The sequence below is a fragment of the Collinsella sp. CLA-ER-H10 genome, from assembly GCF_040092475.1.
In the GTDB taxonomy this organism is placed as follows: domain Bacteria; phylum Actinomycetota; class Coriobacteriia; order Coriobacteriales; family Coriobacteriaceae; genus Collinsella.
On the sequence record NZ_JBBNLM010000002.1, the window covers coordinates 113,927 to 171,597 of the forward strand.

Consider the following 57,671-nt stretch of genomic DNA (forward strand, 5'->3'; position numbering starts at 1 on the left):
CGTGGCGTCGGCGGCCTTCTGCCATGCGGCGGTGCTGTCCTCCAGCACATGCTTTTTGACCTTGGGCGTCGCGGCCTTGGGCTTGACGGCGACGGCGCTGCCGCCCACCAGGGCCATGATCGGCGCGGTGCCGGCCTCGCCCTGGGCGATGGCGTCGTCGTCGGCGACGATGAGCCAGTAGCCGCAGGGCAGCTCGGCCGCCGTGCCCGCATTAAGGGCCACGGACTCGGCGTCAGAGCTCTGGAGGGAACGAGCGAGCTGTGCGCTCAGCGCGCTCGTAAGGTGGGAATCGGTGTTGAGCCACTCGGCAGCTTCCTGCGCGGTGGTCTGGGAATTGGGCATGCCGGCGCTGTGCAGCACGGGCAGAACGGCGTCGCGCGCGGCGTCGCTTGCCCAGGCGAGGTCGGTGGCGATCTTGGCGTCGTTGTCGCCGTCGACGACGTTGGCGCTAAAGATCTGGTAGGCGTCGTAGCTGCTCGCCACGGTGCCGCTCACCGTGATGGAACCGGTCGAGGTCGGCGCGGCCTGCGCGGATGCGGGGAACACAACCGCGCAGGTGCCGATCAGGAGGGCAAGCAGCGCAAACAAGATCGGGAAGGAGCAAACTTTCTTATTCACGACGCTCGCCTCCCTTCGCATTCGCCTTGCGACGAATGTGCATCCAGGCCGCAGCAGCGCAAAGCACCGCCGCGCCGGCAAGGTACGTCAGAGTGACGCCCGACATACCAGAAAGGGGCAAAGAGGTGGAGTAGGTGTTGGTGAAGGTGGAGACGGGAATGATGGTTGGGTCCGCACCGGCGGAGGTTTGAACCGCGACGCCCTGCCCGTTCTTGCCAAGGGTGTTGCCCATGTCGTCCTTCATCTGCGTAACGGTGGTAGAGGTGGTAAGACCGGTGTACTTGCCAGTGGTCTCATTCATGACGGCCTTCACCGTGACGGCAACCTGGTACTCGGCCTTGGAGTAGCGGAGCTTATCGATGGCACCGGTGGTAGGCGCGACCTCCTTCACCGTGTAGGTGTAGGTCTTGGCGTAATCTTTATTGGTGCCTGCTTCAGTGGACAGGTGCGACTTGTTGAACGTCATGGCGCCAAAGGTCGCCGTGATGTTGTTGAGCTTGGCGGCATCGGTCTCCCCTGCCTTTGGGGCAACAGAAATCTTGGGCGCTTCGGGCATGGGGGCTTTGGCTGCATAGTCACCCGTAGCCACAACGCTGAACTCGAACGGCACATAGTTGTCGTCAGCATCCTTCGGCCAATCCGTATTGCGAACGGATTTGGTCACCGGGATCTTCACGGACGTAGCACTGCACTTGTCGGAGATGTACGTAGTGCCACTATCGATGCTCAGCTGCTCGTTCTCTTTCCACGTAATGGAGCCGTTTGTGCTGTCCACCGTGAACTTGTAGGTGTTCTTGTTCAGTTCGTAGCCAAACGGAGCCTGGGTCTCAACAAGCGTGTACGTGCCCGGCAGCAGGCCCTCGAGCTTGAACTTGCCAGGCGCGGTGTCGGTGTCTACCCACGTGGTATCGCTCGAAGTCGACTGGTCGCTCACCTGATCTCTCACGGTCCAGGACTGGTTAACGGCCGCACCATCGGCGTCATTAGTCTTGGTGAGTTTCCACTCAGAACCAGCCAAAGGAGTGTGTTTTGTGTCGCCCTCCCCCACCTTGGTCCAAGACACCGTACCGGTGATGATCTTGGTGTTGGGAATGGCACCTGTGGGGTTATTCTCGAACGGAACATTTTTGCCGTTCTCATCCACGTAACCCTGAACGTAGTTCGGCTTCTCGCCAGTATTGTTCATAGTGGCATAGTAGATGGTGTCTGACTTCTGGTAGCCAGCCGGCGCCGTCTCCTCTTTGATGTAATACGTGAAGTAGTTGGTATCGTTGGAATTGCCGATGTTTGCCTTCTGGTTCAGATAGTTGAACTGAAGCTTGCCATCACCCGAAGCGTAATCATTTGCGCCACCGTCAGTCACCGTCACGATAGCGTCCTTGCCCGCGACAGCATTCTCGACAGAACCATAGATAGCCCACGAGGAACCAGGAAGCGACGTGTTGCCGTTCGCCGCATCGACCTTGCTCCACGCAACGGCGGAGCCGTCGGGCGTATACGACCCAGACCACGGGAAGTTGTGACGCTCCTGATCCATATCGATGACGGAAGCCGAGTTACCCTCACCAAATGCTGCGGCAACCTTCGGGCTGTTCATTGAGAAATCGACGCCCACATAAACGCGGCCGTTGGTAGTCACATGGTCGTCGAAACTTCCGTTGGGAACGAGAATCGATCCGATCATAGCCGCCGCAGGATCGTCGTCAGTCCACTTGGCACCGGTGGCTGTGCCGCCGTATCCCCAGTCCGCGCGGTTTTCTCCCGCGATGCCGCCTCGAATGGTAAGGCTTTGCGTATCGACAAAGTTCCACATGATGGACTGGGAAGCCGTCGCGTATGCCTCGCCCAGCTCCTTGCCGGAATATTGAGTTTCGTAACCACGCGAAATCTCGGTACCGTTCCACCAAAAGCGCCAGCCATTGTGAAACTCAATATTCGAAGGTCCGGTAACGTTCACAACAACCGAGGCGCCCTTGGGAATGCCCTCGAATGCGAAATCAACGCCACGATAATACTCGTTGTTGTATGTATTGCTCAGCTGAGAAGCATCGATGGTGAACACCTGCTGCATAGAGGTGTTGTCGCCCTTAAACGTGATAAGACGCTCGCTATTCTTGAATTTCTTACCATTGAGCGACGTATCGGCGCAGTCCGAATATATGGTCTTATACGACTCATCAAACACCAGGCCATAATTACAATCCGTCTTGTCGTACTTGTTGATTACGTAGTTGTTGTGATTGCTCGCGAAACCAACCTCGAGCGTGCCGGTATTTGCAAACGAGTTGAGCTGTTTCGATAGCTTCGAGAGGTACCCATCTTCACCGTTGTAGCTCGAATAATCGTTATTGTTGACATTAGTCAAATCAACAGTTTGATTGAACAGGTTGCTTTCCTGAGAGTTCTTGCCCTCGTACCAATTACCCTGCGTTGTCACCACGGATTGGCGTTCATTGTTATCGCGCCAGTATGTGATGGGGCCTGCGATCTGCGCAGTGTAGGCAAAGCCGGAAGGAGTCGCGCCCTCAGAAGATTTCTGCCGTCCGACCCAAGCGCCTTTCTTCCAAGCGCCAACGGTAGTCGTCTCCGGCGAGTCGCCGCTATAACCAACGCTCATCTTGGTGATCGCACTTTTAATTCCGGCCACCGCAAGCACGGTGCTGCCGGCGACAGGACGGAACTGGGAACCAAAACCAACGGTGCCAAAGCGGAAACCAGCACCAATTGATTGATAGGGCCAGCTCTCTTTGACTGGATTCATGGCAAGCTTGCCACGGACCAAGGTAAGGCCCTCCGCCTCAGCGGCATATGAGCCGGTGGGGGCGTTCTTCGCATCAAGATTACTAGTGTCGCTCGGCTTACCACCGATATACATGTCGCGGCCGACGTAGGTGGCCACGCCGGGATCGGGGGTGGAGACATCGATATTCGTACCGATACCGATAGACGTGGGAACATAAATTCCCTTCTCCACGGTGGCCGTCGCTCTCGCTGAAGCCGCATTCGCACTCTGAGCCTGCTCAGCACTATTTGAAGAGCCAGCCTCGCCGCCATTGGTCTCGTCGCTATTCTGGTTTTCGGCATCCTCGCTGGTGTTATCTACAGCAGCGGACTCACTTGAGGAACCCCCCCCATCACAGTTTCCTCGGTAGAATCTGTCTGGGCGTCGTTGGCAATGGCCTGCGAGATCGGAGGCATGACGAGCGACAGTACCAGGCTCAAAACGGAGGCTCCGCACAAAACGCCTGCCAGTACACGGCGCGTCGCTTTATTACTCTGCTTAAATTTGTCCGAATTCGCTTTCATCGATGTCTCCTCCCCAAGAGACCGCGATCTCGCTCTTTCCCTATCAAACGTATCTGCGCAATCTGTAATTGCACACGCTTATTGTACATATTGTAACGATTGTTCGAACATCTAAGCAAAAATACCGATAGTTTTGTAGCGAATTCTCAATTCTCTTGACATTTGCTCGGATTTACCTTCGTTTATTCGCTATTTAGTTTTTATTTCTGCTGTTAATTTAGTTGCCTATCATTTTTTAATAGCATTTTATTTATTTGCACAACATTTTGCTCAAGAGTAAACATCCTGTGAACGGTTGAAAATCGACCGTGAGCGGTAGGTCATCAACCGGGAGGAATAGACTACCAAATTGGTGGGAATATCTTTAACCCATCGGTAGTTAGAAGCGAGATGTTCATACAACCAAATTTGAATTTGCGCGCAGTTTTTAGGCATCAATTCGCCCAAATCGCCTGAGGCTACCGCAAAGGGGCCTGCTCCCTTTTGCGGTGGTTCTCCCCCAGCGCTACAGCAGATGCTCCTCGATAAAGATCGCGATGCCGTCTTTGTCGTTACTCGCGGTTACAAAGTCGGCGGCGGCCCGGGTGGCGTCGCTGCCGTTTGCCATGGCCACGCCCACGCCGGCGTCGGCCACCATGCAGGTGTCGTTGTCCGCATCGCCAAACACGCAGATGTCCTGGAGCTCCATGTCGTTGAGCTCCGCCACGCGTACAAGGCCGCGCGTCTTGGACACGCGCGGATCCATGAACTCGTAGAGCCGCTGCGTGGTCTGCAGGGCCGCTGCCTTAACGGTGCTATCGGCAAACGTCGACGCCCGCTCAATCACCCGCGGCATTACCTCGGGCGCCATGGTAAACATCACCTTGGGCTGCGGCTCGCGCAAAAACTCGGCAAAATCGACCACCTGGTAGGGAACGCCGTCGACGCGCGACAGGTGCTCGACGCACGCGTTGCTCTCGGGCACGTAGAACACGCCGTCTCGGGGGCAGACGGGCGTTGCCGGAAGGTCCGCCATGTGCTTGCAGATGCGCGCGATGGTCTCGCCCGGCAGCGGATAGCTCAGCTCGTTGATGTCGTGCGCGCGGTCGATGACCTCGGCGCCACCGCAGCCCACGAGCACGTCCACCAGGCCTTCGATGCCCCAGAGCTCGTACATGGCCTCGGTCGCATGGGCGTCGCGCCCGGTGCACAGGCCAAAGAGCACGCCGCGCTCGCGCAGGGCGCGGATCGCCGCCACGGTGCGCGGGGACACCGTGTGCTGGCTCGTGAGCAGCGTGCCGTCGATATCGCAGAACACGGCTTTGATGTGGCTGAAGGTGGTGTCCATGGGGGCCTTTCTGGGTTGTGCGGCGGTGTGGGGTGTATTCGTGAGCGGCGTACATGGTATACCAAGGCACGGGCCGTTGGGACCCAATCGCCACAAAGGTGCCTGCCCCCTTTGTGGCGGCCGAACCCGAAGGGTGGCCGGACCCGGGGCGCAAACCATCACAACATTCGACGTTATTCGGCAAAATCGCGATTTTCATCGAATGTTGTGATGGTTTTTACTGCTTTGCGGCACGGTCCAAGTGCCAGCGGCCAAACAGCAGCAACGCCGCAGGAACTGCCGTCACGACCATGCCCGCACCAACGAGCGTCTGCTGCACGCCAAATGTCGCCGCCAGCCATGGGGCAATTGCCAGCGGGGCCACGCCGGCGAACATGTTGCCAAAACCCATGACCGAGTTGACGCGACCGAGCTGCTCGAGCGGGGCCGTCGTTTGCACGATCGTGTTGTGGAGCGGGTTGACGATGCCCCAAGCTATGCCCAGTGCAATCTGGCCGACGAGGGCTACACCCACGTACGGTGTCCCCACATAGAGCAAACTTCCCAGGCCCACGGACATGAGCGCCACGAGCAGGGTTTTAAGGTTGACCAGGTGCGGCGGCAAGCGTAGCGCGACCACGGCGCCCAGCACCGCGCCCACGCCGCTGGCCGACGAGAACCAGCCCATCCACTCGACACCGACGCGCAGGACATCGCGGTAGAAGAACGACTCCAGCGGATCGAAGGCACCGTAGCCAAAGTTCGAGAGGAAGATGATGCAGAACAGTAGGGCGAGGACGCTGTTGGTGAAGACTGTCTTGATGCTGGCCGCGAAGGTAGCGCGGGTGGATGTGCCGGGGTCGGGGCTTTGGCCGGCCTTGTCCGATGTGATGTCACCGATCGCGGGTTTGCCTTCGTGCGTGGCGGCCTGACCCGCACTTGGCCTAAAGCCCCAACCGGCGACGAGCGCCAGTACGGTAAAGAGCATCATGAGCACGAACACCGCGCGCGACGACGCAGCCGCCGCGACAAAGCCGCCCAGTGTGGGGCCGACGATAATGCTCACGTTGGAGAACATGGTTATGGCGGAGTTGATGTCTTTGAGCTCGACGGGGTCGTCAGTGAGGTAGGCTGGATAGGATGTGGCGATGGGTTGGGCGAACCCCATCACAAAGCCCAGGAGCACCGCGCCGGCAAGGACTGTTCCGGTCGCGCTGCCAAAGGCAATGATCGCCGCGCCGGTTGCCAGCGTGCCCACGATGCTCAGCAAGAAATGACGGCGCGGGCCCCAGGCGTCGAGCGCAGCGCCACCCGCAAAGGATCCCAAGATCACGAATACGTTCATAAACAGGACGGCCAGCGATGTCGCCACAACCGAAGCGTCGTCTGCATAGGTGAGCGTTCCGATGACGCCGATAAAGTAGCTGGTCTGAAAACCGGTGTAGATGAGAAAGCGCATCGCCACCAGGCGCTTGGCCTGCACGGACAGCGATGATCGAGGCTTTGAGAAAAGAAAGGCGAGCATGGAGACTCCTTGTTTCATACGAATACGGGCGGCGGGCATTCGCCACCGTAAATGACGTTTGCCCAGATAAAACCTGCCAAATTAAACCTGTCCCTTTTTGGCAGGTTTTAGGCTAGATGATCTTGGATCAGATCGCAGATGGCTCGGGCGTCGTTGATGTTGATGGCTCGGGTCGCAAAGCCGGCGTCGAAGGCCTGACGCGCCAGGGCTTCGTTGCAGGCAAGGGCCAGCGTGTGACCGTCGACCAGGTCGAGCGAGCTCTTGCCGCGCAGACGGTCGACACCGGAGCGCGCGACGACGATGTTGTCGAAGCCCTCGGTCTTGTAGCCCTCGATGATCACCACGTCGACATCGTTGTAACGCGACAGCAGCTCGCGCGCGGGCATCTCGTCCTCCTCACGCGTGTCGGCGTACTCCGCCCAGCGCGTGGCGCAGATGAGGCCCACGTGCTTGGATCCGGCCTGGTGATGACGCCAGGTGTCCTTAGCGGGCACATCGATATCAAAGCCGTGGTGCCCGTGATGCTTGAGCGAACCCACGCGCAGGCCGCGGCGGGTGAGCTCGGCAATGACCTTCTCGACGAGCGTGGTCTTGCCCGAGTTTTGGTAGCCGATAAACGCGATCGCGGGGACAGCCGGAGTAGGAGCTACGGGCGCGACGGCGACGGGCGCGCTTGTGAGTGTGGCACCGTCAGCGGCCACGGCCTCAACAGCAGCGGCCTGACGCTCGGCACGATCCCACATGCCCGAGCGGCCGCCCTCCTTGTGCAGCAGGCGCACGTCGACGATCTCCATGCCGCGATCGACGGCCTTGCACATGTCGTAGATGGTCAGACACGCGGCACTCGCGCCGGTCAGGGCCTCCATCTCGATACCCGTCTTGCCCGTCACGCCGGCCGTAACCAGTACGTGAAAGCCAACCTGCCCGTCCGCGCGCGCCGGCGCCCAGCCCTCGGGCACGTCCTCGGCCGGCGTCCCCGCCGAAGCGATGGGCGCAATGTCGCACTTGCTCTTGGTAATGAGCAGCGGATGGCACATGGGGATGATGTCGCTCGTGCGTTTGATGGCCATGATGCCCGCCACGCGCGCGCAGGCAAGCACGTCGCCCTTTTTGGCGCGGTCCTGCAGCACCATGGCCTGCGTCTCGGGATGCATGAGGATGGTACCCTCGGCGATGGCAATGCGATGGGTCTCGGCCTTGTCGGACACGTCAACCATGCGTACCTCGCCCTTGGCGTCCACGTGCGTCAACTCGTCACGACGGGCGTCGCGGGCGGGCTCGGTGGCAGCGCTGGCAGACGGCTGCGCGGACGCGTCGGCGTTACCAGCATTCGCCGCAGCCGTGGCTTTGTGGGCAGACATCGCGGCCCTGCGAGCGGCCTTGGTGGCATCGGCGTACCTGCTCTTGGCCATATGATCATCCTCCGATTTGGGACATAAATCGTTGCGTGCCCTCAATTATCGCGTGTTCCTGCGGTTTGTGGGCCACGGCATCGCGCCAAATCGAAAGTACCTGCATATCATCACCACGGCGCAGCGCCTCACGCACCGAATACTCGGCATCGCTAAACAGGCACGGACGCACGTTGCCATCGGCCGTCAGGCGCAGACGGTTGCAATTCGCGCAAAAATGGTTGGACATGGCGCTGATGAAGCCAACCGTTCCCGCCGCACCCGGAAAGTGCCAATAGCGCGCAGGGCCCGCACCAGCAGGAGCGTCGTTGATGTCGAGCGGCTCGAGCTCGCCCAGTCCCGCCGCGGTGGCCCCGGCATTGATGCGCGCCCGCAGCTCGTCGCTCGGCACGGTATCGCTCACGTCCCACAGCTCGGGATTGAGCGCGGGCGCATGCGGGTCCACAGCGCAATGCGAGCTCGTGTGCTCGTCGCCGATGGGCATGTATTCGATAAAGCGCAGGTGGATGGGGCGGTCGACGGTCAGTCGTGCGAGGGCCGCCACATCCTGGTTGAGCCGGCGCACAACAACGCAGTTGACCTTAACGGGCTCAAAGCCCCAAGCCAGCGCCGCGTCGATGCCAGCCATGGTCTGCTCGAGCCGACCCAGGCGCGTGATCTTTCCAAAGAGCGTAGGATCGAGTGTGTCGAGCGAAATGTTGACGCGGTTAAGCCCGGCATCTTTAAGCTGCGACGCCAGCTTGGGCAGCAGGGCGCCGTTGGTGGTAAGCGAGATGTCCTCGATCTGCGGAATCGCGCGGATGTCGCGAATGAGTGGGATGATACGGCGGCTGACCAGCGGCTCGCCGCCCGTCAGGCGCACGCGGCGAATGCCCTCTCCCGCCACCAGGCGCACAAAGCGGGCGATTTCCTCGGCGCTGAGCAACTCGTCGTGCGCGCGGGGCGCCACGCCATCGGCCGGCATGCAGTAAATGCAGCGGAAATTGCACTTGTCGGTAACGGCAATGCGCAGGTAGTTGATATCGCGGCCAAAGCCGTCATGTTGCACGTGCCCGTCCACGCAGCCCTCCTCTCACGCGGCGTTTTATTCTTCGGAAAACATAATACCCCACGAGAGAATCATGCCGACACCCGTACGACAGGACAGGTCGCTTCGAGCAAAACGGACTTTCCAAGCCCATCCTCAACACAGACCATCACAACATTCGATGCTTTTCCCGTTTTTGGCAAAAAAACGTCGAATGTTGTGATGGTTTGCCTGCCGCAGCGCCCCGTAGAAGGACCAAAGCACCCCTAAAGGCCGCCGTCCCAGTGTCGAATCACGAACTCTCGCAGGTCGTTCTGACGTTTCTGGAATGTCTCGCTTCGGTCGCACTTAAGGCCCATAGCGAGCGCGATGGCGTTCATCGCCCGGTGCAATTGCAGCTGGTGGGCAAACTGAGTCCCGGTGAGGACGATCATCCTAAAGCCCAGCGCGCTCAGCACGGTCATGCGCTCCGCATCCGACGCACTGCGCTGTTTATCAAGATGGTCCGAGCCGTTGTATTCAATCCCCGTACCGCTCGCAGGCGCATATACGTCGATCTCGAAATACCCGGCCTTTGCGAGATACTTGAACTCGCTGGGAACATCGACCCGATGGTTGAGCTCAATCTTGGCGTATCCCAGCCCTCCCTGGGAACGTTTTGCTACGACCATGATTGCGGTGGCCGTCTCCATGGGCGAACGCGCGCCATCGTGCACGCGCTTGAGCACGGCGGCCGCGCGTATAGCCCCCTGACGAGATCGGTTCTCATTGCAATAAGCAATCAAATCGGCAACGGTATACCTCTGCCCCATCTCAATATAATCGCCTGTCGACAGATGATTCAAATGGTATCGGGCACAGATTTCGTAGCCATATTCCAGCTGCTCGGGCTCGCTCATCCACGAACCCGCTTGGACAAAACACATGACCTCATCAACCACCAGAAGGCCCTCTGCCACCTCGATAAGATGGCCTGGAGGTATCGGCGCCCCAAATACGTGACACCTAAATCCAGCCGGCGTCGAACGCTCAAAATCGAAGTTGACGAGCGTGTCGATATGATCGAGCTCTTCTCGTGGAATACCGAGCGAAACCAGATAGTCGGTAACGATCCCAACTGCCGTTGAAGCCCTCAGCCCCTTGGCATCGAGTCCCAGTTTGGGCAGGCTCGCGGTCGGCTCCGCCTCGTTAGCAAGCGAGTCCTCATCGTATAGGCTGCTTGCTCGCGAGAGCGGCTCGGACGGGCGCGCCACGTTGTGGTACAGCCAGGCAGTCTTATGGGACAGGACGATCGGCAGGTCCATGAGCCCTCCAATGGAGTCGGATAACCAACCTTATTCCCCTGCTCACGGGTTCGCACACCTTCGCGCGCAAGAAAGCGATTCCACCCGGTCGAGTGGCAGAAAAACCATCACAACATTCGATGCTTTTCCCGTTTTTGGCAAAAAACATCGAATGTTGTGATGGTTTGAGGCGAGGTGAGGGGCGCGGAGGGGTCAAAGCATCGTGCTTGGAGCGTGACTATTTTCGCCCCACTGCCAACACAAACCTTGACTCTACAATCGTTGTAGGGTTTTCACTACACTGGTACGTAAACGAACCCAGCCAGAAAGCCCCGCCCATGGAACACGACCTCACACGCGGCAATGTCCTTAAGACCATCGCGGTCTTTGCCCTGCCTTATATGCTCTCGTACTTTTTGCAGATGCTCTACGGCATGGCCGACCTGTACATGATGGGGCAGTTTAGCGGCGCCGCCGGCATCACCGCCGTGGGCAATGGTGCGCAGACGCTCTATATCATTACCGTGACGCTCGTGGGTCTAGCCATGGGAACGACGGTCATCGTCGGCCACGCCGTGGGTTCGCGCCGCTTCGACCGCGCCGAGACCGCCATCGGCAACACCATTACGCTCTTTATGGGCGTCTCGGTGGTGCTGGCCGCTGTCCTGCTCGCACTGTGCCCGCAAATCGTGGCGCTCATTGGCACGCCGGCCGAGGCGGTCGAAGGAACCGCCGCCTACCTGCGTATCTGCTTTATGGGCATTCCGTTTATCGCCGCGTACAACATTCTTTCGGCCATCTTTCGCGGGCTGGGCGATTCGCGCTCGCCTATGTACGTGATCGGCGTGGCATGCATCATCAACATCGCGCTCGATTTTCTGTTTATCGGCCACATGGGGCTCGGCCCCGTGGGCGCGGCGCTCGGCACGGTGACCGCGCAGACGGCCAGCGTTGCCCTCGCGCTCGTGTGGCTTAAGAGCCATCGCACGAACATCCACGTTAAGCGTAGCGACCTGCGCCCCCAGCCCGAGGTGCTCGGCAGCATTCTTAAGATCGGCGTGCCTGTGGCCGTGCAGGACGGCTGCATCCAGGTGGCGTTTATGTTTATCACCGTCATCGCCAACCACCGAGGGCTCGTCGACGCCGCCGCCGTGGGCCTGGTCGAGAAGATGATCAGCTTCTTGTTCATTGTGCCGAGCTCCATGGGCGCCACCGTCAGCGCGCTCACGGCGCAAAACGCCGGCGCGGGCAAGGGCGATCGCGCGCGTCAGGTGCTCAAGGACGCAATGACCATCTCGGTAGTGTACGGCTGCCTGATCACAGTGCTGATGTGGCTGGTGGCACCGGCGTTTATCGGCTTTTTTGCCAAGGACGCTGCAGTAGTCGCCGCCGGTACCGGTTATATGCGCAGCTACATTTTCGACGCGATTTTTGCCGGCATCCACATTTGCTTTAGTGGCTTTTTCGCTGCATACGGCAAGAGCTACATCGGCTTTGCGCACAACGTACTGGCCGTGGCGCTCATTCGCGTGCCGGGCGCGTGGCTGCTGTCGAACGCCTATTCCGATACGTTGTTTCCTATGGGCATCGCTTCGCCGTGCGGATCGATTTTGTCGGCAGTCATCTGTATTGTCGCGTTTACCGTGCTCAACCGACGCGGAGCTTTTGACAAGTTGGCAGCGTAGCGGGACAACGCGAGTCTGGCGCCCCTCCCCGACCCTATTGAAAGGAGCGGTCCTGTGACCGACACGCCAAGTGAACATACTGAGGGCCTGCTCCGCATTGGCGAGGTGGCGCGCCTGTTTAACCTGAGCGTTGGGACGCTACGTCATTACGAGCAGATGGGCTTGCTGGACCCGGCGTACATCGATCCGGCAAGCGGGTACCGCTACTACGGATCGCGGCAGCTCTCCACCCTCAACACCATCAGCCACCTGCGTGTTCTCGACTTGCCGCTCGCGCAAATCCGTGAGTTTGTGACCACGCGCGATGTGAACCTTATGCAGCGGCAGCTAGCTCAGCAGCAGGAGCTCATCGAGCGCAAGCGCCGCGAGCTCGAGCGCGTGTCGCGCAAAATCGATAACCGGCTTGCCCTACTTCACGATGCTTTGAACACCGAGCTCGATAGCATTTGCACAATCGATGCGCCCGAGCTTCGCTGCGCCGTGTTGCGCGAACGCGTCAACCCTACCGACGCCTATGCGCTGGAGTGGCAAATTCGTCAACTGCAGAAGGGTCAGCACGAGACCTTTGTCTTCCTGGGCAACTTAGGCGTTGGGATTAGCGCCGAGCGCCTGACCGCCGGCGACTTTGACGGCTACGACGAAGTCTTTCTGCTGCTCGATGACACCGATGAGTACTTGGGCGACGTCGAGACGCGGCCCGCCGCGCGGTGCCTGACCATAAGCTTCCGCGGCACGCACGGGCAAGCAGCCCCGCGCTATGAGCAGTTGCTCGGCTATATGCGCGAGCACAACCTGGCGCCTGCCGGGACTTCGCGCGAGATCGCCCTGATCGACGACATCATCAGCGACGACCCCGCGACCTATGTGACGCAGATCACGGTGCCCGTTGCCCCGTCCAAATAAGATCCGCCCGGAAGGCAGTTCAATCATGCTTTCCGGGCGGATCTTCAATTTGGTTATCGATGTCCTAAGCCTGGGGTACCTCACCAGTCGCCAGGATCTGCTCGAGCGCATCCTCGTCCAGCACTGGCACACCCAGCTGCTCGGCCTTGGTGAGCTTGGAGCCCGCTTTGGGGCCGGCGACCAGATAGCTCGTCTTCTTCGACACGCTGCCCGAAACCTTGGCGCCAAGCACCTTGAGCGCCGTGCCCGCCTCGTCGCGCGTGCGGTTGACAAGCGTGCCGGTGAGCACGAAGGTCAGGCCTGCGAGTGGTTGTGCGTCGGCGAGCTCGCCCGCCACGCCAGCGTCGGCTGCGGCTTGCGCGTGCGCGACGCCCAGGTCGACCTCGAGCGACAGGCCCGCCTGACGCAGGCGCTCCAGCACGGCAAGGTTCTCGGGCACGGCCAGGAACTGCTTGACGCTTGCCGCAATCTTGGGACCGATGCCCTCGCACTCGGCGATGTCCTCTTCGCTCGCCAAGATAAGCTTGTCAATCGACAGGAATCGCTCGGCGATAACCTCGCCCACGCTCTTGCCCACGTGGCGGATACCCAGGGCAAACAGCACGCGACCGAGCGGCTGGCTCTTGGACTTGTTGAGCTCGGCGATGATTTTCTCGGCCGTCTTGAGACCCACCGGAATGGGGTCGCCCTTCTTGACGCCCTTTTTGCTGTTGGAGCTGGCATAGGTGCGCCCCGTGTCCAGGCCTGCGATGTCATCGACCGTGAGCTGGTAGAAGTCTGCGACGTCGTGAATCAGCCCGGCGGCGATCATCTTGTCGACAATCTCGTCGCCTAGGCCGTCGACGTCCATGCAGCCGCGGCTCACCCAGTGGAGCAGGCGCTCCTTGAGCTGCGCGGGACAGTCGATGGAGACGCAGCGGTAAGCCACCTCGCCGTCCTCGTGGACCACGGGACTTCCGCACACGGGACAGACCTCGGGCATGTACCAGTCGACCGAATCGGCCGGGCGTTTATCGAGCACCGGGCCCACGACCTCGGGGATCACGTCGCCCGCCTTGTGCACGATGATAGTGTCGCCCTCGCGCACGTTTTTGCGACGGATCTCGTCAATGTTGTGCAGCGTGGCGCGCGCGATGGTGGAGCCGGCGACCGTCACCGGGTCGAACTCGGCGACCGGCGTGAGCACACCGGTGCGGCCCACCTGGATGCGGATTTCGCGCAGGATGGTCTGCTTTTCCTCGGGCGGAAACTTAAAGGCAATGGCCCAGCGCGGCGCGCGGGCAGTAAAGCCCAGGTCGAGCTGCTGCTGGAAGCTGTCGACCTTTACGACCACGCCGTCGATGTCGTAGTCCAGGTCACCGCGGTGCTCAAGCGCCTGGGCACAGAACTCGTGGACCTCGGCGGGCGTGGCGCAGCGTGCCACGTTGGGGTTGACGCTAAAGCCGGCGCTACGCAGCCAGTCGAGGAACTCGCGCTGGCTGTGGACGTGCAGCGGATCGGTATCGGCGATGGCATAGATAAAGGTGGCCAGGTCGCGGCGCGCCGTGACCTTGGGATCCTTTTGGCGCAGGCTGCCGGCGGCGGCGTTGCGCGGGTTGGCGAAGGGGTCGCGGCCCTCGGCATCGGCCTCTTCATTCAGACGAACAAAGCTGCCCTTGGGCATGTAGACCTCGCCGCGTACCTCAATGGTGCGCTCGCGGTCGGCGCCCATGTGGGCGAGCGCCGGCTCGGACAGGTGCATGGGCACATCCTTGATGGTGCGCACGTTGAGCGACACGTCCTCGCCCGTGGTGCCATCGCCACGTGTGGCCGCACGTACGAAGGTGCCGTTTTGGTAGGTAAGGGCCACGCCCAGGCCGTCGATCTTGAGCTCGCAGGTATAGGTGACGCTACCGGCGCCGAGCGCATCCTCGGTGCGTTGGAGCCACGCGTCGAGCTCGTCCAGGTCCATGGCATCGTCCATGGAATACATGCGTGCCATGTGCGTGACCGGCGTAAACTGCTCGCTCACGTAGCCACCTACGCGCTGGGTATAGCTGTCGGGCGTCACCAGGTCGGGGTAGGTCGCCTCGATTTCCCGCAGCTCAACGAGCATTTTATCGAAGGCAGCGTCCGTGATCTCGGGCGCATCGAGCATGTAGTAGCGGTACGCGTGGTAGTCGAGCTCGTGGCGCAGCTCAGCCGCGCGCGCTGCCGCCTGGGCGCGGGCGTCGGTCGGTGCGGCGGCATCTGCGCTCGCAGGCGTTTCGGTATCGATGTCCACACCGTCACCAAACAGGCTCGATTGCTCCATAGCGGCACTCCTTCGCTCGATTTCAAACGGATACAAGAGTACCACCGGTCGCGATGGAGCCAAATCGCCCTTTCCAACCGCACCGAATCGGCAGCCGCCAGACCGGGTGGACAGTTAGTTCAGATACGTATAAATCCTAGAGCTAAATCAGGCACGAACACCCCTGTTTCGACGAATTCGGGCTCCTCGAGACCATGTAAACGTCCCACTCTCCCTTCCAAACACCCATTCGAGCCCCATCCCAATCAAAAATTGCTCAAAACGCATTCCAAGCTGTCCCAGATTTATACGTATCTGAACTAACTGTCCAGACCATTACGAACCAGGCCTCTTGTCAGCCCCAAGTGATCCGTTTTCCTCCGTCCCCAACGGATCAATAAGAAAAGAGGGGCTGTCCCGCGTTGGTGGGACAGCCCCTCTGGTATCGGTATGAGCGAAACGGCTCGCTAGTAGCCCTGGCCGTAGCCCTGACCCTGGCCCTGCTGGCCCAGCAGCTCCTCCAGGTACTGGCGCAGCTGCTCGTCGGTAATACCGCCGTTGCCGGTGTCGGTCGAACTGTCGTCCTGCTGCTGGTTCTGCAGCTCCTCATCGGAGCCCAGCTCGACGGTGACCTTCTTCTCTTCCTTGCCGCGCATGAGCGTGATCTCGACCTTCTCGCCCACCTCGTGGCTGCGCAGCGCGATGATCAGGCCATCGGCGCTCGTGATCTCCTCGTCGCCCAACTTGGTGATGACGTCGCCCTCCTGAATGCCGGCCTTGGCGGCAGGACCGTCCTCAACGACGCTCGCCACATACGCGCCGCTATCGGTGCTCAGCTTGTTGGTGCGGGCGTTGAGCGCATTGACGCTCGAAAGCGTAGCGCCCATGTACGGATGCACCGGCGTCTTGCCGTCGATAATCTGGTCGGCAATGTTCTTGGCGTAGTTAACCGGAATGGCGAAGCCCACGCCCGAGCTGGAGCCCGAGTAGCTCTCGATGAGCGAGTTGATACCCACGAGCTCGCCATTGTCGTTGACGAGCGCGCCACCGGAATTGCCCGGGTTGATGGCGGCATCGGTCTGGATCATGTTGGCATAGATGGTGTTACCGCTGGTAGAGCTCATGGCCGTGGAGCGATACAGCGCCGACACAATGCCCGTAGAGACAGACTGTTCGTTACCGAACGGCGAACCGATCGCCATGACCCACTCGCCCACGTTGAGCTTGGAGGAGTCACCGATCTCAATCGGTGTGAGCTTGGAGGCGTCGGCGTCCTTGAGTTTGATGACGGCTAGGTCGCTCGAGGCATCGTTGCCCACGAACTCGGCCTCATAGGTGGTGCCGTCGTCCATGGTCACCACGTACTGGTCATAGCCGTCGACCACGTGGTTGTTGGTGAGGATGTGGCCCTCGGTATCGAGCACGACGCCCGAACCGACACTGCCCGAGCTATCCGACTCGTCGGCAGACTGCGAAAGCGAGCCATTCTGGCTGCCGCTCGAAGTGGCGGTAATGGAAACCACGGAGGGCAATGCCTTGGCAGAAACGGCCTCGGCCAGCGTGGTGTCCTCGGAGTCGATGGTGATCTTTTGCGTCGACGAACCCGAAGCACCCGCCGTCACGGCATTCTTTCCGCCGCCAATGTTGAGCGTGCCACTCATAATGAGCGCGATGACCAACAGGGCGCCGCATGCGCAGCCGGCGAGTGCTGTAATAAAGATCGGCAGCTTTTTGGTCTTGGTCTTGACCACCGTGTGCTTGTTTACAACCTGTTGGCCGCCCAGCGGCTTGCCGGTCTGTGTGTCGTAAGCCTGCACGTAGGGAATGTTGCTACCGGCAGGCGTCGACTCCACCTGCACGCGCGGCTGCTGCTGGGTCTCGCCGGCGTTGCCCGCATCCTGGGGACGCTGGGAATCGTACTCGCTCATAGCTGCGATCCTTTCGTCAAATAACCAAAGGCCCGCCAAACATGTGGCGGGCCATCATTGTTCACGTTGAGTTGTACCCCAATATGCGGGTGCACGTGTATGAGAACGCAATCTTTTAGGAAGGCTTAAGTTCTGTTGCAGATTCGAGAGGAACCCGCACCTGCGTCAAAACCACCACAAAGGCGCCTGTCCCCTTTGTGGTGGAAATCTAGTCCTTAAACAGATAGCCCACGCCGCGGACGGTGGTGATGTGCGCCGCGATCTGCGGGCCCACCTTGGAGCGGATGCGTCGAATGTGCACGTCGACGGTGCGCGTGCCGCCGCAGTACTCAAAGCCCCATACGCGGTGCAGCAGCACCTCGCGGCTGTAGGCACGGTTGGGATGCGTCGCCAAAAAGCTCAGCAGCGAGTACTCCATCAGCGTCAGGTCGATAGGCTCGTTATCGAGCGTCACCTGGTAGGTAGCCAGGTTAATCTCGAGGTTGTCGATGTTGAGCACATCGTCGGCGGCGACGGTCTCCTCCTCGCCCATCAGGCGCTGCGCGCGAGCCTTGAGTTCGTTGGGTGTCGCCGTGGGGCATACAAAGTCGGCATGCGCGTGATTGGGCAGACGCAGGGTGCTAAGCGCCTCGTCGTCAACGATCACCAGCATGGGGACGCCGCCGCGATCGTCAAGCCACTTGGCAATCTGATCGATGCGGTCGCTGCGGATGCCGTCGGAGTCGAGGATCAGCAGGTCAAAGTCGTGCGCCGCAGTCGGCGAATCGGGGGTGGCCAGGCTCACCTCGACACCCAGGGTGGTCGTCAAGCTGCGGGCAAACTCGTGGAAGCGCGTCGTGCGCGCCATGAACAGGGCACTCTTTTCGGACATATCGGCCTCCAAAGAAATGAGCTCAATCGTACTGGAACAAGCCAGCGCGATTAGGAGTTCGCCAGGTAGTGCTTGATCTCCCACTCGGTGATCGTAGACTCAAACTTATGCCACTCGTCGCGCTTCTTTTTGAGGAAGAAGCTGTGGATGTGCTCGCCGAGGGCATCCTTCATAAACTGCGAGTCCTCAAACACGTCGAGCGCCTCTTTGAGCGAGCGCGGCAGCGGCGTGTAGCCGGCCTCGACCATCTGACGGTCGGTGAGTTTGAGCGTCTCGGCCGTTGCCTCGGGCGGGAGCTCCAGCTTGCGCTCGATGCCGTCCAGACCAGCCGCCAGCGTGACGGCGTTGACCAGGTACGGATTGGCCATGGGGTCGGGGCTGCGAAGCTCGATGCGCGTGGACAGCTGCTTGCCGGGCTTGTAGACCGGGATGCGGACCATGCTCGCACGGTTGCGCAGGCCCCACGTGGCGTACTGCGGCACGGAGTCGCCACCCGTGGTGATGCGCTTGTACGAATTGACCGTGGGGTTGGTGATGGCGCTGATCTCGCGCGCGTGTGCCAGAATGCCGGCCATGTAGTGCTTGGCAATATCGGAGAGGTGGTACTTCTCGTCATCCTCGCCCCAAAAGACGTTGTTGCCGTCGTGGTCGAACAGCGACTGATGCAAAAACATGGCGCTGCCGTCCTCGCCCGCCAACGGCTTGGGCATAAAAGAGGCATGGCAGCCGCTCTCGTAGGCCTGCTGCTTAATGATGAGCTTGGCCGTGGTGATGGCGTCGGACATGCTCAGGGCCTCGGCGTGGCGCAGGCTCATGCCGTGCTGTGAGCGGCCGGCGGCGTGGAAGGTGTACTCCACGGGCACGGACATCTTCTCGAGCGTGAGGACCGTGTTGCGGCGCAGGTCGCGGGCGGCATCGCTCACCGAAAGATCGAAGTAGCCCACGTTGTCGAGCGGCTCGGGGGTGTGCTCGTCGGGGAAGTAGTAATACTCCAGCTCGGCGCCCACGTTGAGCAGATAGCCGGCCTTCTCGGCCTTGCGGAACATGCGGCGCAGGGCATCGCGCGGGTCGCCGGCAAAGGGCTTGCAATCGGGAGTGCACACGTCGCAGAACACGCGGGCGACGCCGTTGTGGCTCGGGCGCCACGGCAGGATCTGGAAGGTCGAAGCATCGGGAAACGCCAGCATATCGGCTTCCTCGGGCGTGGCAAAGCCCTCGATGGCAGAGCCGTCAAAGCCAATACCCTCCTCAAAAGCGACCTCGAGGTCCTCGGGGCTAATGGCAAAGTTCTTGAGGCGGCCGAGAATGTCGACAAACCACAGACGCACAAAGCGGATGTCACGCTGCTCTACGGAGCGGAGTACGTAATCGATGTTCTGCTGGTTCATGTCGCTCCCCTTTCTTTCGGGCGGGTTTCGACTGGTCTATATCGCAGATACTATCGCAGAAAAATGTTTCCGCAGGGTTAAAGCGTATCAAGCGCCCAAAAAACGTGCGCGAACAGGCCGTTGCGAACGAGCGGTTAGCGCGAGGTCGAAGCGCGGTGTTCGATGTGGCCGGGGATCTCGATGCGTTTGGGCGCCAGCTTTGCGGCCTCGCCCACGGTGGTGGTAACGACGTCGATGCGCTCGGAAAGGCGCTCGACTACGCGCTCGGCAATGGTGAGGGTGTCCTGCGCGGCCGTGGTGACGCCGCCAAAGAGCACATGGTTCCAGGGGTAGTCGTCAAACGTCGCGATCTTGAGCCCCGCCGGCAGCGAGGGACCAAGCTGCGCCAGCGCCTCGGTCAGACGCAGGAAAACCAGGCCGTTGACGGCGATAAGGCCGAGCCTTTTGCCCGCGTAGTCGCGGATGGTCTTGTCCAAACGGCCAACGCCCGTGGCGCCACCGTCGGCCAGGGTGACGACCTCGCCCGCAAGGCCGCGGCGCGAAAGCTCGTCGGCAAAGGCCTCGGCGCGCTCTCGACGCACGGGGCTATCGTCGCTTGCCTCGGTGAGCAGGCACAGACGCTCGCTGCCCGCAGCTGCCAAGGCGTCTACCAAGCCGGCGACCAGCTCACGGTTGTTAGATGTCACCAGGTCAACACCGCCGTCGGCAACGTCGCGGTCGAGCAGCACGACGGGCAGACGTCCCGCTGCCGCGGCGATCGCCTCGTCATTGCCTCCGCAGGTGTTGACGACCAGGCCGTCCACGCCGGCATCGATAAGTCTGGTGAGCGACTCCGCTTCCTTAGCGGGGTCGTTGCCGCTAATGGCCGTCATGAGCGAGCAGCCGCGCGCCGCGGCGCTGGCGGAAAGGCCCTCGAGCATGGCGCTCGAGAACGGGTTGGCGATGTCAGCCAGAATCACACCGATGAGGTTCGTACGCGAGCTGCGCAGATTGCGCGCGGCGGCACGTGGGCGATAGCCGGTGCGCTCGATAACTGCCGCGATGCGAGCACGGGTCTCCTCGGTCATTTGCCCGGGGCGGTTGTTGAGATAGCGCGAGACCGTGGCCGGGCTCACGCCCGCCTCGGCGGCAATGTCCTTGATTCTCATCTGCGCCATAGCGCACCCCGTTTCCCAATGTCGGCAGTCTGAGCCATTTTAGGCATTTTTTAAAAATCTCGGTTGCAAAACGCTGTAGGTGAGTATACTACAACTCGAAACGAAACCGATTTCGTAAACCGATTTCGGCGAGCGTTGGCACGCAGGTGCAAAGACGCACCCTACCGTCTTGGCACCTGCGTGCCAACGCCATATCAAAGGTGTACGCACGAGTAAAAGGAGCTGCGCGACCATGGGTAAAACGGTTCTTACCTTCGGCGAGATCATGATGAGACTCTCACCCAAAGACCACCTGCGTATTGAGCAGGCAACCGAGTTTGACGTCCGCTACGGCGGCGCCGAGGCCAACACTGCGCTTTCCCTGGCCTACCAGGGCGACAAGGCCGCTTACGTCTCCGTTGTCCCGGCCAACCGTCTGGGCGAGTGCGCCCTGCGTTCGCTGAAGGCCTACGGCGTCGACACCACGCGCGTCGTGCGCCAGGGCGACCGTCTTGGCTCCTATGTGTTTGAGGTCGGCGCCTCGCAGCGCGGTAACGGTTGCGTCTACGACCGCAAGTACTCTGCCATCAACATGGCCAAGCGCGACGTCTTTAACTGGGACGAGATCCTCAAGGGCATCGATGTCTTCTATTTCTCCGGCGTGACCCCCGCCGTCTCCGATGAGATGGCTGCCGCCTGCAAGGATGCCCTCACCGCCTGCCGCGCCAAGGGCATCACGACCATGTGCGACGTGAACTATCGCGGCAAGATGTGGTCGCCCGAGAAGTCGCAGGCCACCATGAAGGAGCTCCTGCCGCTCGTCGACATCTGCATCGCCAACGACGAGGACGCACCCGCCGGCCTCGGCATGACCTGCGTCTCCGGCTCCCTTGCCCACGGCATCGAGGAGCGCGACACCTACGTCGAGATGGCCCGTCAGATTTGCGCCGAGTACGGCTGCAAGAAGGTCGCTTCGGTCGTCCGCAACATCTCCTGCGTCGAGCGCTCCATCTGGATGGGCATGCTCTATGACGCCGAGAGCGGCGAGCACTGGTTCTCCCCTGCTCACGATGTGCACGTGCTTGAGGGTGTTGCCGCCGGCGACGCTTTCAACGCCGGCCTGGTCCACGCCCTCATCAACGACTTCGATCCGCAGGCTGCCGTCAACTACGCGATTGCGGCTTCGATCCTCAAGCTCACCATCAAGGGCGACTCCAACTTGGTGACCGCAGACGAGATCGCAGCCGTAGCATCAGCCGCCGACGGTGGCACCCGCGTCGCGCGCTAGTCCGTCTCCATTCCGCGGGCCGCAGCTTTCCAATCCCATACCCCTGCGGCCCGCTCCCCGATTCCTCCGGCCGGGCAAAACCACCAGTCCCATTCCGGTTTTGCCTGGCATTCCCTACATGGCTGGTCGAGCAGCCGGTTTTGGAATTGCTTGAACCCCAAGCGGTGCCTCCGATAACCAATCCAAAATCGGCTCCTGACCAGCACATTTGGTAATCACGCGCCCATGCGCGCCACACATCGAAAGGAACATCATGTTCGATCAGTTCTACACCACGCTTGAGTCCCTGGGCATCGTGCCGGTCGTTGTGCTCGACAAGGTCGAGGACGCCGCCCCGCTCGCCCACGCTCTTATGGCAGCTGGCATGAAGTCCGCCGAGGTCACCTTCCGCACCGCCTGCGCCGCCGAGTGCATCGCCGCTATGGCCGAGGCCGAGCCCGAGATGTGCGTTGGCGCCGGCACTGTCCTGACCGTCGAGCAGGTTGAGCAGGCCCGCGCCGCCGGTGCCAAGTTCATCGTCTCCCCGGGTTACAACGAGGACGTCGTGAAGCATTGCATCGACATCGAGCTGCCCGTCCTTCCCGGCACCGTGACCCCCTCCGAGGTCACCGCAGCCGAGAACCTGGGCCTCAAGGTCACCAAGTTCTTCCCCGCGTCCCAGTATGGCGGCCTGAACACCATCAAGGCCCTCGCCGCTCCGTTTGTCGGTCACCGCTTTATGCCTACCGGCGGCGTGAGCACCGCCAACGTCGAGGAGTACCTGAGCTCCTCCGCCATCATCGCCTGCGGTGGCACCTGGATGGTCAAGCCGGCCCTGTTTGCCGACGGCGACTTCTCCAAGGTCGAGCAGATCGCCCGCGAGGCCATGGACGTCGTCAAGAAGGTCCGCGGCTAGGTTTAGCTCTCTATCGTGAAAGGGGGCGTGCCCTAGACCTCGCCCCCTTTCTTTTAAAGCGGCTCGGAAGCGCGCCGTTTCCGTCACGAACAAGAACCAAAACCGTCTTGTATGCTGATAGAACGTGACGGAAGCGACACGCCCCCGAGCCGCTTTGTATAATCGGCTGGCAGTCGCGCTCAACTGAGCCACTTCGGTAAAAGCCGAGCCATCAAAACAGCTGCGGCGCCGTCTGGAGGAATGGACCTTTGCTTCCGGTCTTTCCCTCCAAGCGGCACCGCATCTTTGTGCCCCGGTCACACCCCAACGCAGTTGCGGTGAAATAGGGACTGTTTGCGCCACCTAGGCCGCAAAACAGTCCCTATTTCACCGCAACTTATATGGGGATTGATTAGATGAACGAGTCTTTGGACAGCTCAAAATAGTCGGGATGCAAGGCGATAACCGGGCCCTGCTCCTCGGGCATCAGGTGCAAGTGCGTCTCTGCCAGATAGCTCGCCGTGTCGGTATCGCCCCTCTTAATGGCCTCGAGAATCCGGCGATGCTGCCGACGAATCGGCTCCCAATCCAGGTCCTGCGACACCATACGCAACCAGTTGTATCGCTCAAAATGTGTGTTGATGCTCTTCATCCAATCCCACAACATGTGACGACCGGCAATCTCAAAACACGTCTCATGGAACAGGTTGTCCAGGTCAAAGAAACGACGCGTCTCGCTATGGTCGAGCGACTCGGACTCGGCAAGAATCTGCTCGAGCCGACACTTCTGCTCGGGTGTGGCGGCAGAGCAGCATTTAATGAGCACGCTTCTCTCGAGTTTTTCGCGCAAGAAACAGGCGTTCTCGGCGCGCTCCATGCTGATTTTTGAGACATAGGTGCCGCTTTTGGGACGCGTTTCCACCAGCTCCTGCTCACGCAGGCGCACAAAGGACTCGCGAATGGGCGTGCGCCCGATTCCCGTCTCCTTTTCCAGACCAATCGCCGAAAGACGCGTGCCGGGCCTGAGCTCGGCATAGATGATCTTGGAGCGCAATGCGGTGTATGCCTGATCTTGCAGGCTCTGATTATGCTGGTGTTGTTCCATAAAGCCCTCGGATGAAGCCTCGGTTAATCGAATACCACCATGCAATACTATCGCATCCCCCGCCCCCCTCATAAGTTGCGGTGGAATAGTTCCTGCTCAAAGCCTTCAGCAGCAAAAACAGGAACTATTCCACCGCAACTTCCAACAGTCTTTTTGGGACGTGGCTTTTTTGGCTACCCTGAGCCGCAGGTCGGCCCCTTGCCACAAAAGGGGCCCATCTACTACGTTAACGCGGAGAGCCCAGACCATGCTGAAAAGTGCAAAAACAAAACCGCAGGTAGACAGCTTGTCGATTTTCGAAAAAGCCGACTATGGTTGACCCCTGCGGCTTAAACGTAGTAGATAGGCCCTTTTCGTGGCGCAGCACTACTGCACCCCAAATTGGCACCCCGAGCCCTCGTGAGTTGCCAACAAGCTGTTCGCCCAGCGCTTTATCCGCGCGGCATTCGGAAAATAGCACCACCGTAAGAACCCGAGAACAGCGCTATACGTTGCTATATCTCACTATACTTTGCTATATCTCACTATACTTTGCAATATCTTGCTATACTTTGCTATATCTTGCTATATCTTGAGCAAAGGTGGCTCACATGCAAACAAACCCTTTTAAGCCCACAGCAGGTAAAACACCTCCCACGATTATCGGCCGCGAAGATGTACTTGAAGAATTCAGTGAAGGCCTCACCAACGGGCCTGGTGCCCCTGGGCGCCTAATGCGCATAGCCGGCGTCCGTGGAACGGGCAAGACGGTCCTCCTTGACGAGTGCTCACGTTTGGCGCAAAGCCGTGGCTGGACGGTCATAAAAGAGGTCGCAACCGAGGGACTTTGCCAGCGCATTCTCGAACAGCTGCAGCCCAAATTCCAGGCCAAACACGCCAGATTTGAGCCCACCGTAGCTGGCATATCCATCGGCAGCATAGATATTGAGCGAATCGGCCCATCGCTACGCGACGCCATGAGACAGACAATATCCAAGAATGGAAATGGCCTGCTCATCACTCTCGACGAGGTTCAAGACGCAGAGCTCGATGAGGTCCGAACGCTCTCCATTGCGATTCAGCAGGTTATCGGCGAAGACCTTGATATCGCCTTTGTTTTTGCTGGGCTGCCTTCGATGATTGAAAGCATCATCAACGGAAAGACACTTGCGTTTTTGCGCCGCGCCCTCCCCTTTGATCTGAAGGCTGTGGCAGTAACCGAAGTGTCGTACTCCCTCGAGGAAACCATTGAAGCGTCTGGCATGGAGTTGCAGCCAGGTATTGCCGGCCAACTTGCCGAGGCAACGCAGGGCTATCCTTTCATGATCCAACTCGTTGGATACTACGCATGGCAGTTGGCAAGACGCGCACATACAACGATTATTGGAGAAGAAGAAGCCGAGCGTGGCATTGCAACGGCACGCGAACGCTTCTGCGCCATGGTGATTGAGCCCGCGCTGCGGCGCATTCCGCCCACGTGCATCGTTTATCTGCTGAGCATGGCATCTTTGGGGCAGACGAGCTCGACCAGCATGGTTGCCGATGCCCTAAACAAAACGCCTCAACAGGTGAGTTCCGTCCGCAGCCGCCTGTTAAGAGAATCGATTATCGAGGCTCCCTCGTACGGCAAGGTCTCATTTGCCATCCCCTACATGCGCGACTACCTCTACGAGCACAAAGCCGAACTGGAAGTTGAACTGTAGAAACGGCAACTGCCCTGCAAGACGAAAACCGTTTTCGTACGGATTTAAAGCAGACGTAAACGATTTTCGTCTTGATTTGCGTACGGAATTAAGACGTAAATTGCGCTTTCGTACGCTTATTACCAGACGCAAATTGTTTTCGTCCGGCCATGCGTCCCCAATCTAGACGAAAAGAGCCCCGAGCTCGTATGAACTCGGGGCTCTTTGTGCCGCACATCTATGAGAGGAGAAATTCGATGCGTACGTGCGCTACTCCATGTAGCCACCCTGAATGGCGGAAACTGCATGTTCGGTAAAGAACTTGAGCGTGCCGGAGGTGTAACGATTAGCCTTGGGCTTCCAAGCGGCGCGACGCTCGGCCAGGACGGCGTCGACCTCGGCCGGCTCCATCTCCTTGCCGGCGATGCCCACGATAGACAGCGAGCGCTCGGGGATGTTGATCTGGATAAGGTCGCCCTCCTCGATCAGGGCAATCGGGCCGCCCACGGCAGCCTCGGGCGAAACGTGACCGATAGCCGGGCCCTTGGAGGCGCCGGAGAAACGGCCGTCAGTGATCAGGGCAATGCTCGCGCCCAGCTCGGGGTCGCTGGCGATAGCCTCGGTGGTGTAGAACATCTCGGGCATGCCGGAGCCCTTGGGGCCCTCATAGCGAATGATGACGGCGTCGCCGGGCTTGACCTCGTGCGTCAGGACGGCGTGGATAGCGTCCTCCTCGCAGTCGAACGGACGCGCCTTAAGCGTGGCCTGGAACATCTCGCGCGGAACAACCGTGTGTTTGACGACGGCGCCCTCGGGGGCAAGATTGCCGTGGAGGATGGCAATAGAGCCGTCGGTACCAAAAGCCTGGTCAAACGGGCGAATGATGTCTTCGCGCTTAAGGTTCCACTTCTCCAAGTAGCGGCCGCACTTCTCGTAGTAGCCGTTGTTCTTAAGGTCCTCGAGGTTTTCGCCGAGAGTCTTGCCGGTGACGGTCATAACGTCGAGGTGAAGCATCGACTTGATCTCCTCCATGATGCGCGGCACGCCACCCGCATAGTAGAAGAACTGCGCCGGCCACTCGCCTGCGGGACGGACGTTGAGCAGGTAGTGGGCGCCACGGTGCAGGCGATCGAAGTCGTCGGCGGACATCTCGATGCCAAACTCGCGGGCGATCGCGGGGATGTGCAGCAGCGAGTTGGTGGAACCGGAGATGGCGCCGTGGACCATGATGAGGTTCTCGAAGGACTCCTTGGTCACGATGTCACGCGGACACAGGTTGTGCTCGGAGAGCCACACGGACTGACGGCCGGCCTCGCGCGCAAACTCACGCAGATCGGAGCTGGTTGCGGGCAACAGGGCCGTGCCGGGGAGCATAAGGCCCAGGGCCTCGGCGGTAACCTGCATGGTCGACGCGGTGCCCATAAACGAGCAGGCGCCGCAGCTGGGGCATGCGTTGTGCTTGGCAAACTCAAGCTCCTCGCGGGAGATCTCGCCGCGCTCGTAGCGGGCAGAAATCGCGCCGAGCTGCTCCAGGGTCAACAGATCGGGACCGGCATCCATGACACCGCCGGTAACGACGATGGAGGGGATGTTGATGCGGCCCATGGCCATGAGGTTCGCAGGCAGGCCCTTATCGCAGCTGGCGACAAAGACGCCGGCGTCGAACGGGGTGGCCTTGGCATGGATCTCGATCATGTTGGCGATCATGTCGCGGCTGGGCAGCGAGTAGTTGATGCCATCGTGGCCCTGGGCCTCGCCGTCGCAGATATCGGTGCAGAAGTAACGGGCACCGTGACCGCCAGCCTCGGCAACGCCGGCACGGACCTCCTCGACCAGCTCAAACAGGCCGGCAGAACCCGGGTGCGAGTCGCCAAACGTCGACTCGATAATGACCTGCGGCTTGTCCAGGTCCTCGATGGACCAGCCAGAGCCCAGGCGCAGCGGGTCCATCTCGGGGCTGATGGTGCGAAACTTGCCGGAACGCGGCTGCAGCTTGGCAACCAGGTCGGCTGCCTCCTGCTGAATCTGTACCTTGGTCTTCTCGTCCATGATGCTCTCCTCTTTTGATTTGAACGGTTGCATCAATCGTTGGTTAATGAATCAGGTGTAAATGGGTACCGAGCGATGCACTCGGCGGAAGATGCTTAGCTACGCGAACTAGGCGAAGAACGAAATCACCAGGGCGCAGGCAAGACCCGAAAGGCCGATGAGCGTCTCCATAACGGTCCAGGACTTGAGGGTTGTCTTCTCATCAATCTCCAGGAACGAGGAGCGCATCCAAAAAACCGGCATCGTTGACGTGCGAGAGGGCCGTGGCACCGCCGCAGATAGCAAGACAGATAGCGGCACGCATGAGCACTGAGGCTCCGGCAACCGCAGGCATGGCGGCCATAATGCCCGATGCCATGGTCATAGCGACGATGGAGCTGCCGACAGAGGCACGCACCATGACGGCAATCAAAAGGCAACGACCACCAAAGGCAGCGGTGAGGCCTCGAGCATAGGGCCGATAACCTGGCCCAGGCCGCAGTCCTGCAGCATCCAGCGGATCACACCGCCGCAGGCAATGACCAGCAAGATCATGCCGACGGGCTTAAGCGAACGGTCGAGCAGGGCCTTGAGCTCGGCGCCGGAGTAGCCGCGCCGCGCGCCCAGCAGATACATCGCGACGAGCGTGGCGAGCGTCAAAGCGACAAACGGCTTGCCCAGGAAGGCGAGAATCGAGGCGAGCTCGGCGGGCATAGGGATATAAGAGGACAACGTGCCCAGCAAAATCAGACAAAGCGGCGTGAGCACGATGGCAAGCACCATGCCAAAGGAGGGAAGCTCCTTTTCGTCGCTCGCACCCTCGGCAGAGGTAAAGTGTTCCGGAACATCGGTAAAAATGCGACTGCCCACGTTGTGACCCCAGATGACGCCGGCGATCGCCATAGCGATGAAGGCGGTAGGGATACCGACGAGAATCATGGTGCCCAGGTCGACACCGAGCGTGCCGGCGACCAGAACCGAACCGGCCGATGGCGGCACAAACGCATAGCCAGCGGCAAGTCCTGCGAGCAGCGCGATGCCGTAGTAGAGCGTCGACTTTTTGGTCTGCGATGCCACGCTAAACGCAAGTGGGATCAAAACGACCACGCCGGCCTCAAAGAACACCGTAGTGCCGATAACCAGACCGGTAACTCCCAGCGCCCAGCTGGAGTGACCCTGCCCAAAGGTATCGATGAAGGTCTGGGCGATCTTCTTGGCGCCGCCGCTCTCTTCAAGAATCTGACCAAACATCGAGCCCAGGCCAATGAGCAGGGCGATGTTTTGCAGCGTGGTGCCCACGCCCTTGGTGACAGTGTCCGCCACCAGGTCGAGCGGCATACCGGCGCCGATGCCGATCGCGAGCGCCGAGACCATCATCGAAAGCACGGGATGCAGCTTGAACTTAATGATGAGCGCAAGCAGCAGCGCAATGCCCACGATGGCGGCGATGACCAGCCTGGTGGGGTCGGCCATAAACGTTGGGTCTGACATCTTTCCTCCAATTCATCAGACCTTTTGAATTCGGCTTAGACTATAGCGTGTTTTCAATAGGTCTGATGTTTCAAATTGAAATTTGTTCAAAATACATCTGATGTATTTCATGAACGGTCTGTTTTGACGGTAAACGGCTACTTACAGCTCCCCACTGTCTAGGCGAACCGCCGCGGCTTCTGTTGAATGAGTTAGAATAGCTCTGATGAATTCTTTTGATATGAGGTGAAGCGTGGCACGAGTCGATTCGGGACTCCCCGAGCAGATTTCCGAGAAAATCATTCAATTGATCTTGGATGAGCATCTTGAGCAAGGCGATCGCCTGCCCAAGGAGGCCGTGCTCGTCGAGCGCCTGGGCGCCGGCAGGAGCACGGTGCGCGAGGCCATGAAGCTGCTGCAGTCGCGCAACATCGTGCGCATTAAGCAGGGTTCGGGCACCTATGTGGCCTCGAACCCCGGCGTTGCCGACGACCCGCTGGGCTTTACCTTTATCGATGACAAGCAGCGTCTGGCGCGCGACCTACTCGAGGTGCGCTTTATGATCGAGCCGCAGATTGCACGCATGGCAGCCGAGCACGCAACCAACGACCAGGTCGTCTGTATCAAAGAGCTCTGCGACGAATCCGAGCGCCTGGCCGAGGCCGGTGAGGATTACTCCGCCGCCGACACCGCGTTCCACAATGCCATTGCCGAGAGCTCCGGAAACCTCGTCGTTCCCCGCCTAATGGGCGTGCTCAAGGCGTCTGTCCCCCTGTTTATTGACGTGACCGGCAAAAAGCTGGTTGAGGAGACCATCCGCACCCACCGTGGCGTGGCCGACGCCATCGCCGCGCGCAATCCCACCGCAGCGCACGATGCGATGTATTTGCATCTGGTGTACAACCGCAACATGATTGCAGAGGGCGCGCAGGAACAGAGCAAATAGACGTCCGCACGGCAAGGGCGAGACCACCGTTTACCTTTTAAAAGTGAACGTTCACCTGATTTTAGGGAATAAGGGGTGGCTATTACGCCGCTTCACCTATACTGACCTTGTATGAAAAGCAAGACTTATATAGATGAACGTTTCTTTTGAAAGGATCGCTATGTCTGATCTTATGGACAGCTTCCGTCTGGACGGCAAGGTCGCACTGGTAACCGGCGCCACCTATGGCATTGGCATGGCTATCGCCGAGGCGCTCGGAGAGGCTGGCGCCAAGATCGCCTTTAACGCACGTCACGCCGACAAGGTAGCCGAGGCCGAGAAGCACTACCGCGAGTTGAGCTTTGAGGCTCATGGTTACGTGGCAGACGTCACTGACGAGACTGTCGTCGCCGAACTCATCGCCAAGATCGAGGCCGACTTTGGCACCACGCCCGACATCTTGGTCAACAACGCCGGCGTCATCCAGCGTACCCCGATGCTCGACATGAGCGCCGAGGACTTCCGCCGCGTCGTCGATATCGACCTCAACGCACCGTTTATCGTGTCAAAGGCCTGCCTGCCTGGCATGATCGCGAAGGGCCACGGCAAGATCATCAACATCTGCTCGATGATGAGCGAGCTGGGTCGCGAGACCATCGCCGGCTATGCCGCCGCTAAGGGCGGACTCAAGATGCTCACCAAGAACATCTGCTCGGAATTTGGCGAGGCCAATATCCAGTGCAACGGCATTGGGCCCGGCTACATCGCCACGCCGCAGACCGCACCGCTACGCGAGAAGCAGCCCGATGGCAGCCGTCACCCGTTTGACCAGTTCATCATTGCCAAGACGCCAGCAGCCCGTTGGGGCACGCCCGAGGACCTGAAGGGCCCCGCCGTGTTCTTGGCTTCCGATGCATCGAACTTCGTCAACGGCCACATCCTCTACGTCGACGGCGGAATCCTCGCATACATTGGAAAGCAGCCTCAATAAGCGTCGCCGCAACTGCCCATATCAGGTTTCATCCACTCGTTTTTCATTTGAGTTGCGGTGAGATAAGGATTGGTTTTGGCTTCTATCAGGCAAAACAGTCCGTATTTCACCGCAAGTTAGAAATAGAAAGGTAATTCGCAATGAAAATCGCTCTGATCAATGAGAACTCTCAGAACTCCAAGAACCCCATGATCGAGGCTGCCCTTAAGAAGGTTGTCGAGCCCATGGGGCACACCGTCTTTAACTATGGTATGTATGCCGACGCCGACTCCAAGCCCCTCACCTACGTGCAGAACGGCATCCTTGCCGCCGTGCTGCTGAACTCCGGTGCTGCCGACTACGTCGTGACCGGCTGCGGCACCGGCGAGGGCGCCATGCTCGCCTGTAACTCCTTCCCCGGCGTGCTGTGCGGCCACGTTGCCGACCCGCTCGACGCCTACACCTTTGCCCAGGTCAACGATGGCAACGCCGTTGCCATGCCCTTCGCCCTCAAGAACGGCTGGGGCCAGGAGCTCAACCTTGAGTACACCTTCGAGAAGCTCTTTGGCTTTGGTTCGGGCAACGGCTATCCTGCCGAGCGTGTTGAGCCCGAGCAGCGCAACAAGAAGATCCTCGACGGCGTCCGCGCTGTGACTATGCGTCCGCTCGTCGACGTTCTGGGCGAGATCGATCAGGACCTGGTGAAGGGCGCACTTGCCGGCGAACACTTCCAGGAGTACTTCTTTGCCAACGCAACCGACGAGGCCATCATCACCAAGGTCAAGGAGATCCTGGGCCTCTAATCGCACGACTCATTGCAGCTAACGCAAGCGGCGGTCGTCCCACGTACGGGACGACCGCCGCTTTTTGCTATCTACCGACTGACGCCGCGGGGACAGGCCCCATGCACCAAGGGATTAACTAGAGCTCGCAGGCAATCTTGTAGCCGTCGCCGATGGCGTCACGGATGTTGCCGCACTTGTTGGCATCGCCCAACACGTGGGTGGTAACGCCGGCTGCAGCAAGGTCGTCGGCCAACTTGGTATTGGGACGATAGCCCATGGCAAGTACCAGCGTATCGGCATCGGCGATGGTGTGGACCTCGCCGTCCTTCTCGTAGCTGATGGCATCCTCGGTAATCTCGGTCACCTTGGCCTCGGTCAGCACGTGGACGCCCTTGGAGAGCATGCGCGTGATGAGCACCGCGCGACCGGCACCGCCCTCGTTGGCGGCGAGCGTCTTGGTCATCTCGATGACGGTGACATCGCGGTTGGCCGGCGACAGGTCGTTGACCAACGGGGCCAGGTAATCGGCCGTCTCGCAGCCAACGGTACCGCCGCCCACGATGACGATCTTCTTACCCGGGAAAGCCTTGCCACCCAGCAGGTCGTCGGCCGTCATAACCTGCTTAAAGCCCTGCATGAAGGCCGGAGCGATGGGCTCGGCGCCATAGGCCAGGACGACCTCGTAGCCGGCGTAGTCGCGCTGAATGTCCTCGGCAGTAAGCTCGGTGCCAAATACGCACTTCACGCCCGCCTCAGCAAGACGGCGATACTGATACTTGATCACACGGGTGAGTTCCTGCTTTGCCGGCGGAACGGCTGCGATACGCATCTCGCCGCCCGGTTCGTCCTGCTTGTCCACGAGCACCACGTTGTGGCCGCGCTTGGCGGCAATGAACGCCGCCTCCATGCCCGCAGGACCAGCGCCCACAACGAGCACGTTCTTGGCCTCGGCGGCAGGCTCGTAGCCAGCCTCGTCGCGCTCCACGTCCGGATTAACGGTGCAGGAGATGCGTTTGCCAAACATAATGCCGTTCAGGCAGCGCAGGCAGCCAATGCAGGGGCGAATATCGTCGGCGTTGCCGGCAGCGGCCTTGTTGCAGAACTCGGCATCACACAGATTGGCGCGGCCCATCATGCAGATGTCGGCGGCACCGTCCTCGATCAGCTCCTCGGCGATCCAAGCCTCGTTAATGCGTCCGACGGTGGCAACGGGAATGTTGACGTGCTTTTTGATCTCGCGCGAGCAGGCGGCATGCGAGGCCTGCTGAGTACCGGCGGCGGGAATTGCGGAACCGCGCTTGATGGTGGTACCGCCCGACACGTGAATCATGTCGACGCCGGCCTTCTCCAAGCGACGCGAGACATAGATCATGTCGTTGAGGGTCAGGCCGCCATCGGTGTACTCATCGCCCGAGATGCGGACGTCGATGATAAAGTCCTTGCCGCAGCGCTCGCGAATCTCGGCGATGACCTCGAGCAAAAAGCGCATGCGGGCGTCGAGCGAGCCGCCGTACTCATCGGTACGCTTGTTATAGAGCGGGGTCAAGAAACCGCCGAGCATGCCGTGGGCGTGCGCCGCATGGACCTCGACGCCATCGACACCGGCCTTCTGCATACGCACGGCAGCGTCGCCAAACTGATGCGTGAGCTCGTGAATCTCATCGACCGTAATGGGGCGCGGCGCCTCGCGGGCATAGGACGGGCCCACAAAGGACGGAGCGATCAGGCGCGGCGTACCCGGAATGTTAAAGGCCATGTAGGCGGGGTGGAAGAGCTGCGGCATGATCTTGCAGCCATACTCGTGGACGGCCGCGGCGAGCTTTTCCCAGCCAGGGATAAACGTGTCGTCGTAGCAGCACATGTCACCCGGCAGATAGGTATAGGTAGGCTCGACCGTCACGACCTCGGTGATGATGAGGCCCACGCCGCCCTTGGCGCGGGCACGGTAATGATCGACCAAGTCGTCGGTCACATAGCCATGATCGGCCAGGTTGGTGGACACCGGCGGCATAAAGACGCGGTTCTTGACCTCGGTCGTACCGACCTTGATCGGGCTAAAGAGCATTGGATAGGCAGAGGACTCCATACAGGGTTCCTTTCATTTGAGCCGCTCGGCGGCAGTTGCTAACGTACCTATCGTATCAGCAACCGCCGCGTCCGTACCCGCTCGCACTCCCCCGCCTTTAATCCGATCCCCACAAAAGTTGCGGTGGAATACGGAGTAGATGAGGCCTTTGACAGCCAAAACAGTCCGTATTTCACCGCAACTGATGGGCGGGATGGAATTGAGGGCTCAGATAGCCAGTTATGCCCTCATCCGCCACTCCCTCACCTACAGCACGCCGTCCAGCATAAGGTTCACCTTGAGCACGTTGACCGTGGGCTCGCCGAAGACGCCGAGGAATCGGCCCTTGGTGCACTGGACGATGATCTCGCGTACCTCGCCTTCGCTCTTGCCCGTGGCCTTCGCCAAGCGCGGGACCTGGTACTCGGCGGCATCCGGAGAGATCTCCGGGTCGAGGCCGGACCCCGAACACGTCACCAGGTCGACGGGCACAGCGTCCATATCAGCATCGGGGTTGGCGGCGCGGATCTTCTTCACGCGCGCATCTATCAGCTGCCGATACTCCTCACTCGCCGGGGACAGGTTGGACGGGGCACCATACGCCACGAGCTCGCCGTCTTCGCCTTCGACAATTGACACGTTCTGGATGCGGCCCCACATGTGGTCCTCATCCTCGAAGTTCTGGCCGATCAGCTCGGATCCCACGATCTTGTCGTCGACCTTAATGAGCGAACCGTTCGCCTGATACGGGAACGCAACCTGGGCGATGCCGGTCACGACGAGCGTATAGCCCAGGCCGCAGACAACGGTAAACAGCGCGAACACGCCCAGTGCGCGCGATGCAACACCTTTGAACATACAAACCTCCACTTACATAATGCCGCAGAACGCGAGCAGCATGTCGATGAGCTTGATGAATACAAACGGGGCAACGATGCCGCCCAGACCCCACACGAGCAGGTTGTGGGTCAGCAGCTGTCCGGACGGGACCTCGCGGTACTTAACGCCCTTCAGCGCGGCCGGGATCAGCGCGACGATAACGAGCGCGTTATAGATGATGGCCGAAAGAACCGCGGACAGTGGGCTTGCCAGACCGAGGATGTTGAGCGCGCCAAGGCCCGGGTAGATCGGCGAGAACAGGGCCGGGATGATAGCGAAGTACTTCGCCATGTCGTTGGCCACCGAGAAGGTCGTGAGCGAACCGCGGGTCATGAGCAGCTGCTTGCCGATACGCACGACCTCGATGAGCTTGGTGGGGCTGGAGTCGAGGTCGACCATGTTGCCGGCCTCCTTGGCAGCCTGGGTGCCCGTGTTCATGGCCACGGCGACATCCGCCTGCGCCAGCGCCGGCGCGTCGTTGGTGCCGTCGCCGGTCATGGCGACCAGGTGGCCCTCACGCTGGAACTCGCGGATCTTCTCGAGCTTGCCCTCAGGGGTGGCCTCGGCCAGGAAGTCGTCAACGCCGGCCTCGGCGGCGATTGCCGCGGCGGTGAGCGGGTTGTCGCCCGTCACCATGATGGTCTTGATGCCCATCTTGCGCAGGTCGGCGAACTTCTCCTTAACGCCGGACTTGATGATGTCCTTGAGGTACACAACGCCCAGCACGCGGCAATTCTTGGTCACGACCAGCGGGGTGCCGCCGGCCTTGGCGATGCGCTCGACGGCCTCGTCGCACTCCTGGGAGAACACGCCGCCGGCTGCCTCCACATAGGTGCGCACGGAATCGGCAGCGCCCTTGCGGATCTCATTGCCCTCGTAGTTCACACCGGACATGCGGGTCGCCGCGGTGAAGGGGATGAACTCCATACCCTTATCCTCGAGTGTGCGGCCGCGCAGACCGAACTGCTCCTTGGCGAGCACGACGATGGAACGGCCTTCGGGGGTCTCGTCGGTCAGCGAGGAAAGCTGGGCGGCATCGGCCAGCTCCGCGGGATCGATGCCGTCGACCGGGATGAACTCGGCGGCTTGACGGTTACCCAGGGTGATGGTGCCGGTCTTGTCGAGCATGAGGATGTCGACGTCGCCGGCGGCCTCGATGGCGCGGCCGGACATGGCCAGCACGTTGGCCTCGTTCAGACGGCTCATGCCGGCGATGCCGATGGCGGAAAGAAGGGCGCCGATGGTAGTAGGAGCCAGGCACACGAGCAGCGCCACGAGCGTGGTCACGGCCGTGGGGTTGTCCATGTCGTTAAGACCGACCGAGAAGCAGGAGTAACAATACAGGGCCAGCGTGACCAGGATAAAGACGATGGAGAGGGCCACCAGGAAGATCTCCAGAGCGATCTCGTTAGGGGTCTTCTTGCGCGCGGCACCCTCGACCATCGCGATCATCTTGTCCAGGAAGCTCTGGCCGGGCTCACTGGAGATCTTGACGATGATCCAGTCGGACAGCACCGTGGTACCGCCGGTAACGGCAGAGCGGTCGCCGCCGGCCTCGCGGACCACGGGGGCGGACTCGCCGGTGATGGCGGACTCGTCAACGGAAGCAGCGCCCTCGATGACGTCGCCGTCGCCGGGAATCTGCTCGCCGGCGCGTACGATCACCAGGTCGCCGCGCGTGAGCTCGGTGCCGGGAACGACGGTGAAGTGCTCCTTGTCCTCAACGGACTCGATGCGATGGGCCTCGACATCCTTTTTGGCCGCACGCAGGGAATCGGCCTGGGCCTTACCGCGGCCCTCGGCAAGCGCCTCGGCGAAGTTCGAGAACAGGTCGGTAAGCCACAGGATGACCGCGATGGCGACCACATAGTAGGTGGGCACACCCGCGTCCTGCACACCGAAAATGGAAGCGACGGCCAGGACGGAGGTCATGACGGCGGAAAGCCACACCAGGAACATGACCGGGTTTTGAATCTGGACGCGAGGATCCAGCTTGGTAAACGAGTCGCGGACCGCGCGGCCCATCATGTCTTTTTGCATAGTCATAAATCTGCGCCCTCCTTTACGCAATCATCTGGAAGAACTCGGCAACGGGGCCAAGCGCCAGGGCCGGGAAGAAGCTCAGGGCACCGATCAGCAGAACGATGAACACGAGCAGGAATACGAACATGCCGTTGGTGGTAGACAGGGTACCGGCGCTCTCGGCGACCTTGCCCTTCTTGGCCAGCGAGCCGGCGATAGCCAGCGTACCGATGATAGGCATGAAGCGGGCGAACAGCATCTCGAGGCCGAGCATGACGTTGATCCAGGGAATGTTGCAGTTCATGCCTGCAAACGCCGAGCCGTTGTTGCCGCCGCATGAGGTGAAGGCATACAGCGCCTCGGAGAAGCCGTGCGCGCCACCATTGTTGAGCTGGTCGGCAAGACCGGGCACCATGCAGGCGATGGCCGAGCACACCAGAATGGCAAACGGAGTTGCCAAGCACAGGACAACTGCCCAGCGCATCTCGCCCGGCTCGATCTTCTTGCCCAGGAACTCAGGCGTGCGTCCGACCATGAGACCGGCGATGAACACTGTGAGGATGGCGAAGCCGATCATGCCGTACAGGCCGCAGCCCACGCCGCCGAAGACGACCTCGCCCAGAGCAATCTGGAGCATCTGGACAAAACCGCCCAGCGGGGTGTAGGAGTCGTGCATGGAGTTAACCGAGCCGTTGGAAGCAGCCGTCGTGAAAGCGGACCAGGTAGAAGAGGAGGCGATACCGAAACGGCTCTCCTTGCCCTCCATGTTGCCGCCGGCCTGGCCGTCGGTCATCTCGATATTGACCGCTCCGCCATCGGCCAGCTGCGGGGTGCCCGCATGCTCGTTGACGGCGATGATGCCGGTGAAGATCACCAGCAGGATGAACATGGCGGCAAAGATGGCCTTGCCCTGCTTGGTGTTCTTGACGCCGATACCGAAGGCGAAGCAACAGGCGGCCGGGATCAGCAGCAGGCTGGTCATCTCGATGATGTTGGTGAAGGCGCTGGGGTTCTCATACGGATGGGCGGAGTTCACGCCGAAGAAGCCGCCGCCGTTGGTGCCGGACTGCTTGATGGCGACCTGAGGAGCCGCGGGACCCTGGGGCAGGAACTGCTCGGTGACCACGCGCGCGCCCTCGACAACCTTGCCGTCGACCTTGACCGTGTCGCCCTCAATCTGGGCGCCGTCGATGACGCTCCAGCCGCCGTCTGCATTAGGCTGAACAGCGACGGGTTCTACGAGCTCAGCCTTCTGAGCCGGCTGGAAGTTGGAGATGACGCCACCGGCAGCCAGGCAGATGCCGAACACGAGGTTCAGCGGGATGAGCACATACAGGACGGTGCGGGTGAGGTCGACCCAGAAGGAACCCAGACCCTGCTCCTTGACCTGACGGAAGCCGCGGATCAGCGCGAACATGACCGCGATACCGGTGCCAGCGGAAACGAAGTTCTGCACAGTGAGACCCATGAACTGCACAAGGTAGGACAGGGTAGTCTCACCGGAGTAGGACTGCCAGTTGGTGTTGGTTATGAAGGAAGCAGCCGTATTGAACGACAGGTCCCATGACACACCCGGCAGGTGCTGGGGATTGCCTGGCAAGAAGGACTGAAGCGCCTGGAGTGCCACAAGAGTCACGAGGCCGATCCCCGAAAAGACCAGCACGCTCGCCAGATAGCGCCTACACCCCATCTGTTCTGCCGCGTCGATGCGAAGCAGACGATAGACGCCACGCTCCACAGGAGCAATCACAGGCGACAGGAACGTATGCTCACCATCCATGATATGGGCCATGAACCGACCGAGCGGAACGGCCAGGACGACGAGTACGGCAAAGTACAAGATGTACTGAATCGCAGCGTCCATAGTTTACGAATCACTCCTCATCAGAATGTAGATGTAATAGATAAGAAGTCCAATGCAGACGACTCCGATGATGGGAATGAGGATGTCCATTTACCGCCCCTTTCACACGCGGTCCGATGTCTCGGACGCCTGCCCTCGCAAGCGTCTGGGGACAGTAAACGCTTCTAGGGATTAAAGAGGCGTGAGGGCCGGGGCCCACGTCCTTAAGATGCCGTAAAGATGCAGGTAGAAAGCACTATTGCGGCTGCAGTGCGCCTATACTCGACCTCGCGAGCATACAGTGGCGTCCTCACCGCGTATGCACGCATGGACAACGCTTCAGAAAGGCTACGCTATGCAGCGCGACGCATCGGACACTCGCGTCAATCCAGACCTCATCCTCAAGGCAATTGAGAAAGACGAGGTCGCCGATGACGCTCGAACCAGCCGGGGACACCTCAAGATTTTCTTTGGCTACGCTGCCGGCGCAGGCAAAACCTATGCGATGCTTCAAGCCGCCCACGCCGCCAAGCGGCGAGGTGTTGACGTCGTCGCGGGGTACATTGAGCCGCACGAACGTCCGGCAACTGCCCATCTTGCACAAGGGCTTGAGAACGTGCCCTGTAAACTCATCGAGCACAACGGCATTGCGCTCAGCGAGTTCGATCTAGATGCGGCTATCGAACGCGCCCCCCAGCTCATCCTTGTCGACGAGCTCGCCCATACGAATGCGCCGGGGTCTCGCCACGACAAACGCTATCGAGACGTCGAGGAACTTCTACATGCGGGCATCGACGTCTATACGACCGTGAACGTTCAGCATATCGAGAGCCTAAACGACATGGTTGCATCCATCACCGGCGTTGTCGTGAGCGAACGAATCCCCGACCGTATCTTCGATGATGCCGACCAGGTCGAGCTCGTCGACATAGAGCCCGAAGACCTACTTGAGCGCCTTCGCGCCGGCCTCGTCTACCGTCCCGCGCAAGCCGCCCGAGCGCAACAGCATTTTTTTACCGTCGAGAACCTCACCGCACTCCGAGAAATCGCGCTGCGCCGCTGCGCCGATCGCACCGGCCACCTCACAGACGCCGCACGCGTGCTGGGAAACCGTGACTACTACACCAGGGAGCGTATCTTAGTCTGTGTCTCCCCGGCGCCGACCAATCCCCGCATCGTCCGTGCCGCCGCGCGCATGGCGAAAGCGTTTCGCAGCGAGCTCGTCGCCCTGTTCGTAGAGAGCCCGCACACGCAAGCCATGAGCGATAATGAGCGTACCAAGCTTGCAGCCAATATCGCCCTAGCCGAGCAGCTCGGAGCACATATGGAAACCGTCTATGGCGACGACATCGCGTTTCAGATCTCCGAGTTCGCGCGCCTGTCGGGTATTTCGAAGATCGTCATGGGGCGCACGGGCGAGCGCAGCAGCGTCCGTCAGGCCCTCTTCGGCCGCAAATCTCTCGTAGAACAGCTCATATCATTCGCCCCGAACCTCGACATTTACATCATTCCAGACCAGTCGACTCCGCCCTCCCGGTCCAAAGGACGCCGCCGTGCACTCGCCCTGCAGCCGCCCAGCAGCCGAAACGTGCTTCGCACGCTGGCCCTCTCTCTTGTCGCCACGGCGATCGGCACGGCTTTCCGCCATCTGGGATTTGCCGATTCCAGCATCATATCCCTCTATATCCTCACGGCCCTGCTGACCGCCGTCACCACGACGGGGCGTATCTGCACGATCGTATCGAGCGTGCTCTCTGTAGTGCTTTACAACTTCTGCTTCGTCACGCCTCTGTTTTCGCTCGCCAGCTACGACCGAAGCTATCTGGTCACGTTCGGCATCATGTTCGCTACCGCTATGGTCGCCGGCGAGTTAACTGCGCGCATCGCCGACAACGCCCGTACCTCCGCCGAGAACGCATTCAAAACGCGCGTGCTCCTCGAAACGAACCAGCTCTTGCAGCAAGCCCATAGCGCGGAGGAGTGCGCCCGCGTCGCCATGAACCAACTCATCAAACTGCTAAAACTCGACGTGGTCTTCTACACCGCCGAACACGGCACGCTCGGCAAAGCGCTCTATGAGTCCGCTGACACCGAAAACCGATCCGCGTCGCTGCTCACCGACTACGAGCGCGCCGTTGCAACCTGGACCTACACCAACAACAAGCGCGCGGGCGCAAGCACGCGGACCCTGCCTGAGGCGCGCTGTCTCTACCTCGCGGTTCGCACCGGCGACAAGGTATTCGGTGTCATCGGCATCGCCCTGGAGAGGCGCGAGATCGAAGCCTTCGAGCATTCGATCGTCCTATCTATCGTAGGTGAATGCGCCTTGGCGCTCGAAAGCGACCGGGCGGCGCAAGAGCGCGAAGAAGCTGCGGTCTTAGCGAAAAACGAGCAGCTGCGCGCCAACCTTTTGCGCTCCATCGGCCACGATTTGAGGACGCCCCTCACGGCTATATCCGGATCTGCGGCAATCCTTCGGAAGAGAGACGAGAAGCTCAGCCTCGAACAACGCTGCGATCTTGCCGATGCCATCTACGACGATTCCCTCTGGCTTATCGATACCGTGGAAAACCTCCTCGCCATCACACGCGTCGAGGACGGCACCATTCGCCTCAACTTAACATCCGAGCTCATCGACGAGGTCATCGAGGCCGCCCTCAGCCATGTCGCCCAAGCATCGCATGGACGTGCCGTCACCATCGAGCACACTGACGACATCCTGCTGGTACGCATCGACGTCCATCTCATCATGCAGGTGCTTACGAATCTCATCATGAACGCCTTCAAATACACGCCCGAGGACTCGACTGTCACCATCAGCGCACGTCGCGAGGGTGAGTTCATCGTGGTGGACGTCGCAGACGATGGGCCGGGTGTAGCAGACTGCGACAAGCCTCATATCTTTGAGCGCTTCTTCACCTCAAGCAATACGCGGCCCGTGGATTCGCGTCGAAGCATCGGCCTTGGGCTGTCGCTCTGCCGCTCCATCGTGGAGGCGCATGGCGGCGTCATCGAAGTTCGCGACAACCACCCCCATGGGGCCGTCTTCCGTTTTACCCTGCCTGCCGAGGAGATCGTGATTCATGAATAATGCCGCTAAGCCACGCGTCCTCTTGGTCGAAGATGACCTGACCGTTCAAAACCTCGTTTCGACCGCGCTTGACCTTCACGGCTATGTCGTGAGCAAGGTTTGCAACGGCCAGGCCGCCATCATGGATGCGGTGTCGCACGGCCCCAGCCTCATCATGCTCGACCTCGGCCTTCCCGACATTGACGGTATCGAGGTCATCACGAAGATCCGAAGTTGGTCGGCAGTCCCCATTATCGTCATTTCGGCGCGCACCGAAGATTCCGACAAGATTGCAGCACTTGACGCAGGGGCAGACGACTACCTCACCAAGCCCTTTTCTGTGGATGAGTTGCTCGCGCGCGTCCGTGCGAATTTGAGGCGCTCCTCGATGGCGTCGAGCGAGTCGACAGAAGCGAGCACGTTCGACAACGGTCCGCTGCATATCGACTACGCCGCGGGATACGCGACGAAGGACGGACACGAGCTCTCGCTCACCCCAACCGAGTACAAATTACTCGTCCTTTTGGCGAAAAACGTCGACAAGGTGCTCACCCACACTTTCATCACCCGCGAGATATGGGGCACGAGCTGGGACAGCGATCTGGCGAGCCTGCGCGTGTTCATGCGCACCCTGCGCAAGAAGATCGAGGCAGACCCCTCTCACCCCAAGATGATTCAGACGCACATGGGTGTCGGGTACCGCATGCAGCGTCTCTAGCCCACCCCACAAAAAGTTGCGGTGGAATACGGAGTAGATAAGGCCTTTGATAGCCAAAACAGTCCGTATTTCACCGCAACTAATGGATGGGATATGTTAGAGACCCAAATAGGCAGTCATACCTTCGACGGCAAGCTTGGCGCCTGCCACGGCATGAACCACGGTGAGCGGGCCGTTAACCACGTCGCCGGCGGCAAAGACGCCGGGCACGGTGGTCATGCCGTTCTCGTCGACCGAAAGCAGGCCACGATGGTCGGTCTCTAGGCCGCCCGTTGTAAGCACAAGCTTGTCTTTGGGCACCTGCGAAGCTGCAATCACAACTGTGTCGGCAGACGCATGGTCGAGCTCCTCCTCGTAGCCCACCACGTTGTTGTCCTCGTCAAAGATAGCCGTCTCGAACACCGGACCGTTATCGTCGATGGCGCAGATCGCCTTGCCGCACACAATCTCGGCACCGTCAAGCTCGGTCAGCTCGACCTCGTCGTCGATGGCCGAGATATGGCGCGAGCGTGCATACACAGTGACCTTGCGAGCACCCGAACGCAGCGCCGTGCGGGCCACATCCATGGCCACATTACCGGCACCGATGACCGCCACGTTCTGCCCGATCGCCACGCTCGTGGGATCGACCAGGTAATCGATACCAAACAGCACGTTGCCGCGCGACTCGCCGGGAATGCCCAGTTTGCGGGCACGCCAGGTACCGGTACCAACAAAGACCGCATCGTAGCCGTCGCGCAGCAGGTCGTCGATATGCAGCGCGCCACCGATGGTGGTCGAGGGGCGCACGCGCACGCCAAGCGAGCACATCACATGACGGTACTTTTGCACGAGCGCACGGGGCAGGCGGAACTCGGGGATACCGTATTCCAGCACACCGCCGATCTCGGGGCGCTGTTCAAATACCGTGACGGCACAGCCCAGCTGGGCCATCTTAATGGCCACGGTAATGCCGGCGGGACCGGAACCGACCACAGCAATCTGTTTGCCGCACGACGGCGCGGGCGCCCACTCCTTACGATCCAAATACGCTGTTGAGATATAGTTCTCGATGCTCGAGAAATGCACGGGTGTGCCCTTGCGGCCCTGAATGCAAGCACCCTCGCACTGGCCCGAATGGTTGCACACCATAGAGCAGACCGCGCTCATGGGATTGTTCTGGAACAGCAGCTCGCCCGCCTCTTCTAGACGACGCTGTTTGAACAGGTCGATGACCTGCGGAATAGGCGTCTGAACCGGGCAGCCCTTAATCTGACAGAACGCCCTTTTACAACCTAGGCAACGATTCGCCTCTTCGACAATGTGGATAGCCACGCAACTCCCCTTTTTAATGCAATCCAATGGGGGCGACGATAAAGACCCTTCACCGCCGCCCCCATACAGGTAATCTCAATCTGCCGACACGGCAAAAGCCAATGCTATAACTCGCGATGAGAAGCCCCGCAGCGAGCAGACATGTGCTCGAGTGTCGCCAGGCAGTCAGCCGCCGTCGCCGGTACGCTGTTCTCGACCACGCAGGGAATCCCAGGGCAGGCGGCAGCCGCCCAGGCCACCACAGGCTCAAAGTCATATCGTCCCGTCTCGCCCACGCCATGACACACCAGGCGCGAACCCGTACCGTCGCACCATCCGGCTCCGTCCTCGTTATCAACGATCTCAAAATCCTTGGCGTGCAGCACGCGAATCTTGCTGCCGCATAAATAGAGCATGCGCGCGGTGATTTCCTGCGCTTCGTCAACGACGCTGGGGTGCAGCAGCGACACTGGGTCATAGATCACGCCGAGCGACGGGCTCGAGACGCGCTCCAGCACCTCACGGCAGCGATCTGGAGTGTTGACCGTCTCGTTCCAACCGGGCTCAATTAGAACCTGACCGCCCACGGCCTCGGCCCGATCGCAGACGTGTGCGAGTCCGTCCATAAAAGCCTCGAGTGCCTCATCAGTCGTGCGGTCGTCAGCAACGCGGTTCTGCGCATTGGGGCGACCGGTCTCGGTACCCACCGGGCATCCGCCGAGCATCTGGGCAAAGTTCAAGCACGCCTCGTACTCGGCAAAGTTATCCATGAGCTGTTGGCGATCGGGCGTCGCCAGATTCTTATAGCAGCCGAGCACGGCGACCGAAACGCCCGCCTCGTCGAGCACCGCACGCAAATGGTCGGCAAGCTCGCGGGTCAGGCCGCCTCGATCGATCCCCATCGATGCGTAGAGCACCTTGCTCGGCAGCTGAATGCACGAAAAGCCCAGCTCTCCCGCCATGCGAATGCGTTCCTCGACGGTTCCCTGCGGAAGGTCGTGCAAACGTACGCCCGGAGTAATAGCCCCCACGTTATTCACATCCCTTATGAGCGTTGATGCCCGGGGTGTATCCGCCAAACGGGTCCTCGATGGAGCACACGCCCGAGGGGGCGAGCGGATCGCGCTTACCGGCCAGCTTGTCGTGATGCATGGTCTCGATATAGGCAAGCACCAGCGGCGCCACACCCTTTGCATCATTTTTGACCACGGGCTCGCTCATGTAGTAATCAAACGTGCCCTCGCGGTGCGCGGTGTTGCCCAGGCCCGCAACCAGGCAGATGTTGTCGAGCGCCAGCTGCCCGTCATACTCGGACAGGCAGGTCTCGCAGATGCCGTCGAAGGCGCGACGGCCGTACTGGTAGTAACGCTCGCCCAGCACGCCCAGACGCACGCCCTTCATGATGGCGTTGGCAAAGATGGCGCTGCCTGACTCCTCCAGGTAGTTGGGGGCGATATTAGGCAGGTTGATGACCTGGTGCCACATGCCGGTCTTCTCGTCCTGATACGGCAGCATGGCATCGATCAGATCGTGGAACATCTTGCGGATCTCGTCCTTCTCGGCCGACATCGAAGGCGGCATAAGCTCCCAGGTGTCGATGAGCGCCATGGCAAACCAGCCCTCGGCGCGCAGCCAGAAGTTAGCCGAAAGGCCGGTGACCGGGTCGCACCAGAACTGTTTGCGGCTCGCGTCGTAAGCGTGATAGTACAGACCGTTGAGGGGGTTGCGCATCAGGTCATGCACGACCTGGAACATATGGAAGCTGTCCGAGCAGGCACGACGGTTGTGGAAGCTCAGCTCGTACTGCATGTAGAACGGCTGGGCCATATACATGCCATCGAGCCAGATCTGGTTGGGATAGACGGCCTTGTGCCAAAACACGCCTTCTTTGGTGCGCGGCTGGGTCTCGAGCTGGCGGTAGATGGTGTCCATGGCGGCACGGTACTTGGGCTTGCCCACCAGGTCATAGAGCTTGTAGAGGGTCTTGCCCGCATTGACGTTATCGAGGTTGTACTCCTGCGGGTTGTAATGCTTGATGGTACCGTCGTCCTGGACAAAGAAATCGATGTAGTCATCGGCAAAGGTCAGGTAGCGCTGCTCACCCGTGATCTCGTACAGCTCGATGAGCGCCTTGATCATGCAACCGTCGATATAGTTCCAGGTGTTCTCCTTACCGGCGCGAATCTTTTCGATATTCCAAGCCGGCGCCTGCGGCGTAGAGGTTTCGATCAACTGCTCGATATAACGGTCCAGGATTTGATTGCAACCCATTGCTGTCCCCTCTGACATAAACGATAGGTGAACGTTACCCCTAGTGTAACGCGAACGGGGAATATAGGGTGAACGTTAACCCTATATTCCCCGCAAACGGCAGACTTTTAGCGGCAAACGGCGGTGAGACCCGCGGCGATGCGATGCGCCAGGCGCTCATAGCCGGCAGGACTGTAATGCAGACCGTCCGGCATATAGAGCTCGCGGTGCTCCGGCAAAAACGGGCTGATGCCGCTTTGCGCATACAGGTCAATCACCGGAACGGAGTAACGGTCACAGACCTCCAGCATCGCTCGCACGTAGGCGTCTTGCGTCAGACCCAAATGGTTCGCCTCATCGCTTGCCGGGATATCCTTCTCGTGCTTACCACTCGTCTTGCATGGCGTCATAAACACGAGCTTTGCCTGAGGTGAGCGCGCCGTGATGGTTCGGATCAGATAGTCGACCGCACCATAGAACTCATGCGCATCGGTGCTGCCCAACTCGCCAAGCGGCACGTTGCGGCTAAAGTCGTTAACGCCGCCAAAGACGATGTAGATATCGGCCGCATCGTCGATACCGTCCAAGCGCTCGACAAATGAATCGGTACGGTCGGCCTTGATGGCGATACGCGAACCCTTGATGCCAAAGTTCTCGACGACTGCACCTCCCAGCAACGCGCCCAGATGCGAAGTCCAAGAGATGTCGTTGCCGCCTGCGCCGCATCCGTTATCCCCCCATGTGGTCGAATCGCCAAAGCAGCAAATGGTCGATTCACTCAAACTCTTCGTTTCCATAATCTTCTCCTCATCCGCCCATCGGCAGTCATACAGGAACGTACCGTTTATTCGCAGCATGCCGAGGGGCTATGCACGGGCGCATTCCGCAACGTGCGAATCGAGCCATTCGATATCCTCGACAAGATGTGCCACGCCCAGATGGTGTTCACCCGGACACACCTCGTGCCGCAGGTCATCTCTGCGACCCAGCAACTTGTAGGCATCGCGCACGATCTTGAGCTGCTCGTCAACATTTTTCAGCCCGCGCGAACCGTTCAGATGATCTTCTTCGCAGCTTTGCACTAACAACGGACGCGGCGCAATAAGCGAGGCAATATCGCCCATGTCGAGCAAGCGCCAAAGTCCGGGTGTGTAGTTGCAGCTGCAATTGCCGTTGAGGTGCAGCAGCGAATCATCGACACCGTACAAGTAGCCCGAGACAAACGTCTTGCATACGCGTGGGTCGAGCGCCGCCAGATACAGCGTCATGTATCCGCCGCCCGAAAAGCCAAAACAGCCCAGGTCGTCCATGGCAATGTCGCCGCGCGCCTCTAGGTAATCGATCAGACGCATGTTATCCCAGGCGTTGAGGCCCGCAACGGTAAGTCCCAGCGGCTCGGCCATGCGCGCCTGGTTTAGGCACGTGCCGCGCAGAAAGCTGTTCTCGTCATCGCCCTGACCCTTCCAGTCACGACGGTATCCCCAACCGCGTGCGTCGGGGCAGACGGTCACGTAACCCATACGCGCCAAACGCAGACCGTAGTCGTAATTGAACTTACGCACAGCATCATCGACCGCCGGCACGCCCGTCACGCCCGCAACACTTGCGGAGCCTGCTCCCTGATGGCCATGCGGGCAGATATAGCAACGCTTAAGCCCCCGTCCATCAAGCTTCGGATGAGACGGCTCCAACAGGTAAAACGGCATCCACACATCGTGCTCAACCTGCAGCATCGCATGAGTACGCACAATGCCGCCGGCAACCCGCACGCGGCTGAGCTCACGAATCTCAATCGGGACGCGGTCCATAAGCGAAAGGCCCAAAACATCGTACAGACGAGTCCTGGTCGCAATCTTCCATGCCTCAAAATCTGCAGGAGTCTTGCCCGTAAAAGCAGCCGAACGTCCCTCGCGCTTCAGCCGGGCACGCAGCGCAGGCTCGTCTTCGCAGTACGTCTCGATGTGCACGGTGCGGCCATTGGCAGATAGCCCAGCCGTCTCCACCGCATCACCGTCGCCGCCCTCGGGATCCCAGCCGTCCGCACCGGCAAGCACCTGTTCGCGGGCGTACCCGGCGGCAGCCATCACATCGAGTTTATTTGCCCACGGCACCCAGTCGGTAGTATCACCCGCCGGCCCATGCAGGATTGCGCCAGCATACTGCGCGCAGCTGTGCGCCGCCGGCTTATTCCAATCCCACCAGCCTTCGCGCTTGATATGTCGTCCCAGCCAGCAATCGATCAGCGCAGTTTGCGCCCATTCGCGCCAAGGACGGCCCAGGTAGACCGAATCCGGCGCCACGCCATCCGGAGCTGTAAACGAACAACCATGAAACACAAATCCGTACGGCTCGCCTTTAGGCGTGGAGGCTGCCGTTACATACCCGTTGACATCCATATCGCGGTTGAGCGAGCGGATCTCGCACCCCTCAAAATAGGCACACGCGCCACCAAAGATAAAGTCGACGTCGCCCTCAATCCGGCAGCGTCGAAAATATTGACGGCCCACCCGACGCGGCGCAAACTGCTTGGGCCCAATGAATCCGCCCGGTTTGACTTCGCGCGGGGGCAACGGGCCCAAAAACAGCGTGTCCTGGCGCCCCGTAATGCAACAGGCGTCGACCACCAAACGGTCACCGTCGGCGTACAGGGCAATCGCCTGCCCCACCTCGCGACCGTCGCCGGCATCGTTGACGATTGTGAGGTTCTCGAGCCGCACGTCGTCGGCATCGACCAAAACGGTATAGGTCCTAAAGGTGCCGAGCTTTCCGTCAATGCCCGATCCGTCCCCCGAGGGCATCTTGGCGCCCAGACTGCCCACGATACGCACGCTGTCAGCCGTCTCGCCCACCAGCGTCACATACGGTCGATGAATCTCGACCCGTTCGCGGTACTCACCCGGCTCGATATGGATTGTCACCGGTTGCTCGGCATCCGGATAGAGTTGATCGGCTGCCGCCAAGGCATCGGAAATCGTTGGATATGCTCCTGCCGCAGCCCTCGAAACGCGCAGTGTATAGATGCTTTCGCTCATCGTCCATCACGCTCCCAAGCAGCAAACTGCTCAGGCCAGCCCTGAACCTGTGGCTGAATATGCTCGGCGCAGCCCTTAAATACCGTTAGGGCCGTAGCGAGCGATGCCCCATGCTTTCCATGCGGAAAGACATGTAGGCTAAAGCCAATCCCGTGGTCGGCAAGAGCCTGCGCAAGAAGGAGGCTATTTTGAACTGACACCGATGCATCCTCGGCGGTATGCCACAAGAACGTACGAGGGAAGCCCTCGCCCACCATATTCTCGATTGACAACTTTTGAGCCAAAGCGTCATCGGCACCCGTTAGGTGTTCAAACGAACCACGATGAGCATAGGTCCCCGAGCTTACGACCGGATAGCCCAAGCAAAGTGCGTCAGGCCGAATCGACTCAGGCGATGCCGCGATCGACTCTGCAAGCCAGAATTGGTCCCAAAGCGCCCCGAGCAAGCCAACCAGATGCCCACCGGCCGAAAAACCCATGACCGTAATCCGATCAGGATCGACACAGTACTCTGCCGCATGGCCTCGGACGGTATCGACCGCCCGCGCGAGTTCTTGCAATGCCAGCGGATAGACAGCCGGAGCAACCGAGTAGTTCAGCACAAACGCTTGGTAGCCCATCGCCAACAAACGGAGCGCTACCGGCTCGCCTTCGCGCGGCGAAACGTGATCGTAACCGCCTCCTGGCACGACCACAACTGCAGGCAGCGGTTTTAAAGCATAAGCATCTTCGGTCGGGGCAAAAACATAAGACGCAATCGTGGCAGACGAGCCATCGACCCCGACAGGAATCGTTTTATTGAGCATGTATTCCCTTTCACCATGATGCGTAGCGCAGCGCACACGGCCGTATCGCACAAGGGCTGCATTGCCGATTTATCCGACAATGCAGCCCTGGTCATCAACCCGAGTTAGGAACGGACAACCTTGTCGACGTTCTGGAGCTGCAGCTCCTCGCCGTCCTGGCCCTCAATAACCACATTTTGCAGGTCGAGTACCTTGACGTTTTGCGCAATGATGCCCTGGCGCACCATCGGCTCCACACCACAGGCCATGGCCGGAACAAAGGGCTCAGCATCGTCGGCAAAGGTAACGTGAACGTCTTGGAACGTCAGACGTGTCACCTTGCTCTCGGGCAGACCCGTGATATAGGCCGCGGCAGCATGGCAGTTGGTGGCCTCGATATCGCAAAACGTCGTGGCACCAAAGCTGGGCGTGCGGTCGTCGACGGGCAGCGCCTCGCGAGACTGCACGTAGTCGGTCTTGCCGTCCTTGTCGCAGAAGTAGAACGAGTTGACCACGAAGGGCGTAAGCACCTCGTCCATACGAATGTGCTCGAAGGTGATGCCCTCGTTAACGGCGTCCTTGCCGCGACCGCGGCGGGTCTTGACGCGCAGGCCGCGGTCGGTGCGCTCGAACAGGCACTTACTCACGGTGAGGTCCTTGATGCCGCCGGCGGCCTCGGACCCCAAGACCACAGCGCCGTGGCCATCGTGCATGTAGCAGTGCGAGATCAGCACGTCGTGCGTAGCGGGGCGAAGCTCGGGCTCAATGCCCAGCTTGCCGCTCTTGACGGCGATGCAGTCGTCGCCCACCGAGAACTGGCAGCCCAAGATGCGGACAAAGCCGCAGCTCTCGGGATCGAAGCCGTCGGTGTTGTGGGAGTTCTTGGGGCCCTCGATGGACAGGCAGAGCGCATCGACGTGCTCGCACAGGATGGGATGGATATTCCACGCCGGGCTGTTGCGCACGGTGAAGCCGGCCAAGCTCACGTTCTCACACTCGGACAGGAAGATCATGCGCGGGCGGGCGATCTCGCGGCCCTCCTCGGGGCGGAAGATATTCTTAAAGTCCTTGTTCCACCAGTTATCCTCGGCAAAATCGGTCTGGCCGTCGATGGCGCCGCGGCCATAGATGCACACGTCGTGCACGCTCAGACCCGTAAAGGTCGAGCAATAGGTCGAAAAGCTCTCGCCCTCCCAGCGGCCCAGGGGCAGCATATCGGTGCCGGCATACCCGGTGCCCTTGTCACCCGTGACCGTGCCCGGAATGTAGGCAAGCGCCGCGCGGTCGTGACGGGCCAGCAGCATCGCGCCCTCGGCGAGCTCGATGTTGATATTGCTCTTAAGGAAGAGGGACTTGATGCGGTAGTTGCCAGCGGGAATCAGCACGCGCCCGCCCTTGGGACAAGCCATGATGGCAGCCTGGATATTGGTGGTGTCATCGTGCTCGGCATCGCCTTTGGCGCCGCAGTCGCGAACGTTGATGGTAAAGGGCTCCGCGGGCGTGGTGACGCCCACACTCAGCTCACGCTCGCCGCAGACAAAGCGGACGAGGTTGCGCTTGCCGGGAACCAGGCCGTCAACATAGGTCTCGACCGTATTCGTGGTACCGACGGGCTCATCGTTGACAAAGATCTCCCACGTATCGGCACAGGTAAAGTAGCCACCGTCGTCGAGCTCAATAACGGCCGCGCGGGCGTTGCGCCAGATAACGTTCGTCTCCATGGGTCTCTCCCTCAAATGTAATCAGAAGTTCATACTACTCGTTTTTAAAAAAGGGCCGCACCCGCCGGTGGATCTCCGGTGGCACGGCCCTGTGGTTTGGACGATGCGCCTGCCCTACTCGGCGGGAATTACGCTGCCGTCCTGGAAGCCAACGTTGTTATGAGCGAAGCAGTCCTCGTACTTGAAGCCGGAGAGCTCCTCGCAAAGAGCCTTGACCTCGGGCTGGACGTCGGCCATCTTGCCGCCCTCCTTGACGCGCTTGATCTCGTCGCAGAGGATGTCGCACTGCTCCTTGTCGATCTTGATGCCGCGGGCAAGGACAGCCGCGAGCAGGAAGAAGCCGGCGCAGCCGATGAGCATGTAGCCGCAGATGTACAGAGGCACGGTGGCGGGCTGGGTTACGGCGTCGCTGTTGCCGGCGGTCTGAATGAAGCCGGAGGCAGCAAGGACAATAGCCCATGCGTTGACGGCGATAGCCTGGGCGATCTGCTGGCAGAGCTGCTGAGCGGAGCTGTAGATGCCCTCGCGACGACGCAGGGTGATGAGTTCATCGACATCGGGGATGTAGTTGAGCAGAACATCGGGCAGGTACTGGAAACCAACGTAGAAGAACTTCCAGATGGCGAAGATGATGGGGTAGGCAATCATGGCGATGGCGACCGTGGAGGTGCCGTTAATCTGACCAAAGGCGAAGTAGTTGTAGGCGATGATGCACGCAGCGCAACCGACGTTGGCCAGGTACCAAGACTTGTGGAAGCCCTTCTTGGCCATGAGGGCAACCCAGATGGCGGTGCAGACGATAGCGACGACCTTGCCGGGCATCTCCATCACGGACTCATAGGACTTAGGAATCTGCAGGCAGTAGACGATGAAGAAGGACAGGCAGGCAGACCAGCAGGCAGCAGCGAGCTTCGTGGAGACCTGTGCATACAGGACCTTGCGGAAGGACTTGTTGCGGAAGGTAGAGACAACGTCGATGAAGAACTTCTTGATACCCTCGCCGACGCTCTCGATCTTCTCCTGAGCCACCTCCTCGGGGGTGTGCTCCCACGTGGACAGGTACACGCACAGCAGCGAGATTGCCATGACCGAAGCGTTGACCGTAGCGATGATGAAGTAGCTGAACGGGTTGGTCTCGCCGAAGGTGCCAAAGCCAAAGCCGACGAGTGCTGCCATCAGGAAGCCGGCGGCGTTACCAAAGAGGTGCTTGTAGCCGGTGAGGTACGTACGCTCCTTGAAGTCGTCGGTCATCTCGATGGTAAGCGGCGACAGGTTGGCGGTGCAGAACGTATACGCGACGTTGTAGATCAGGTACAGCACAAAGTAGTACGGGAAACCGAACGGCGTAGCCACAAAGATGAGCGGCTCGGCGACCATCATCGGGATTGCCAGCAAGATCCAGAAACGGCGGCGGCCAAAGATACGGCCGATCTTGGTAGCGTAGAAGTTATCGGCCACAAAGCCCATAAGCGGGCACAGAATGGCGTTGAGATAGATGGCGAACGAGCTGATCAGCGCAGCCTCGCCTGCGGACAGGCCGCACTCCGTGGACAGGAACAGCACCATGTAGCTGTGCGTAAAGGTCAGGGCACCGGAGTTGAGCATGCCGCCCATACCAAAGCCCAAGCGCGTCCAGAATGTGATCTTGCGCTTTTTACCGATCTTGTTAGTCATCGAGCTCCCTCTCTTTTCTCGATTGTCTTGGAACAAGACATTGGAGTCCATACCGACGTCTGTCTGCATGCCGTTCAGGGTGAACGTTTATCTAGATTATGCGCGATTGCTTATGATAGGTGAACGTTCACTTGTATATTATCCTTGAACGGTCGTTTTTTGCCGTTGAACGGGCCTGAAAATGAAAAAATCCCTGCATTTTTGATTATCAAGTCGATTCAGCACCACGCAACAACTAGGTGAACGTTCATTGTTCTCTGGAGATGAGGAAGGTGCCAGGCACCCTTCCAAAAAAGCCGTGCACGACAACGCAACGAGAAACGAAAAACGACCCCGCCGAGATTGTCCTCGGCGGGGTCGCCCAGTCTTTGCAGCAGCTTATTCAATCACGCGCTCAACGTGTCATCGCTACAGGCAGACTCCGTCCTTCCAGATGCTGATCTCGTGACAGCCGCGACGCTCGGCGCTGGTAAGCTTGCCGCTCGCCGTGTCCAGCACCAGCTGATACAGATCGCCGGCAGCCTCATCGAGCGTACGCTCGCCCGTAGCCACCACACCGGCGTTAAAGTCCATCCAGTTGGCCTTGTGGTCGCACAGGCGCTGGTTGGTGAACACCTTGAGCGTAGGCGCCGGCGCACCAAACGGCGTGCCGCGGCCGGTCGAGAACAGGATCACGTGGCAGCCGGCAGCCGTCAGGGCCGTGGTGGATACCATGTCGTTGCCCGGACCGCACAACATGTTCAGACCATGCTTGGTAGCCTGACCGGCGTACGGCAGCACGTCGACGATGGGGGCAGATCCGCCCTTTTGCACGCAGCCGCAGCTCTTGTCCTCGAGTGTGGTGATGCCGCCATCCTTGTTGCCGGGGCTCGGGTTCTCGTAGACGACCTCGCCATGGCTAATAAAGTAATCCTTAAAGCCGTTGAGCATGTCGGAGGCGGCGTTAAACACCTGCTCGTCCTCGCAGCGATCGAGCAGAATGCTCTCGGCGCCAAACATCTCGGGGACCTCGGTGAGCACCGACGTGCCACCGCGGGCGACGAGCATATCGCTCACGCGACCGATCGTGGGGTTGGCGGTAATGCCCGAAAGACCGTCAGAGCCACCGCACTTAAGGCCAATGACCAGCTCGGATGCCGGAATGGGCTCACGCTTGGCTTGCTTGGCCAGGTCGGCCAGCTCAGACAGAATCTTGTGGCCTTCGACCTGCTCGTCGGCAACATCTTGGCAGGTAAGGAAGCGAACGCGCTCGTGATCGTACTCGCCCAGCTCGTCGAGCACCTGCTGATGCGTGCAGTTCTCGCAGCCGAGCGACAGGAACAGCACGCCCGCAGCGTTTGCGTGACGCGAGAGCGCTACCAGCAGGCGACGGGTCTGGGCATGGTCGGCGCCGGTCTGCGAGCAGCCAAACGGATGCGGAAAGTAATAGACGCCCTCCAGCGAACCCTCGACCAGATCCTGAGCCTGCTCGCACATGGCACGTGCGACCTCGTTGACGCAGCCGACCGTGGGGATGATCCACAGCTCGTTGCGCGTGGCGGCGCGGCCGTCGGCGCGACGGAAGCCCATAAAGGTCTCGGGCTCAACCGGCTCAACGACCGGATGCGTCGGATTGTAAACGTACTCGACCTCGCCCGAAAGGTTGGTCTTGACGTTATGCGTATGAAGCCACTGACCGGGCTGGATGTCGCCCGTCACATGGCCGATAGGAAGACCGTACTTGACAACGTTCTCCCCCGCCGCAATGGCACGCACCGCCATCTTATGGCCCTGCGGAATATCCTCCGCGGCCACGACCTCGCCCACCCCGGGAACCGCGACGGCGGTGCCCTTGGCAAGCGGCGACAGCGCGACGATCACGTTGTCGGCCGGATTGATCTGGATAGTGTTCATTGCAAATGGTCCTAACCCTACAGGTTGAGCAGAAGTCGAGACGCGGGCACGCCGTCCCGCGCCCGCGTCTGCGCCGGAAATTTACGCCTGAGCGTTGGCGAAGGCCTGCTTGGCACCCTCGGTGCGCACGACGGCGAGCGCACTGACGACAAACTCCTCAAGACCGGCGATCTGCGTAAGGTCCTCGCCCCACATCTGCTCGTTGGTGAGCACGTCGTGCACCAGCTGGGCATCGTCGGCACCGGCGTGGGCGGCGTAGAAATCGAGTACGAAGGCGTCGTCCTGAGCGGTGTACTCGGTGCCGTCGGAGCGACGCAGGTGCAGGCCGTCGCCCTCGCGGGACACGAGCTCCTGCGTGTAGAAGGAGATGAGCGTAGCGAGGCTCGTCGCCAGGCACTTGGGCAGGTTGCCGGTCTCGGCAACGTAGTCCTTGAGCGTGGGCAGGTCGCGAGCGCGCCACTTAGCCGTGGAGTTGAGGCAGATGGAGAGCAGCGCATGATCAATAAACGGGTTGTCGAAGCGGTTTTCGACGGCGGCGGCAAAGGCCTTGCAGTCCTCGACATCCAAGTCGGCGGCAAGCGTCGGAATGACCTCGTCGTAGAGCATGGTGTTCATGAAGCCGCGAATGGTCTCGTCATGCATGCAGTCGCGCACGATATCAAAGCCGGCAACCCAGGAACCCGGAACGAAGGCGGTATGGGCACCGTTGAGGATGCGGACCTTGCGCTTTTTGTACGGGGTGACGTCGGGAGTCACAAAGACGCCCGGAAGACCAGCCTTCACAAAGGGAAGCTTCTCGGCAAGCGACTCGTCGCCCTGGATGCCCCACATCTGGAAGGGCTCGCGCACGGCCAGGAAGGGATCCTCGTAGCCCAGACGCTCGGCAACCGCCGCGGCCTCCTTAGGATCGCGGATGCGGCCGGGGACGATGGTGTCGACGAGCGTGGTGCAGACGGTGCAGTCGTTAGCCATCCACTGCGCAAACTCGTCCTCCCAGCCCCAGTCGCTCACATACTGGTTCATGATGCGCAGCAACTCCTCGCCGTTGTGATCGATGAGCTCGCAGGCGAGGACGATGACGCCCGGCTTACCGGCAGCCCAGCGGGTGTGGAGCACCTGGGCAAGCTTGGCGGGGAAGCTCGCAGGTGGCATGTCGTCGGCCTTGCAGGACGGGTCATAGGCGATACCGGCCTCGGTGGTGTTGGAGACGATGATCTCTAGGTCGTCGGAGACGGCGACCTCCATCATGGCGCGATAGTCGTCCTCACGATACGGGTTAAGGCAGCGGCTGCAGGCGCTGATCACGCGTGACTCGTCAACCGTGTTGCCGTTCTCCTTGCCGCGCACCAGCACGGTGTACAGGTCGTCCTGGGCATTGATACCGTCGGCAAAGCCAAAGGCACCGCTGATGGGCTGCACCATGACGACCTTGCCGTTCCAGCCGGTGGCCTCGTTGCCCATGTCAAAGAAACGGTCGACGAAGGCGCGCAGGAAATTGCCCTCGCCAAACTGCAGAACCTTCTCGGGAGCATCCTTGGGCAGCAAATAGCCCTTGTAGCCGATCTTCTCGAGCGCATCGTAGCTGATGTTCTCCATCTGTGTCTCTCCTTAGATAGCTGTTAGCGTGCAAGCAAAACAGGGGCGCCGCGTGTGGCAACGGCGCTCCCGAGTTCGATGTGATTTGATGCGGGCTTAGGCCTCGACGGTGTCCAGGTCAAAGCCAAAGTAGCGGACCGCATTGTTGTAGCTGATGTCGCGTACAACCTCGCCCAGTAGCTCCATGTCGGCCGGGTACTTGCCCTGCTCGACCCACTCGCCGATCACGCTGCACAGCACGCGACGGAAGTACTCGTGGCGCGGATAGGACAGGAAGGAGCGGGAATCGGTAAGCATGCCCACAAAGTTGCCCAGCACGCCCTCGTTAGCCAGAGCCGTGAGCTGCTCGCGCATACCGACCTCGTTGTCGTTGAACCACCAGGCGGAGCCGTTCTGGATCTTACCGGCAGTCGGAGCCTCCTGGAAGCAGCCCATCACGGTATCGATCATGGTGTTGTCGATGGGGTTCAGACTGTACAGGATGGTCTTGGGCAGGCCGCAAGTCTCCTGAATGGAGTTGAGGAAATCGGCGAGCTGGTCGGACGGCGTGTAGTTGGAGATGCAGTCGTAGCCGGTATCGGGACCGAGCTTGGCAAACATGGCGCGATTGTTGTCGCGCTTGCAGCCAAAGTGCAGCTGCATGGCCCAGCCCAGACGGACATACTCGCCAGCGACAAACTGCATAAAGGCAGTCTTGTACTTGAGGACCTCTTCCTCGGTAAGCGGCTCGGCAGCCAGACCCTTGGCAAAGATAGCCTCGATCTCGTCGGCGGTAGCCGGGACGTACATAACGTAGTCGAGTGCGTGGTCGGATGCGCGGCAGCCCAGCTCGTGAGCAACGTCGTAGCGCTTGGAAATGGCAGCCTTCATGCCCTCAAAGTCGCTGACCTCAACGCCGGCAACCTCGGAGAGGTGCTTGCAGTAGTCGGCAAACTCCTGGCCGCGCTCGATGCGCAAAGCGGCATCGGGGCGCATGGCGGGAACGACCTGAACGTCAAAGCTGTCGTCGGCGGCAATCTTCTTGTGCCACTCAAAGCTGTCGGCGGGGTCGTCAGTAGTGCAGA

At 60.3% G+C, this 57,671-nt stretch carries 43 protein-coding genes (2 of these 43 running past the window's edge); 10 read left to right on the forward strand and 33 right to left on the reverse strand.

Annotation, left to right across the window (positions count from 1 at the left end; genetic code table 11):
* The 8 genes from AAAX36_RS01980 to AAAX36_RS02015 all read right to left on the reverse strand — a co-directional run.
* A protein-coding gene (locus tag AAAX36_RS01980; RefSeq protein WP_349073817.1) for an isopeptide-forming domain-containing fimbrial protein crosses the window boundary here: on the reverse strand, positions 1–618 show its 5' end (the start). Its footprint begins 1,053 nt before the window's first position; 618 of the gene's 1,671 nt are visible here — the first part of the coding sequence; the start codon lies at positions 616–618; its stop codon lies off the left edge, out of view.
* Positions 611–3,592, reverse strand: coding sequence for a SpaA isopeptide-forming pilin-related protein (locus AAAX36_RS01985; RefSeq protein WP_195625158.1), 2,982 nt, complete (start codon positions 3,590–3,592; stop codon positions 611–613). The genes AAAX36_RS01980 and AAAX36_RS01985 overlap by 8 nt, the downstream gene beginning before the upstream one ends.
* Positions 3,593–3,717: 125 nt before the next feature.
* On the reverse strand, positions 3,718–3,924 hold the full coding sequence (locus AAAX36_RS01990; protein WP_195625159.1) for a hypothetical protein: 207 nt from the start codon (positions 3,922–3,924) through the stop codon (positions 3,718–3,720).
* A gap of 505 nt (positions 3,925–4,429) precedes the next feature.
* Positions 4,430–5,251, reverse strand: coding sequence for an HAD family hydrolase (locus AAAX36_RS01995; RefSeq protein WP_195568414.1), 822 nt, complete (start codon positions 5,249–5,251; stop codon positions 4,430–4,432).
* A 217-nt stretch (positions 5,252–5,468) separates the two neighbouring features.
* Positions 5,469–6,755 carry an MFS transporter gene (locus tag AAAX36_RS02000; RefSeq protein WP_349073818.1) on the reverse strand — a complete coding sequence of 429 codons (1,287 nt, stop codon included), beginning with the start codon at positions 6,753–6,755 and terminating at the stop codon, positions 5,469–5,471.
* Between the two features lie 107 nt (positions 6,756–6,862).
* On the reverse strand, positions 6,863–8,167 hold the full coding sequence (mobB, locus tag AAAX36_RS02005; RefSeq protein WP_349073819.1) for a molybdopterin-guanine dinucleotide biosynthesis protein B: 1,305 nt from the start codon (positions 8,165–8,167) through the stop codon (positions 6,863–6,865).
* Between the two features lie 4 nt (positions 8,168–8,171).
* Positions 8,172–9,227 (reverse strand): GTP 3',8-cyclase MoaA, encoded by a 1,056-nt coding sequence (moaA, locus tag AAAX36_RS02010; protein WP_349073820.1) that lies wholly within the window; start codon positions 9,225–9,227, stop codon positions 8,172–8,174.
* Positions 9,228–9,460: 233 nt separating this feature from the next.
* The gene (locus AAAX36_RS02015) at positions 9,461–10,498 is read right to left on the reverse strand and encodes a hypothetical protein (RefSeq protein ID WP_349073821.1); all 1,038 of its coding nucleotides are present in this window, start codon (positions 10,496–10,498) and stop codon (positions 9,461–9,463) included.
* A 317-nt stretch (positions 10,499–10,815) separates the two neighbouring features.
* On the opposite strand from AAAX36_RS02015, the gene AAAX36_RS02020 reads away from it, so the two are divergent.
* Complete coding sequence (locus AAAX36_RS02020) at positions 10,816–12,162, forward strand: MATE family efflux transporter (RefSeq protein ID WP_349073822.1); 1,347 nt, start codon at positions 10,816–10,818, stop codon at positions 12,160–12,162.
* Positions 12,163–12,216: 54 nt separating this feature from the next.
* Positions 12,217–13,065 carry a MerR family transcriptional regulator gene (locus AAAX36_RS02025; protein ID WP_216596227.1) on the forward strand — a complete coding sequence of 283 codons (849 nt, stop codon included), beginning with the start codon at positions 12,217–12,219 and terminating at the stop codon, positions 13,063–13,065.
* Positions 13,066–13,129: 64 nt separating this feature from the next.
* Here AAAX36_RS02025 and ligA read toward each other — a convergent pair whose 3' ends face one another.
* The 5 genes from ligA to AAAX36_RS02050 form a co-directional block, all read right to left on the reverse strand.
* Positions 13,130–15,358: an NAD-dependent DNA ligase LigA gene (gene ligA / locus AAAX36_RS02030; RefSeq protein ID WP_349073823.1), complete on the reverse strand. Its 2,229-nt coding sequence runs from the start codon at positions 15,356–15,358 to the stop codon at positions 13,130–13,132.
* A gap of 446 nt (positions 15,359–15,804) precedes the next feature.
* On the reverse strand, positions 15,805–17,265 hold the full coding sequence (locus tag AAAX36_RS02035) for a trypsin-like peptidase domain-containing protein (protein ID WP_349073824.1): 1,461 nt from the start codon (positions 17,263–17,265) through the stop codon (positions 15,805–15,807).
* Positions 17,266–17,473: 208 nt separating this feature from the next.
* Positions 17,474–18,136: a response regulator transcription factor gene (locus AAAX36_RS02040; RefSeq protein ID WP_055286016.1), complete on the reverse strand. Its 663-nt coding sequence runs from the start codon at positions 18,134–18,136 to the stop codon at positions 17,474–17,476.
* A 50-nt stretch (positions 18,137–18,186) separates the two neighbouring features.
* Positions 18,187–19,524 (reverse strand): glutamine synthetase family protein, encoded by a 1,338-nt coding sequence (locus tag AAAX36_RS02045; protein WP_349070202.1) that lies wholly within the window; start codon positions 19,522–19,524, stop codon positions 18,187–18,189.
* A gap of 134 nt (positions 19,525–19,658) precedes the next feature.
* Positions 19,659–20,681, reverse strand: a complete 1,023-nt coding sequence (locus tag AAAX36_RS02050) for a LacI family DNA-binding transcriptional regulator (protein ID WP_349073825.1) — start codon at positions 20,679–20,681, stop codon at positions 19,659–19,661.
* Between the two features lie 232 nt (positions 20,682–20,913).
* Here AAAX36_RS02050 and AAAX36_RS02055 point away from each other — a divergent pair, with 232 nt between their 5' ends.
* Both AAAX36_RS02055 and eda read left to right on the forward strand, forming a co-directional pair.
* Positions 20,914–21,948 carry a sugar kinase gene (locus AAAX36_RS02055; RefSeq protein ID WP_349073826.1) on the forward strand — a complete coding sequence of 345 codons (1,035 nt, stop codon included), beginning with the start codon at positions 20,914–20,916 and terminating at the stop codon, positions 21,946–21,948.
* 253 nt (positions 21,949–22,201) lie between these two features.
* The gene (eda, locus tag AAAX36_RS02060) at positions 22,202–22,843 is read left to right on the forward strand and encodes a bifunctional 4-hydroxy-2-oxoglutarate aldolase/2-dehydro-3-deoxy-phosphogluconate aldolase (protein ID WP_006234738.1); all 642 of its coding nucleotides are present in this window, start codon (positions 22,202–22,204) and stop codon (positions 22,841–22,843) included.
* 391 nt (positions 22,844–23,234) lie between these two features.
* Here the strand turns inward: eda and AAAX36_RS02065 are convergent, their stop codons facing one another.
* Positions 23,235–23,927, reverse strand: coding sequence for a GntR family transcriptional regulator (locus AAAX36_RS02065; protein WP_349073827.1), 693 nt, complete (start codon positions 23,925–23,927; stop codon positions 23,235–23,237).
* Positions 23,928–24,517: 590 nt separating this feature from the next.
* Here AAAX36_RS02065 and AAAX36_RS02070 point away from each other — a divergent pair.
* A complete protein-coding gene (locus AAAX36_RS02070) occupies positions 24,518–25,609 on the forward strand; it encodes an ATP-binding protein (protein ID WP_349073828.1) in 1,092 nt (363 codons plus the stop codon).
* A 249-nt stretch (positions 25,610–25,858) separates the two neighbouring features.
* On the opposite strand, the gene ilvD is transcribed toward AAAX36_RS02070, so the two are convergent.
* The 4 genes from ilvD to AAAX36_RS02090 all read right to left on the reverse strand — a co-directional run bounded on the left by ilvD (position 25,859) and on the right by AAAX36_RS02090 (position 29,107).
* The gene (ilvD, locus tag AAAX36_RS02075; RefSeq protein ID WP_349073829.1) at positions 25,859–27,637 is read right to left on the reverse strand and encodes a dihydroxy-acid dehydratase; all 1,779 of its coding nucleotides are present in this window, start codon (positions 27,635–27,637) and stop codon (positions 25,859–25,861) included.
* A 108-nt stretch (positions 27,638–27,745) separates the two neighbouring features.
* Positions 27,746–27,865 carry a hypothetical protein gene (locus tag AAAX36_RS02080; protein WP_349073830.1) on the reverse strand — a complete coding sequence of 40 codons (120 nt, stop codon included), beginning with the start codon at positions 27,863–27,865 and terminating at the stop codon, positions 27,746–27,748.
* Positions 27,840–28,049: a hypothetical protein gene (locus tag AAAX36_RS02085; RefSeq protein ID WP_349073831.1), complete on the reverse strand. Its 210-nt coding sequence runs from the start codon at positions 28,047–28,049 to the stop codon at positions 27,840–27,842. Before AAAX36_RS02085 ends, AAAX36_RS02080 begins: the two co-directional genes overlap by 26 nt.
* Complete coding sequence (locus AAAX36_RS02090; protein WP_349073832.1) at positions 28,046–29,107, reverse strand: gluconate permease; 1,062 nt, start codon at positions 29,105–29,107, stop codon at positions 28,046–28,048. The genes AAAX36_RS02085 and AAAX36_RS02090 overlap by 4 nt, the downstream gene beginning before the upstream one ends.
* A 232-nt stretch (positions 29,108–29,339) precedes the next feature.
* On the opposite strand from AAAX36_RS02090, the gene AAAX36_RS02095 reads away from it, so the two are divergent.
* The 3 genes from AAAX36_RS02095 to AAAX36_RS02105 all read left to right on the forward strand — a co-directional run bounded on the left by AAAX36_RS02095 (position 29,340) and on the right by AAAX36_RS02105 (position 31,784).
* Entirely contained in the window at positions 29,340–30,032 is a 693-nt protein-coding gene (locus tag AAAX36_RS02095; RefSeq protein ID WP_349073833.1) for a FadR/GntR family transcriptional regulator, read from the forward strand.
* A 160-nt stretch (positions 30,033–30,192) separates the two neighbouring features.
* On the forward strand, positions 30,193–31,002 hold the full coding sequence (locus AAAX36_RS02100; protein ID WP_349073834.1) for a gluconate 5-dehydrogenase: 810 nt from the start codon (positions 30,193–30,195) through the stop codon (positions 31,000–31,002).
* Between the two features lie 140 nt (positions 31,003–31,142).
* Complete coding sequence (locus AAAX36_RS02105; protein ID WP_195520940.1) at positions 31,143–31,784, forward strand: RpiB/LacA/LacB family sugar-phosphate isomerase; 642 nt, start codon at positions 31,143–31,145, stop codon at positions 31,782–31,784.
* A 118-nt stretch (positions 31,785–31,902) separates the two neighbouring features.
* On the opposite strand, the gene AAAX36_RS02110 is transcribed toward AAAX36_RS02105, so the two are convergent.
* From AAAX36_RS02110 to kdpA, 4 genes are all read right to left on the reverse strand, one after another.
* Positions 31,903–33,852, reverse strand: a complete 1,950-nt coding sequence (locus AAAX36_RS02110; protein WP_260699196.1) for an NAD(P)/FAD-dependent oxidoreductase — start codon at positions 33,850–33,852, stop codon at positions 31,903–31,905.
* A gap of 246 nt (positions 33,853–34,098) precedes the next feature.
* Positions 34,099–34,689 (reverse strand): potassium-transporting ATPase subunit KdpC, encoded by a 591-nt coding sequence (gene kdpC, locus AAAX36_RS02115; RefSeq protein ID WP_349073835.1) that lies wholly within the window; start codon positions 34,687–34,689, stop codon positions 34,099–34,101.
* 12 nt (positions 34,690–34,701) lie between these two features.
* On the reverse strand, positions 34,702–36,756 hold the full coding sequence (gene kdpB / locus AAAX36_RS02120) for a potassium-transporting ATPase subunit KdpB (RefSeq protein ID WP_349073836.1): 2,055 nt from the start codon (positions 36,754–36,756) through the stop codon (positions 34,702–34,704).
* Between the two features lie 16 nt (positions 36,757–36,772).
* Positions 36,773–38,596, reverse strand: a complete 1,824-nt coding sequence (kdpA, locus tag AAAX36_RS02125) for a potassium-transporting ATPase subunit KdpA (protein ID WP_195246057.1) — start codon at positions 38,594–38,596, stop codon at positions 36,773–36,775.
* A gap of 334 nt (positions 38,597–38,930) precedes the next feature.
* On the opposite strand from kdpA, the gene AAAX36_RS02130 reads away from it, so the two are divergent.
* Both AAAX36_RS02130 and AAAX36_RS02135 read left to right on the forward strand, forming a co-directional pair.
* A complete protein-coding gene (locus AAAX36_RS02130) occupies positions 38,931–41,666 on the forward strand; it encodes a sensor histidine kinase KdpD (protein ID WP_349073837.1) in 2,736 nt (911 codons plus the stop codon).
* Positions 41,659–42,363 (forward strand): response regulator transcription factor, encoded by a 705-nt coding sequence (locus AAAX36_RS02135; protein ID WP_349073838.1) that lies wholly within the window; start codon positions 41,659–41,661, stop codon positions 42,361–42,363. The genes AAAX36_RS02130 and AAAX36_RS02135 overlap by 8 nt, the downstream gene beginning before the upstream one ends.
* A gap of 96 nt (positions 42,364–42,459) precedes the next feature.
* Here AAAX36_RS02135 and AAAX36_RS02140 read toward each other — a convergent pair whose 3' ends face one another.
* The 11 genes from AAAX36_RS02140 to uxaC form a co-directional block, all read right to left on the reverse strand.
* On the reverse strand, positions 42,460–43,677 hold the full coding sequence (locus AAAX36_RS02140) for an FAD-dependent oxidoreductase (RefSeq protein WP_349073839.1): 1,218 nt from the start codon (positions 43,675–43,677) through the stop codon (positions 42,460–42,462).
* A 104-nt stretch (positions 43,678–43,781) separates the two neighbouring features.
* Positions 43,782–44,687: a sugar phosphate isomerase/epimerase family protein gene (locus tag AAAX36_RS02145; protein WP_349073840.1), complete on the reverse strand. Its 906-nt coding sequence runs from the start codon at positions 44,685–44,687 to the stop codon at positions 43,782–43,784.
* A 1-nt stretch (position 44,688) separates the two neighbouring features.
* A complete protein-coding gene (locus AAAX36_RS02150; protein ID WP_195543847.1) occupies positions 44,689–45,927 on the reverse strand; it encodes a glycoside hydrolase family 88 protein in 1,239 nt (412 codons plus the stop codon).
* A gap of 107 nt (positions 45,928–46,034) precedes the next feature.
* Positions 46,035–46,703 (reverse strand): SGNH/GDSL hydrolase family protein, encoded by a 669-nt coding sequence (locus AAAX36_RS02155; protein WP_349073841.1) that lies wholly within the window; start codon positions 46,701–46,703, stop codon positions 46,035–46,037.
* Between the two features lie 69 nt (positions 46,704–46,772).
* Positions 46,773–48,938, reverse strand: a complete 2,166-nt coding sequence (locus tag AAAX36_RS02160; protein WP_349073842.1) for a pectinesterase family protein — start codon at positions 48,936–48,938, stop codon at positions 46,773–46,775.
* Complete coding sequence (locus tag AAAX36_RS02165) at positions 48,935–49,744, reverse strand: alpha/beta hydrolase (RefSeq protein WP_349073843.1); 810 nt, start codon at positions 49,742–49,744, stop codon at positions 48,935–48,937. The genes AAAX36_RS02160 and AAAX36_RS02165 overlap by 4 nt, the downstream gene beginning before the upstream one ends.
* Positions 49,745–49,848: 104 nt before the next feature.
* Positions 49,849–51,444: a glycoside hydrolase family 28 protein gene (locus AAAX36_RS02170; protein WP_349073844.1), complete on the reverse strand. Its 1,596-nt coding sequence runs from the start codon at positions 51,442–51,444 to the stop codon at positions 49,849–49,851.
* Between the two features lie 114 nt (positions 51,445–51,558).
* Complete coding sequence (locus AAAX36_RS02175; protein WP_195239582.1) at positions 51,559–53,118, reverse strand: MFS transporter; 1,560 nt, start codon at positions 53,116–53,118, stop codon at positions 51,559–51,561.
* A 408-nt stretch (positions 53,119–53,526) separates the two neighbouring features.
* A complete protein-coding gene (locus tag AAAX36_RS02180; RefSeq protein WP_349073845.1) occupies positions 53,527–55,011 on the reverse strand; it encodes an altronate dehydratase family protein in 1,485 nt (494 codons plus the stop codon).
* Between the two features lie 81 nt (positions 55,012–55,092).
* Positions 55,093–56,607 (reverse strand): tagaturonate reductase, encoded by a 1,515-nt coding sequence (locus AAAX36_RS02185; protein ID WP_196026110.1) that lies wholly within the window; start codon positions 56,605–56,607, stop codon positions 55,093–55,095.
* A gap of 96 nt (positions 56,608–56,703) precedes the next feature.
* Positions 56,704–57,671, reverse strand: the 3' portion of a protein-coding gene (gene uxaC / locus AAAX36_RS02190) for a glucuronate isomerase (RefSeq protein ID WP_195543841.1). The gene runs 460 nt beyond the window's last position; the window shows 968 of its 1,428 coding nt (coding positions 461–1,428); its start codon lies off the right edge, out of view — the gene reads right to left on this strand; its stop codon occupies positions 56,704–56,706.

Bases quoted from the DNA above. Each gene is read 5' to 3' on its own strand.
- AAAX36_RS01990 (WP_195625159.1), bottom strand. From the start codon at position 3,924: ATGAAAGCGAATTCGGACAAATTTAAGCAGAGTAATAAAGCGACGCGC.
- AAAX36_RS01995 (WP_195568414.1), bottom strand. From the start codon at position 5,251: ATGGACACCACCTTCAGCCACATCAAAGCCGTGTTCTGCGATATCGAC.
- AAAX36_RS02000 (WP_349073818.1), bottom strand. From the start codon at position 6,755: ATGCTCGCCTTTCTTTTCTCAAAGCCTCGATCATCGCTGTCCGTGCAG.
- mobB (WP_349073819.1), bottom strand. From the start codon at position 8,167: ATGGCCAAGAGCAGGTACGCCGATGCCACCAAGGCCGCTCGCAGGGCC.
- AAAX36_RS02015 (WP_349073821.1), bottom strand. From the start codon at position 10,498: ATGGACCTGCCGATCGTCCTGTCCCATAAGACTGCCTGGCTGTACCAC.
- AAAX36_RS02020 (WP_349073822.1), top strand. From the start codon at position 10,816: ATGGAACACGACCTCACACGCGGCAATGTCCTTAAGACCATCGCGGTC.
- ligA (WP_349073823.1), bottom strand. From the start codon at position 15,358: ATGGAGCAATCGAGCCTGTTTGGTGACGGTGTGGACATCGATACCGAA.
- AAAX36_RS02035 (WP_349073824.1), bottom strand. From the start codon at position 17,265: ATGAGCGAGTACGATTCCCAGCGTCCCCAGGATGCGGGCAACGCCGGC.
- AAAX36_RS02040 (WP_055286016.1), bottom strand. From the start codon at position 18,136: ATGTCCGAAAAGAGTGCCCTGTTCATGGCGCGCACGACGCGCTTCCAC.
- AAAX36_RS02045 (WP_349070202.1), bottom strand. From the start codon at position 19,524: ATGAACCAGCAGAACATCGATTACGTACTCCGCTCCGTAGAGCAGCGT.
- AAAX36_RS02050 (WP_349073825.1), bottom strand. From the start codon at position 20,681: ATGGCGCAGATGAGAATCAAGGACATTGCCGCCGAGGCGGGCGTGAGC.
- AAAX36_RS02055 (WP_349073826.1), top strand. From the start codon at position 20,914: ATGGGTAAAACGGTTCTTACCTTCGGCGAGATCATGATGAGACTCTCA.
- eda (WP_006234738.1), top strand. From the start codon at position 22,202: ATGTTCGATCAGTTCTACACCACGCTTGAGTCCCTGGGCATCGTGCCG.
- AAAX36_RS02065 (WP_349073827.1), bottom strand. From the start codon at position 23,927: ATGGAACAACACCAGCATAATCAGAGCCTGCAAGATCAGGCATACACC.
- AAAX36_RS02070 (WP_349073828.1), top strand. From the start codon at position 24,518: ATGCAAACAAACCCTTTTAAGCCCACAGCAGGTAAAACACCTCCCACG.
- ilvD (WP_349073829.1), bottom strand. From the start codon at position 27,637: ATGGACGAGAAGACCAAGGTACAGATTCAGCAGGAGGCAGCCGACCTG.
- AAAX36_RS02080 (WP_349073830.1), bottom strand. From the start codon at position 27,865: ATGCGCTCCTCGTTCCTGGAGATTGATGAGAAGACAACCCTCAAGTCC.
- AAAX36_RS02090 (WP_349073832.1), bottom strand. From the start codon at position 29,107: ATGTCAGACCCAACGTTTATGGCCGACCCCACCAGGCTGGTCATCGCC.
- AAAX36_RS02100 (WP_349073834.1), top strand. From the start codon at position 30,193: ATGTCTGATCTTATGGACAGCTTCCGTCTGGACGGCAAGGTCGCACTG.
- AAAX36_RS02105 (WP_195520940.1), top strand. From the start codon at position 31,143: ATGAAAATCGCTCTGATCAATGAGAACTCTCAGAACTCCAAGAACCCC.
- AAAX36_RS02110 (WP_260699196.1), bottom strand. From the start codon at position 33,852: ATGGAGTCCTCTGCCTATCCAATGCTCTTTAGCCCGATCAAGGTCGGT.
- kdpC (WP_349073835.1), bottom strand. From the start codon at position 34,689: ATGTTCAAAGGTGTTGCATCGCGCGCACTGGGCGTGTTCGCGCTGTTT.
- kdpB (WP_349073836.1), bottom strand. From the start codon at position 36,756: ATGACTATGCAAAAAGACATGATGGGCCGCGCGGTCCGCGACTCGTTT.
- kdpA (WP_195246057.1), bottom strand. From the start codon at position 38,596: ATGGACGCTGCGATTCAGTACATCTTGTACTTTGCCGTACTCGTCGTC.
- AAAX36_RS02130 (WP_349073837.1), top strand. From the start codon at position 38,931: ATGCAGCGCGACGCATCGGACACTCGCGTCAATCCAGACCTCATCCTC.
- AAAX36_RS02135 (WP_349073838.1), top strand. From the start codon at position 41,659: ATGAATAATGCCGCTAAGCCACGCGTCCTCTTGGTCGAAGATGACCTG.
- AAAX36_RS02150 (WP_195543847.1), bottom strand. From the start codon at position 45,927: ATGGGTTGCAATCAAATCCTGGACCGTTATATCGAGCAGTTGATCGAA.
- AAAX36_RS02155 (WP_349073841.1), bottom strand. From the start codon at position 46,703: ATGGAAACGAAGAGTTTGAGTGAATCGACCATTTGCTGCTTTGGCGAT.
- AAAX36_RS02160 (WP_349073842.1), bottom strand. From the start codon at position 48,938: ATGAGCGAAAGCATCTATACACTGCGCGTTTCGAGGGCTGCGGCAGGA.
- AAAX36_RS02165 (WP_349073843.1), bottom strand. From the start codon at position 49,744: ATGCTCAATAAAACGATTCCTGTCGGGGTCGATGGCTCGTCTGCCACG.
- AAAX36_RS02170 (WP_349073844.1), bottom strand. From the start codon at position 51,444: ATGGAGACGAACGTTATCTGGCGCAACGCCCGCGCGGCCGTTATTGAG.
- AAAX36_RS02175 (WP_195239582.1), bottom strand. From the start codon at position 53,118: ATGACTAACAAGATCGGTAAAAAGCGCAAGATCACATTCTGGACGCGC.
- AAAX36_RS02180 (WP_349073845.1), bottom strand. From the start codon at position 55,011: ATGAACACTATCCAGATCAATCCGGCCGACAACGTGATCGTCGCGCTG.
- AAAX36_RS02185 (WP_196026110.1), bottom strand. From the start codon at position 56,607: ATGGAGAACATCAGCTACGATGCGCTCGAGAAGATCGGCTACAAGGGC.